Origin of the sequence: Granulicella sp. S190, assembly GCF_009766095.1 — a bacterium.
In the GTDB taxonomy this organism is placed as follows: domain Bacteria; phylum Acidobacteriota; class Terriglobia; order Terriglobales; family Acidobacteriaceae; genus Edaphobacter.
Genome location: NZ_LMUD01000019.1, coordinates 96,651 through 154,321, shown reverse-complemented (window position 1 = coordinate 154,321; position 57,671 = coordinate 96,651). Strand labels below are relative to the sequence as shown.

Annotated in this window: 39 protein-coding genes, 1 tRNA gene and 1 pseudogene (1 of these 41 only partly in view); 28 read left to right on the top strand and 13 right to left on the bottom strand. The window is 55.5% G+C overall.

Annotated features, from left to right (window positions below):
• The 6 genes from GSQ94_RS12525 to GSQ94_RS12500 form a co-directional block, all read right to left on the bottom strand.
• Positions 1–2,631: the 5' portion of an SLBB domain-containing protein gene (locus tag GSQ94_RS12525; protein ID WP_254063840.1), read on the bottom strand. It extends 321 nt beyond the left edge of the window; only the first 2,631 of its 2,952 coding nucleotides appear in the window; the start codon lies at positions 2,629–2,631; its stop codon lies off the left edge, out of view.
• A 98-nt stretch (positions 2,632–2,729) separates the two neighbouring features.
• Complete coding sequence (locus GSQ94_RS12520) at positions 2,730–3,971, bottom strand: nucleotidyltransferase family protein (RefSeq protein WP_158944208.1); 1,242 nt, start codon at positions 3,969–3,971, stop codon at positions 2,730–2,732.
• Between the two features lie 54 nt (positions 3,972–4,025).
• Positions 4,026–4,403, bottom strand: coding sequence for a c-type cytochrome (locus GSQ94_RS12515; RefSeq protein WP_254063839.1), 378 nt, complete (start codon positions 4,401–4,403; stop codon positions 4,026–4,028).
• A gap of 95 nt (positions 4,404–4,498) precedes the next feature.
• Positions 4,499–4,867 carry a cupredoxin domain-containing protein gene (locus tag GSQ94_RS12510; RefSeq protein WP_158944206.1) on the bottom strand — a complete coding sequence of 123 codons (369 nt, stop codon included), beginning with the start codon at positions 4,865–4,867 and terminating at the stop codon, positions 4,499–4,501.
• Positions 4,868–5,011: 144 nt separating this feature from the next.
• Complete coding sequence (locus tag GSQ94_RS12505; protein ID WP_158944205.1) at positions 5,012–5,437, bottom strand: hypothetical protein; 426 nt, start codon at positions 5,435–5,437, stop codon at positions 5,012–5,014.
• Positions 5,434–6,255 carry a hypothetical protein gene (locus tag GSQ94_RS12500; RefSeq protein WP_158944204.1) on the bottom strand — a complete coding sequence of 274 codons (822 nt, stop codon included), beginning with the start codon at positions 6,253–6,255 and terminating at the stop codon, positions 5,434–5,436. Before GSQ94_RS12500 ends, GSQ94_RS12505 begins: the two co-directional genes overlap by 4 nt.
• 299 nt (positions 6,256–6,554) lie before the next feature.
• Here GSQ94_RS12500 and GSQ94_RS12495 point away from each other — a divergent pair, with 299 nt between their 5' ends.
• From GSQ94_RS12495 to GSQ94_RS12455, 9 genes are read left to right on the top strand one after another with little or no spacing between them, the layout of a single operon-like run.
• Complete coding sequence (locus GSQ94_RS12495; protein WP_158944203.1) at positions 6,555–8,072, top strand: B12-binding domain-containing radical SAM protein; 1,518 nt, start codon at positions 6,555–6,557, stop codon at positions 8,070–8,072.
• Positions 8,066–9,568 carry a B12-binding domain-containing radical SAM protein gene (locus tag GSQ94_RS12490; protein WP_158944202.1) on the top strand — a complete coding sequence of 501 codons (1,503 nt, stop codon included), beginning with the start codon at positions 8,066–8,068 and terminating at the stop codon, positions 9,566–9,568. Before GSQ94_RS12495 ends, GSQ94_RS12490 begins: the two co-directional genes overlap by 7 nt.
• 24 nt (positions 9,569–9,592) lie before the next feature.
• Complete coding sequence (locus tag GSQ94_RS12485) at positions 9,593–11,089, top strand: radical SAM protein (protein ID WP_158944201.1); 1,497 nt, start codon at positions 9,593–9,595, stop codon at positions 11,087–11,089.
• Entirely contained in the window at positions 11,090–12,487 is a 1,398-nt protein-coding gene (locus GSQ94_RS12480) for a B12-binding domain-containing radical SAM protein (RefSeq protein ID WP_158944200.1), read from the top strand.
• Positions 12,484–13,302 (top strand): class I SAM-dependent methyltransferase, encoded by an 819-nt coding sequence (locus tag GSQ94_RS12475; RefSeq protein WP_158944199.1) that lies wholly within the window; start codon positions 12,484–12,486, stop codon positions 13,300–13,302. The genes GSQ94_RS12480 and GSQ94_RS12475 overlap by 4 nt, the downstream gene beginning before the upstream one ends.
• Positions 13,299–14,297: a class I SAM-dependent methyltransferase gene (locus GSQ94_RS12470; RefSeq protein ID WP_158944198.1), complete on the top strand. Its 999-nt coding sequence runs from the start codon at positions 13,299–13,301 to the stop codon at positions 14,295–14,297. Before GSQ94_RS12475 ends, GSQ94_RS12470 begins: the two co-directional genes overlap by 4 nt.
• Positions 14,294–15,757, top strand: a complete 1,464-nt coding sequence (locus GSQ94_RS12465; RefSeq protein WP_158944197.1) for a B12-binding domain-containing radical SAM protein — start codon at positions 14,294–14,296, stop codon at positions 15,755–15,757. Before GSQ94_RS12470 ends, GSQ94_RS12465 begins: the two co-directional genes overlap by 4 nt.
• A complete protein-coding gene (locus tag GSQ94_RS12460; protein ID WP_158944196.1) occupies positions 15,754–17,703 on the top strand; it encodes a methyltransferase domain-containing protein in 1,950 nt (649 codons plus the stop codon). The genes GSQ94_RS12465 and GSQ94_RS12460 overlap by 4 nt, the downstream gene beginning before the upstream one ends.
• On the top strand, positions 17,687–18,751 hold the full coding sequence (locus GSQ94_RS12455; protein WP_158944195.1) for a radical SAM protein: 1,065 nt from the start codon (positions 17,687–17,689) through the stop codon (positions 18,749–18,751). Before GSQ94_RS12460 ends, GSQ94_RS12455 begins: the two co-directional genes overlap by 17 nt.
• 2 nt (positions 18,752–18,753) lie before the next feature.
• Here GSQ94_RS12455 and GSQ94_RS12450 read toward each other — a convergent pair whose 3' ends face one another.
• Complete coding sequence (locus GSQ94_RS12450; protein ID WP_158944194.1) at positions 18,754–22,017, bottom strand: protein kinase; 3,264 nt, start codon at positions 22,015–22,017, stop codon at positions 18,754–18,756.
• A gap of 56 nt (positions 22,018–22,073) precedes the next feature.
• Entirely contained in the window at positions 22,074–22,274 is a 201-nt protein-coding gene (locus GSQ94_RS20980; RefSeq protein ID WP_174240929.1) for a hypothetical protein, read from the bottom strand.
• Positions 22,275–22,371: 97 nt separating this feature from the next.
• Between GSQ94_RS20980 and GSQ94_RS12445 the strand changes: the two genes are divergently transcribed.
• The 8 genes from GSQ94_RS12445 to rbsK all read left to right on the top strand — a co-directional run bounded on the left by GSQ94_RS12445 (position 22,372) and on the right by rbsK (position 33,909).
• Positions 22,372–23,094, top strand: coding sequence for an HAD family hydrolase (locus GSQ94_RS12445; protein ID WP_254063837.1), 723 nt, complete (start codon positions 22,372–22,374; stop codon positions 23,092–23,094).
• Positions 23,095–23,488: 394 nt separating this feature from the next.
• Entirely contained in the window at positions 23,489–24,040 is a 552-nt protein-coding gene (locus GSQ94_RS12440) for an RNA polymerase sigma factor (RefSeq protein ID WP_158944192.1), read from the top strand.
• A gap of 88 nt (positions 24,041–24,128) precedes the next feature.
• Complete coding sequence (locus tag GSQ94_RS12435; protein ID WP_158944191.1) at positions 24,129–26,561, top strand: Orn/Lys/Arg decarboxylase N-terminal domain-containing protein; 2,433 nt, start codon at positions 24,129–24,131, stop codon at positions 26,559–26,561.
• 162 nt (positions 26,562–26,723) lie between these two features.
• Positions 26,724–26,808: transfer RNA gene (locus GSQ94_RS12430), tRNA-Leu, on the top strand.
• 424 nt (positions 26,809–27,232) lie between these two features.
• On the top strand, positions 27,233–30,562 hold the full coding sequence (locus GSQ94_RS12425; protein WP_158944190.1) for a carboxypeptidase-like regulatory domain-containing protein: 3,330 nt from the start codon (positions 27,233–27,235) through the stop codon (positions 30,560–30,562).
• A 37-nt stretch (positions 30,563–30,599) separates the two neighbouring features.
• Positions 30,600–31,754 carry a nucleoside hydrolase gene (locus GSQ94_RS12420; protein WP_158944189.1) on the top strand — a complete coding sequence of 385 codons (1,155 nt, stop codon included), beginning with the start codon at positions 30,600–30,602 and terminating at the stop codon, positions 31,752–31,754.
• 17 nt (positions 31,755–31,771) lie between these two features.
• On the top strand, positions 31,772–32,899 hold the full coding sequence (locus tag GSQ94_RS12415; protein ID WP_254063836.1) for a nucleoside hydrolase: 1,128 nt from the start codon (positions 31,772–31,774) through the stop codon (positions 32,897–32,899).
• A gap of 65 nt (positions 32,900–32,964) precedes the next feature.
• Complete coding sequence (gene rbsK / locus GSQ94_RS12410) at positions 32,965–33,909, top strand: ribokinase (RefSeq protein WP_158944187.1); 945 nt, start codon at positions 32,965–32,967, stop codon at positions 33,907–33,909.
• 92 nt (positions 33,910–34,001) lie between these two features.
• Here the strand turns inward: rbsK and GSQ94_RS12405 are convergent, their stop codons facing one another.
• Complete coding sequence (locus GSQ94_RS12405) at positions 34,002–34,997, bottom strand: GRP family sugar transporter (RefSeq protein WP_158944186.1); 996 nt, start codon at positions 34,995–34,997, stop codon at positions 34,002–34,004.
• Positions 34,998–35,283: 286 nt separating this feature from the next.
• On the opposite strand from GSQ94_RS12405, the gene GSQ94_RS12400 reads away from it, so the two are divergent.
• From GSQ94_RS12400 to GSQ94_RS12385, 4 genes are all read left to right on the top strand, one after another.
• Positions 35,284–36,462 carry a LacI family DNA-binding transcriptional regulator gene (locus GSQ94_RS12400; protein WP_158944185.1) on the top strand — a complete coding sequence of 393 codons (1,179 nt, stop codon included), beginning with the start codon at positions 35,284–35,286 and terminating at the stop codon, positions 36,460–36,462.
• Between the two features lie 984 nt (positions 36,463–37,446).
• Positions 37,447–40,965 carry a TonB-dependent receptor gene (locus GSQ94_RS12395; RefSeq protein WP_254063835.1) on the top strand — a complete coding sequence of 1,173 codons (3,519 nt, stop codon included), beginning with the start codon at positions 37,447–37,449 and terminating at the stop codon, positions 40,963–40,965.
• A 23-nt stretch (positions 40,966–40,988) separates the two neighbouring features.
• Positions 40,989–41,930: a metallophosphoesterase gene (locus GSQ94_RS12390; RefSeq protein ID WP_158944184.1), complete on the top strand. Its 942-nt coding sequence runs from the start codon at positions 40,989–40,991 to the stop codon at positions 41,928–41,930.
• 60 nt (positions 41,931–41,990) lie between these two features.
• Positions 41,991–43,121 carry a phosphatidylinositol-specific phospholipase C1-like protein gene (locus GSQ94_RS12385; RefSeq protein WP_371417505.1) on the top strand — a complete coding sequence of 377 codons (1,131 nt, stop codon included), beginning with the start codon at positions 41,991–41,993 and terminating at the stop codon, positions 43,119–43,121.
• 96 nt (positions 43,122–43,217) lie between these two features.
• Here GSQ94_RS12385 and GSQ94_RS12380 read toward each other — a convergent pair whose 3' ends face one another.
• A complete protein-coding gene (locus GSQ94_RS12380; RefSeq protein WP_254063834.1) occupies positions 43,218–44,669 on the bottom strand; it encodes a sugar transferase in 1,452 nt (483 codons plus the stop codon).
• A 602-nt stretch (positions 44,670–45,271) separates the two neighbouring features.
• Between GSQ94_RS12380 and GSQ94_RS12375 the strand changes: the two genes are divergently transcribed.
• The 5 genes from GSQ94_RS12375 (at position 45,272) to GSQ94_RS12355 (ending at position 50,006) form a co-directional block, all read left to right on the top strand.
• Positions 45,272–46,690 carry a UDP-glucose/GDP-mannose dehydrogenase family protein gene (locus tag GSQ94_RS12375; protein WP_158944182.1) on the top strand — a complete coding sequence of 473 codons (1,419 nt, stop codon included), beginning with the start codon at positions 45,272–45,274 and terminating at the stop codon, positions 46,688–46,690.
• Positions 46,691–46,768: 78 nt separating this feature from the next.
• Complete coding sequence (locus tag GSQ94_RS12370) at positions 46,769–47,734, top strand: UDP-glucuronic acid decarboxylase family protein (RefSeq protein WP_158944181.1); 966 nt, start codon at positions 46,769–46,771, stop codon at positions 47,732–47,734.
• 252 nt (positions 47,735–47,986) lie between these two features.
• A complete protein-coding gene (locus GSQ94_RS12365) occupies positions 47,987–48,736 on the top strand; it encodes a response regulator transcription factor (protein ID WP_158944180.1) in 750 nt (249 codons plus the stop codon).
• Positions 48,737–48,975: 239 nt separating this feature from the next.
• A complete protein-coding gene (gene secG, locus GSQ94_RS12360; protein WP_158944179.1) occupies positions 48,976–49,275 on the top strand; it encodes a preprotein translocase subunit SecG in 300 nt (99 codons plus the stop codon).
• 101 nt (positions 49,276–49,376) lie between these two features.
• The gene (locus tag GSQ94_RS12355) at positions 49,377–50,006 is read left to right on the top strand and encodes an MBL fold metallo-hydrolase (protein WP_158944178.1); all 630 of its coding nucleotides are present in this window, start codon (positions 49,377–49,379) and stop codon (positions 50,004–50,006) included.
• 57 nt (positions 50,007–50,063) lie between these two features.
• Here the strand turns inward: GSQ94_RS12355 and GSQ94_RS12350 are convergent, their stop codons facing one another.
• The 3 genes from GSQ94_RS12350 to GSQ94_RS12340 form a co-directional block, all read right to left on the bottom strand.
• Positions 50,064–51,242 (bottom strand): pyridoxal phosphate-dependent aminotransferase, encoded by a 1,179-nt coding sequence (locus GSQ94_RS12350; protein ID WP_158944177.1) that lies wholly within the window; start codon positions 51,240–51,242, stop codon positions 50,064–50,066.
• 46 nt (positions 51,243–51,288) lie between these two features.
• Entirely contained in the window at positions 51,289–53,490 is a 2,202-nt protein-coding gene (locus tag GSQ94_RS12345; RefSeq protein WP_158944176.1) for a thioredoxin domain-containing protein, read from the bottom strand.
• A gap of 297 nt (positions 53,491–53,787) precedes the next feature.
• Complete coding sequence (locus GSQ94_RS12340) at positions 53,788–55,881, bottom strand: TolC family protein (protein WP_158944302.1); 2,094 nt, start codon at positions 55,879–55,881, stop codon at positions 53,788–53,790.
• Between the two features lie 400 nt (positions 55,882–56,281).
• Between GSQ94_RS12340 and GSQ94_RS12335 the strand changes: the two genes are divergently transcribed.
• Together GSQ94_RS12335 and GSQ94_RS12330 are read left to right on the top strand one after the other, a co-directional pair.
• Positions 56,282–57,202: an alpha/beta fold hydrolase gene (locus GSQ94_RS12335; protein ID WP_158944175.1), complete on the top strand. Its 921-nt coding sequence runs from the start codon at positions 56,282–56,284 to the stop codon at positions 57,200–57,202.
• Positions 57,203–57,356: 154 nt separating this feature from the next.
• Positions 57,357–57,671 (top strand): annotated as a pseudogene (locus GSQ94_RS12330) (tRNA pseudouridine(38-40) synthase TruA); the annotation flags it as partial.

Sequence of the window (57,671 nt, the reverse complement as noted above, 5' to 3'; positions counted from 1 at the left end):
GAGAATGAATCCCGGTCTCTTCGGTATGGTCAGAACATCTCCATTTCGTAGTTCTATATCTGCTGGCGTACCCTCCCAACTGGCAATATCAGCACTGATCTTTATTACCAGTCGTCCTATTGCGGGTTGGTCGCGTAACCTCGCAACCACTTCTTTTTGCTGCTGGACAAGTAGCTGCAATGTTGCAGCATCATCTTGAGCCGACAAGCTTGGAGCTAATCTTGCACCAGCAGAAGTAGTTTCGATCTGGTGGATTAGTTCATTTCGGCTTTTATCTTCTAACTCTTTCACCTGCATGCGAATCAATACAGCTCCCGCAGGATAGGCTGTTGAGCGAAAGCCGCCAGCACGTCTCAAAACCGAACTTAGTCGTTCTCCATCTTGGATGCCATAAGATCCTGGATAAGTCAGGTCGCCTTTCAAGTTTACTGAAGATCCAATATCACCCCAGCCTGATATTTGGTGAATGGTTAGTACATCTCCTGCCTTTAGTAATACATCTGCAGAGGGATCTGAAGCATTGACTGCCGCTCCTATTCGAACAGTACCTCTCTCACCTACTACTTTCCTACCATCTTTTATTTCATAGCTCGCCAAGTCAGCGTCATCAAGTAATGCACTTCGTTTGAAACCACCAGCCATACGCACAAGTTGTGCTGCGGTCATCCCCTGGGAGAGAGGGTAATCTCCGGGATGAAGCACTTCTCCATGTACCTGCACCTTGGGCGCATCTGCTTCGTAGCGGCCTGAAATACGAATTGTGTCAAAAGGCTTCAGCAGAATCTCCTCAGAGCCCGTCAGAACTTCTGATACGTTGAAAGAAATTGCTTCCGCGCGTAAATCAGGAGCCATGAGACGAATAATCTCACCGCGTTCAGCGGGTTCTGGCAGGAGGTCCTGATAGGAGCGGAGGACACTATTCAACTTCATCTCGTCCCGGTAAGGAACCCTTCCGGGCCTTACCACATGCCCTTCAACGTAGATCACTTTCTCGCTGTAGGGCAATATGGGAACGATATGGATGCGGTCACCATCTTGAACAGTAAACTTTTCGAGTACCGCCTGTGAGGACTCCTTTGTGCTCTCCTCTGGTAAGTTAAGACTGATAGTAGACCGGTGCCCCTGCGGGTCGATTCGATCAATTGTGGTGCGAGTCAATGCTGCGGATGCGAGAAGTCCACCAGCATCCTCGAGTACGTCATATAGTCTAGTTTCACCCTTTAATTCATAGATGGCTGGGCGTCTGACCATCCCTGAGACAGCAACTTGTACCCCAGATGGCGGTACTAGAATTGTGTCTCCAGCTTCAAGCCTCTCCACATCAGAATGTACGCCGTGTAGTAAAAACTCATACAGATCTACTTCACGGATAAGATTTTTTCCGCGGTAGTGTTGAATTTTGCGTAATGAACCAACGCTGCTTGGTCCTCCAGCAGCGTAGAGTGCGTTCAGAGGTGTCGATAAAGAGCTAATATCGTAAGCTCCAGGTCGCTGTACATCTCCAACTACATAGACTCGAACAGTACGCAACCGCCCAATGGTTATTGCTATTTTGGCGTTTCTATATTGTTTACTGAGCTCTTGTTGAACTAGTTCCTGTGCCCGGCCAAGCGGCAATCCCGCTACAACAATCGCTCCCGCTTCGGGTAGAATAATCTGTCCTTCATGATCGATCGTTCGTGTAAAGCTTTGTGATATTCCTCCCCAGAGGCTAATAATCAGCCCATCTCCGGGGCCTAAAACATAATCTGGACCAATCGGAAGATCGAGTGGCATCTGTTTGGTAGTCAATCCACGCTCCAAGAAGACATCCGAGCCAAAGCGTCTCAATTTGGAGGTTTGCTCAGGAATTTGCGAGTAAAGATCTCTGAGTGACTGCAAATTATAGGGGGTTGTTTCGTGAACAACCTCTGTCGTACTCCCGTTGTTACGGTCGACTTTTGCTGATGCGTGGGGATTTCTGTCCTCACGTGCGGATGAATAATTTGCATTTTGATTCTTATCCGCATTAGACAGTTCACCCTGCGATCTGCTGGAATCGCGGGGGGGCAAATCCGATACACCGCCTGCACTCAATGAATTTAGTCCACTATCAGGATTGGCTGTACCGCTAACAGTATTGACAGAGTACTGTGAATCCAAAGATTGGCTCTCCAAATCCGACTCCGATAGATAGCCACGTGCTCTAAGCCAGACACTGATTGCACCCCGCAAACCGGGATCTGAAGAGACGCCCTTATAAAACATGTCATCTGTGATCGAGTCCACTTGAACGGACGTTCCCCGCTGTTGCAAATAATCAGCCATGACCTGTTTCAGATCGACTATAAGCTCAGGCCGAGACTGCAGTATGTTGAGAATCTGACTGGCAGATAAAATACCATTCGAACTTTGTTTTGGTGTATCACTGTTGCTATCCATCTTTATAAGATCAGCATCTTCATCTGCTGGAGAACTGGAGCTGACGGTACTCGGGGAAGCAGAAGTGGGAGCGCTCGGCAGAGCGCTAGGTAGAGCTGGCACCTGCAACTGCTGAGTGTTTGCATTTTTCAACAAAAAGAGAGAACACAGGGCAAGCGTCAGGAGACGCTTTATTTTTCCCGAGTTAGTTGATATGTCGGACTTTTTCAACAAGATCTCACACCCTTTATGGCTATTTCAATTCGAATTGAACGGCCATCTTTTTCAAGGACATTCTTTCTAGCAAGATTGGCTTTGGATGCTTCAGTTCATAGCTGCAAGTCCTGTACCGAGGCTATTCTTCTCTTCCAACGTATTGCCTCCATCAAATAATTGAAGCTCTGTTCTAAATGGAATCTAAGGCGAACAAAAAAATACTCTAGCTCGTCATTTACCAGGTTAAGTCTCGCAAATATGTTTACAGGCTTATTTGCGATCGTTACTCTTGCCGGACGATGCAATGGAAGAAGACGTCTAAATTGATGGATAGATGATTCGGTTTCATCAGCAGCTAATGCGCATCTAAGTAGCAGATAAAGCTTTGTGCCTGGAAATCTTGCGTAAATTATTTTTCTACTGTAGAGCTCCACCCAAATGCTCACTTGAGAGGGGAGACTAAGAACCGCCAAGCTTAATACTTGTGGCAACTCGGCAATGCTGAAACTACGCTTCGAAGCCAGAGTCGCCGTTCCTACCGCAAGCTTGATCTCAACATCTACCGCCATTTGAGCTTCTACTTCACGCCAGAGAGTTTCATTCTTCCGATGGAAATTAATAAAGTGGGCAAACTCGAGCATCCATGAGGCACGTGTCCATTCACTTTTAAGATGCTTGAAGAGGTGACGGGCTTGTAGGAGGAATCGATCGCAATCCGATAGAGTGGGGACTGCTATCCCCTCAAAGACCTGTGCAGACGGTCTAGAGAGGTCATTTTTTTGAGCAACTTTCGCGTTCCCTCCAGCCCTGTCGAAATGAATTTCTACGCACTGCTGTCCCTTTTCTTTATAGAGACTCTTGATGGAAGGCACATTTTCGCCTGCTGTTTTGAATTCCTTAACGCTTTCTCCAGACCCCGTCAGAAAATATCCCAGGCGTTCTAATACTCTGTCACAGAGAGGACTATCCTCGAAGGCCACGAAAAAGTCGAGATCGAGTTGGTAACGTAATGCCAAATCTGTGCACGCGTCCGGAATTAGGGTGAAACCCTTAATGTTGACGTACGATATGTTCTCTTTTCTAAATTCATTGTTGATTTGTATAAACTCTTGAAACAATCGATCCGTCTTCTTTCGATTGTCAGCATAGTTCTGCTTTAGGCGACCTAGCACTCTTGGCGGAATTACGTCTTCGGCTCCTAATGACTGAAGCCGCTCTAAAAAATAGAGCGCAAGACCACTGGCATCGAGCCAATCGTAGATCCCCACCCAAGCACTGTAGCTAAAGGTCGCGAGATGGTCGGAGTGGCTCTCCATATCTACGGTTTGGAAAGTCTCGATTACTGCTTCCGCCAATCGGTGGTTCATTTCTTTGATGGCCTTCCGGAATCGACTTAAGATGAGGGCTTTCTATTTGTCGTACATCACTGGATCACCTAAACTTCCCGCGGGCGGTAGATGACGAATGAAGAGAATTGTTGACCATATCTCTTCGTCACTGAGAATCCCTTTCGATCCAGGCATCCCCGATGGCCAGATGCCGTTATCAATAACCCATTTCAGCTGACCATCTGTATAGGACTGAACGTCGGGCGAGCTGAGTGAAGGAACCTGAGGTGACATTGCATCGGAGAATGGAACCCCAGTATTTTGACCGTCCGAACCATGACAGGCGACGCAATAATGTCCAAACGCTTCTTTCCCTGCGGCAAGGTTCTCCTTCGATGCCTGGAGTGGATTCCGTTCAGACTTATTGCGAATTAATATTGAATGCTTCGCCCAGGTCATCACAGTTCGCTCCGTCTTCGTGGGTGGTGTTGCTTTACACCCGACAGTAGATATCAGAAGCACCATCACCGAACTTGTAAGGGTTAGCCGCACTGTTACTCCGTAACGTGGAGAGTAAGGGTCATCGAACCGTGGCCTGAGCCACAAAAGACAGAGCAATGACCTACGAAATCTCCGGTCTGCATTGGAGTAAAACTCAGCTCCCCAGGTTTGTCCTTTTCAATCTTCGTGTTGAGATTTAGCTCTTTAAACTTCAACCCGTGAGCAACATCTTCAGTCGTAATTTCCAGCACAACTGGCTGTCCTTTTTTTAGATTGATCTTTGATGGTTCATAAGCAAATCTCTTGACCGATACGGCAATTGTCTTGGGGGCGTCAGCGGCCAGAGCTAATGATGTGGGCATAACACTGCAGAGAGTAAGCAGATTGGCTAAAGCAAGTGCTTTCAAGATTTTTGTTTTCATTAACACTCCCATTCAAAAGCTGTGAAGCAGGTAAGTCCCAAAGTACTTCAAACATTTGTTAAGTATGTTCAAGGCACTCAGACAACGCATCTTCAACTTAGCCAAGACGCACGCCTTAGTTGTCAGTCAGCGATATGCCGTTTGTCACTTTTTTGTAAAAGAAGAGAGGTTGCTATTCCCTAAATCTCCCATCAGCATGGGAACCAAGCAGCTGACCATATGTTCCACTGACGTCTTCTTCGAGAGAAATCCCAAGACCTCGGACCTTTCTCTGTCGTAGAGCAGAATTGTTCCCGTTCCTGCTTGCAGCACTCGGATGGTCCCATCCTGAAAGAGTGAAATCGTGTCGGTATTATCCGGAGCAAGCACATCTCGAACAATCTTCCAGGAAGAGCTGCCGGAGTGGCCTAGAAACCAATGATTTAAAACATGGCGCCTCAAGCCGAGTGCAATCTCCAGGTCATTTGACTGAACAGCAAATAAGTTCGGTCCGTTCATAGCAGTGAAGTGAAACGGTGTTGCAACAAATCGACGCATGAGATCGGGATGTGCTCTTAAGGCTTTATTCATGCGTAGACCTCTCTATTTTGGACGGCAACGAACTCATGCAGATATTGTGTTGCAGACTGTGGGGTTCCTCCATATCGAAAGCGCCAACAGGGCAGTCCGACAAGTGCTTTTATAGTCTGATCACGCTTCGCGGAGGCTTCCGACAGTTGGGTCGGAAGTCGTTCAACGCTACATTCGAGATAGGCCTGAGTTTCGCTAGAAGGAACTGGAAGAAACTCTCCCCCAGTCCGTTGCACCCTCTCTAAAAAGATCAGCCATCGTGGCTCACAGGTTTTCTTGATCTGTCCAAGAAATGTTTCCGCCACGTCTATCTCGTAAGCCAGCTCACCATTCATCGAAGTTTTTAGGTCAAATTTCCTCAGCGTTGGGAAATGACGCACTGCATCTGGCAGGAGCTTTACAGGCGCGGAAGTACCATGCGCCACTAACTTGCCATAGCTCTGCGACATGTAAGTCCAATCGTCGGAGATATAGTTGAAGCCATTTTGAGAAAGCGCCGCAGATAAGGTAGATTTCCCGGCGCCTGAATTACCGGCAACCAGCAGTCCCTTCCCACCTCGCTCTAGGCATGCGCAATGCATGGGAACGAGACCCATCGCCGGACCCAAAATACCAAGGCAGATAGGAATCAGCTTCTCTCGCCAAAACTTCTCATCCTTTGCTGTTGCTGATGAAATATGTGCACTCACGGTGCGACGCAATATATCGAACACAAAAATGTTGGCTTGACCGAATGAAGCAGTCACCAAATGATGCATCCCCCGAAAATGGGGCTGTTCTATCACTTCCCTCGAGGATTCGTCGACAACCACTCTCATAGTGAATCTGCTCTGCCTGTCGCCAGTCACGATCGTAGAAACAGAATCTAGAACCTTGACTAGCTCGAATGAGTTGGTAGATAAGTCACAGTTTGCCCCAGCAAAGCATAGGCTTTTTCTTTGGGACAAAAACATCTTATCGATCAAAACGTAGGACATAGGAATACCTGCTGAGCTTCACTCTACCCCAGCAAATAGCCCGCTTTCCCTGTCATTAGGAAACTTTACAAACCGCTGACAAGGATATGACAACTCATCCGTACGCAAGCTCTATCGTTCGTAACAGCGAGGAGATTGCATTGCCTAAGTCCCGCAAAATTGTCTTCTTCTTTCCATCTTTCGCAAGCTCCGATGCGACTGCGCCGCTTGGTATCCTGGCTGTCGCCACTCCTTTAATCAGAGCCGGTTATCAAGTTGTCCTCATCGATTCCACGATTACGCCAAACTACAAGCAGCGCGTGCTCGAAGAAGTCAGTGATGCGCTATGTCTCGGAATCTCCCTGGTTACCGGGCCAATGATTCGTGAGACGGTCGAGATAGCCAAAGCAATCAAAGCCCGAAACCCCGAATTTCCGATTGTTCTCGGAGGATGGCATCCTTCCCTTCTTCCGAGGCAAACTTTGCAGGCCCCCTATATCGACTACGTAGTTTGCGGCCAGGGAGAAGAGTCATTCCTTGAGCTTGTCATACATATTGAAAACCAATCTTCTCCAGACTTCGTCGCTGGCATTGGCTTCAAGCGAGATAATAAACTCACTTTTACACCGGAACGCATACTCAAGCCTATCGCGGAGCAACCTCCAAAGGCTTATCAGTTAGCCGACTTCGACGCCTATGAACGCATGTGCGGAAAGCGCTGGGCGATGTACACCTCCAGCCTGGCTTGCCCGTTCGACTGCGCTTATTGCACCAATGGCGCCGTGTACAAGCGTAAGTGGAATGCCCTTTCCGCAGAGCAATTTGTCGAGGAGACGGTCGATCTGAGCCGTAGATATAACCTCAGCATGCTTTGGATCGTAGATGACAACTTCCTGGTTGATCTTGACCGCGCACGAGCCATCAGTGAGGGGCTCGTCCGAGCCGGCGCTGAATTCCAGTGGAGCATTCAGGCCACTACGAACTTGACGTCACGACTCTCTTTGGGAGATCTAAAGCTACTTCGTCGCAGTGGGCTACACCAGATCTGCCAGGGGGTGGACTCTGGTTCTCCAAAGATCTTGAAAGCAATGAACAAGACATTTCAAAACTTTGAAGATATCTATGAGAGTGCGGCCCGTTGTCTAGCTGCAGGAATGCGTCCGTCCTTTAATATCATCTTTGCCTATCCAGGCGAAGGATCTAAAGAGCGTCGAGAGACCATGAACTTCATCATGGATGTCTGCAGGCGCTTTCCTGGTACCGAATTCTGGACCAATATCTTCACTCCGTATCCTGGTACCAATGTGATGAACAGAGCAGAGGAGTTAGGTATTGAAGTTCCTGACTCTCTCGAAAAATGGGCCGAGTTCTTTCCGCGCTACACCAAGCTCCCATGGCTGAATGGAAAAGATCACGAAGAGTTACAGATAATGCGCGATTATCTGCGCATCGCCTTTGACCGTATTCCGATCGGAGTAGATCGCAGAACCCGTATCACCCGTCTGGCGCAGAAGTGCATCTCTTTTCCCGCTCGATTTCGGCTTGATCATGGTCTGTATCGCTTACCTGCTGAGCTCTGGCTTAACGACAAGCTCAAAGAAAGAACTGCTGGATTCAAGCCTGTAGTCGACGCAAGACGCCTGGAGCCAAACCCTGAACCAGCCGAGGTCGCATGCTGAGCCTGGGAAAAGTTGTGCTGTTCTATCCGCCTTATGACGGCCCACCGCTCGGTGCTCCACTCTGTCTGCTTGCCCTAGCTGCGAGTCTGCGTGAGGCCAACTTCGACGTCGTCATGATCGATGCTGCGATCGAACCAAACTATCTCACACGGGTAGAGTGCGAGAGCGTAGATGCTCTTTGTGTTGGGATCTCTGTTCTTACCGGCCCCATGATTCGTGGAGCTGTCGAAGTGGCAACAATGGCGAAGAGCCATACTCCCTGGCTACCGATTATCTTCGGCGGATGGCATCCATCGCTGCTGCCGGACGAGACTTTGAGTGAGAGCTTTGTAGATATGGTTGTCCGCGGGCAGGGAGAGAGAACCCTCGTCGAGGTAGCCCAGGCGCTGGCTGGGAAAAAGCCTCTGAACAACATTGCGGGACTCTCCTGGAAGAATCAAGGCAAGCGTATTCACAATGGAGATCGCAAAGTTGAGTCTCTGAACTCGCTTCCGATCCCGGCCTTCGACTTGGTAGATTTTGATGCTTACGAAAAGATCGCCGGCATCCGCAAGCTCGCCTATGCCACCAGCGTCGGTTGCCCCTATGCCTGCAACTACTGCACGGACATGGTTTTTTACAAACGAAGATTCAATGCTCTCTCTGCCGATCGAACGGTTGCGGAGATGATTGATCTCGTCACTCGCTACCGAATCGAAGAGGTGGCATTGCTCGATTCGAACTTTCCCGTTCAACTTCCGCGTGCATTAGAGATCGCTCAAGGGATCCTCGACACCGGAATTAAGTTTAAATGGACCTTTCAAGCCTCTACCGACTTTCTCTGCCGCATGACTGAGGACGAGGTCCGCCTGCTCGGTGCAAGCGGCGTCTCACACATGGGCTTTGGCACGGAATCAACTTCAGAGGCAGTCCTGAAGCTTATGAACAAACGTCATCAGCGGGTCGACGAAATGTACGAGACTGCACGGAAGGCTCAACTTGGCGACATCCGCGTCACCTTCAACTTGATCTTCGGGTACCCGGGCGAGACCGAGGCAGACCGAATCATCACTTTTCAGACCATGAGTGATATTGGGCGTCAGTTCCCAAATGTGAGCTTTTCTCCAAACATCTTCACTCCCTATCCAGGAATTCCTATCTGGCCCCAGCTGCGAGAGTTGGGTGTTTCTGAACCGAAGAATCTCCGTGAATGGATGGACATGCCACTGGGCGCAAATATGCTGCCATGGCTCAAAGGGAAAGAGCTTGCACGGTTGCAACGCATGCTCAAATATTTCCTCTTGAACAGCCAGATCTACCGAGAGCAGAAAAAGCCTTCGCGTCTTCGTCACACAGTACGGTTCATCGTCCAGACGCCGATTCGATGGCGCCTGCGTTCCAGCAACTACTACTTTCCGTGGGAGCTCTGGCTCTCAAACCTCTCTGAGCGCATCGTACTCCGTCGTTCCCTGGTCACAGGTCAGGAACTTCCCAAGGAGTCCGCCAATGCATGCTAGCGCGACAAGAAGGAGCAGGTAGCCATGGCCGATGTCCTACTCACTCACTCTTACCACCTCCCTTACGATCCAAAGCAGGTACGTAAGATGCAGCCGTATCCTCCTCTCGGCACGCTCTACGCAGCGTCGGCTCTGAAGTCTGAGAATATCTCTGTCGCTGTCTTCGACACAATGCTCGAGGAACCTATCACTGGCTTTACAACTGCTCTGAAGGAACACTGTCCGAAACTGGTGGTGATCTACGAGGACGATTTCAACTTCCTCTCCAAAATGTGTTTGACACGCATGCGTGAGCTTGCATGGGAGCTGACCGTTCTGGCCAGGCAAGCGGGAACCGTCGTCATCGCCCATGGCTCTGATGCAACGGATCAGGCGGAATCCTATCTCCATCATGGGATCGACTTTGTCCTGCTGGGCGAAGCAGAGAAGACGCTTGGCGAGCTATGCTCTGCGATTCTGTCGGGCCGTCAACACCTGGAGATCCCGGGCCTTCTCTATCTCGATGAAAAGGGACAGATTGCAAGGAGTGCCGGAAAGCCTCCAAAGAATTCGGCCTGGAACACGCTTCCGAGGCCTTCACGTGAGTTGATCGATCTTTCTCCCTATCGCCATGCTTGGCTTACGGCACACGGTTATTTTTCGACGAACGTCGTTGCCAGCCGCGGCTGCCCTTACGGATGCAACTGGTGTGCAAAGCCGATCTCCGGGAACAAGTTTCAGATTCGTCCCGCAAAGTCTGTCGCCATGGAGATTCACGAGTTGAAGGAAGTCTATGGAGTGGAGCATATCTGGTTCGGCGATGATGTCTTTGCTCTCAATCATCAATGGGTACAAAGCTTCGCTGATGAGATCGAAGCCATGAAGTGCGCCATCCCTTTCAAGATTCAATCTCGTGCCGACCTTATGACTGACGCCACGGTCGCAGGGCTCAAACGAGCAGGATGCGCAGAGATTTGGATGGGCGTCGAATCTGGCTCCCAAAAGATACTCGATGCGATGGACAAAGGGCTTCGCATCTCCGACATCACTACAGCGCGTGACCTCCTGGCTCAGAACAATATCCGCGCCTGCTTCTTCTTGCAGTTCGGATACCCCGGAGAGACTTGGGAAGAGATTCAGCAGACCATCGAGCTCGTTCGCGCCTTACGCCCAGATGATATCGGTATCTCTTTCTCTTATCCTCTCCCCGGCACGGTCTTCTTCGATCGCGTTCAGGAGCAGATTGGCTCTAAACGTAATTGGACCGATAGCGACGACCTGTGCTTGATGTTCTCCGCAGCCTATAGTGACGACTTCTACATGGCCTTACGGAAAGCCCTTCATGCTGAGGTCGATCACTGGAAAAATGAAGACGCCCTAAAAACCGAAGTCTATCTGGACACACTTTGGCAAAGAGTTTATGAACTCGAATCCATCACAAAAAACTCCAAAGCTACAATCCTATCCGCGATAACTGCGCAGCCAACAGACCGGCAGTTCGTTCCTCTTCAGGCCTTGACTCCAGCGACGAGGCAAATGTAGATGGCAGAACTCCTACTCACGCACGGATACTTCCTCTACGAGGATCCCAAAGAGGTTCAGATACTGAAGCCATACGCGCCGCTCGGGATCTTGTATCTCTGCTCTCATCTGCGTAATCAAGGATTTGACGTCGATGTATTCGACACTACTTTTTCGAAGCGAGAAGCTCTCTTCCACCATTTGCGTACCGAGATCCCATCCGTAATTGGCATCTATGCCAATCTTATGACACGCAGCAACGTCGTTGAGATCCTCAAAGTTGCTCGCGAAGCAGGTTGGAAGACTATCGTCGGCGGTCCTGAGCCAGGAGCATACGCACTGGAATATCTTCAAGCCGGCGCCAATTACGTCGTCTTTGGCGAAGGCGAGCTCACCATGCAGGATTTGCTCGCCGCCTTCCGCGCAAACGATGAGAGTGCCTGCACAAGCATAGCTGGACTCGCCTTTTTAGACGAAAAGGGAACGATGCACGAGACCGCGCACCGCAACCAGATTGCCGATCTCGACAGGCAGCCCTGGCCTGCACGTCATGCTATCGATGTTGCCCGTTATGTGAAAACCTGGCGTGATGCGCATGGAAAAGGGTCGGTAAACTTTATCACCGCACGCGGCTGCCCTTATAAGTGTCGCTGGTGCAGTCATCAGGTCTTCGGTCAAACTCACCGTCGTCGTGATCCAGTTCTGGTCGTCGATGAAGTCGAGTGGCTGCTCAAGACCTACTCCCCCGATATGGTCTGGGTCTCTGATGATGTATTCACCATCAATCACAAGTGGCTTCGCGACTATGCCGGTGAAATGCGCCGCCGCGGTCTACGCATTCCCTTTGAATGCATCTCGCGGGCCGACCGCCTCAATCCAGAGATGCTCGATCTGCTCGCGGAGCTCGGTTGTTTTCGCATTTGGATCGGCTCCGAGAGTGGCTCTCAACGCATTCTCGACTCTATGGACCGAGGAGTAAAGATCGAACAGGTTCAACAGGCCGTCACAATGAGTCGCGAACGAGGTATCGAGAGCGGCATGTTTCTCATGTGGGGTTATGAAGGAGAAGACCTCGAAGATATCGAAGCCACCATTAAGCACGTCAGCATCTCCAAACCCGATATCTTCTTCACCACCGTCTCCTATCCAATCAAAGGAACGCCCTACTACAACAAGATCGCCGACCGTCTTGTTCAGTTGAAACCATGGGGAGTCAGCTCCGATCGAGAGATCAAGATAAGGGGTCGGCACTCTCAAAAGTTCTACAGCTATGCCGACAAACTGCTTCGTGACGAAGTTCAACTCGCACGCCTGGCCGACACTCCAGACTTTGAATCCGAATTGGCAGCCAACCTGCGACATGAGATTGGGGTCGCCCGAAACGGCCTGCTCTCGACTCGGATGGAGGTCGAAGCATGACGCCGGCTGCCACCGCCCAGCCTCAAGCCATACTCGCCTTCAATCAACTGGCAGAGGGCTACGACGAGCTTTTTACCAAATCCTCTATCGGCCGCGCACAGCGAGATGCTGTCTGGAATGTGCTCACTAAGACATTTCACCCGGGAGATTACATTCTGGAATTGAACTGCGGCACAGGGGAAGATGCTCTTTTTCTGGCACGAAACAGTATTTCCATCCTTGCTTGTGATGCTTCAGAGCAGATGATTAGGGTTGCCAAGGAACGGCTTCGCATCGAGGCGCCCAATGCACCCGTGGAGTTCTTCCAACAGCCAACGGAACGCATTCGTGACCTTCACTTTGCAAAACAGTTCAATGGCGCATTCTCAAACTTTTCCGGCTTGAACTGCATAGCCGATCTCCGTCAGACAGCGGAAGATCTCGCCACACTCATCCCGCCAGGAGCTCCTCTCCTCGTATGTCTTTCAACCCGCTTCTGCGTCTCTGAGGTGATCTGGTTCCTTCTTCAGGGAAAACCACGCAAAGCGTTCCGCCGATGGTCGGGCCGCACCACGGCGAAGGTGGGTGAGTTCGTTGTCGAGGTCTACTATCCAACTATTGGTCAGCTAAGAAGTTCATTCTCTCCCACATTTTCTCTACGCTCCTTCACAGGCATCGGTATTGCCGTTCCTCCTTCTTACGTCGAGCCTTGGATGCGGAGATACCCAAAACTTTTAAGTGCACTAACCGCGATCGATAAAGTCCTCTCAACCCGCCGTGGGTTTCGCATATTAGGCGACCACATGCTCATCCGGTTCGAAAGGGTGAACGTATGATCGCGACCAGTCGCCATATAAGCGCTGCGCCTGCCATCGACAAGCTCGACGCGATTCCTCTTCAATGTCCACGCTGCCGAGGAAGAATCGGGCATCTTCCTCGTACAAGCGTCTCAGACACTGTTTTAGTCTGCTCAGACTGCTGCCTCAAACTTGCGAACGAAGATGGTGTCTGGAAGTCGCTTCTTCCAGAGCGTGCCGCTCATTTCTCGCAGTTTATTAAAGAATACGAGTTCATTCGCTCCGCAGAAGGTCGTGGCAGCGTTGAGGCAGAGTACTATCTGGCGCTTCCTCACCAGGATCTGTCAGGTCACAACAGCCAACAATGGACTATGCGTTCCAAGACGTTTCGTTACCTACAACGAAATATCATTCCAGCCATTCATGCCGGATCCAAAAGACCACTCCGCATTCTGGATCTCGGCGCGGGTAATGGATGGATGAGTTATCGACTCTCTCAGCTAGGTCATATGCCTGTAGCGGTGGACCTTATTACAAATCGGCAGGATGGACTCGGCGCTGCAACACACTACCGTAAGCAGCTTCCCATCCTCTTTGCATGCTTTCAGGCGGAGCTCGATCTACTTCCCTTCGCAGATGACGCCTTCGACCTCGTTATCTACAACGCTTCGTTTCATTATTCCGAGAACTATGAGAAGACATTGGCCGAAGCGTTACGTTGTACATGTGCCGGTGGCTCTGTTCTTATTGCGGACACTCCTTGGTACAGCAATGAGTCCAGTGGTCAACAGATGGTCGCAGAACGTCACGAAGCTTTTACGCAACGTTACGGGTTTCCCTCAGATGGACTGAACAGTCTCGAATTTCTCACAGATCAGCGCCTGCAGCGGATGGAGGCCTCCTTCGGAATCCACTGGCATAAGCACACGCCCAACTATGGGATCCGCTGGCTCATGCGGCCATTTCTCGCAAAGATGAAAGGCGCTCGCGAACCATCTCAATTCAAAATCTATACTGCCAAGGCCAGAAAATGATCCTTCTTCTTAATCCACGAGCGACTAGACCACGGAATAGACGTCTTCCTCTCGCAGTACTAGCAATCGCCGCAGTTCTTGAAGGACTTGAGGACTACGAGATCGTCGATGGGAACGTGGATGATAATTCAACTGCTACGATCTTGCAGTTGATTGAACAACACGAGGTGGAGCTGCTGGGCGTCTCCGTCATGCCGGGGCCGCAGATGGTTGCCGCAATGGAGACCTCACGTGAGGTTCGGCGTGTCCACCCTCATGTCAAGATCGTATGGGGCGGCTACTTTCCCTCTGTCTACCCAGACGCAGCACTCAACGCAAAGTACGTTGACTACATCGTCCGCGGCCAGGGAGAAGATACTTTTCTCGAACTGATCGATGCCATGCGTGGCCGCCGTACCTTTGACTCGATCCTGGGCCTCTCCTATAAAGACATGTTTGGTCTGCCAAGGAACAACGCGGAACGTCCGATGAAAGGTCCGGATGAGTTTCCCTGGTCGCCTTTTCACAAGCTTCCGGTCGAAAAATATCTTCGTCCTTCGTTCTTCGGCAAACGCACGGCAGTCCATCACGCCAGCATAGGCTGCCCTTTCAACTGTAGCTTCTGCGGAGTCCACGCTGCCTATGGCAATAAAGAACGCATGGAATCTCCAGAGCGAACCGCTGCAATCCTTTCGCACCTAGTCACCGAATATGGAGCCGACTCCGTTCAGTTCTACGATATGAACTTCTTTCTACGAGAGGATCATGCTCTCGAACTTGCGAAGCGCATTGAACACCTCAACCTTCGCTGGTGGTGCGAAGCTCGCGTCGATGTCATGTCCCGCTACTCCGACGAAACCTTTGCCGCCTTGAAACGCGCCGGTTGCACCATGATCTTCTTCGGTGCAGAATCAGGCTCCGACTGGGCTCTGAAGGAGATGAAGAAAGGAATCACGACAGAACAAACGGTCATCATCGCAGAGCGAACAAAGAAATTCGGCATCATTCCAGAGTTCTCTTTTGTCATCGGAAATCCTGGCGACCCCGAACGGGATACGCGGGAAACTTTGGCATTCATCCGCAAGCTGAAGAAGATCAATCCCGACTCCGAGATCATCATCTATCACTACACCCCGGTGCCTCAGCCCGACACGATGTACGGGGATATTGACGGTCAGATAGCATGGCCCTCTACACCGTCCGAATGGGCGTCGAAGCAGTGGATGGACTTCACATTACGCATCGACACAAGAGCTCCATGGCTAAAAAGAAAGACAAAAGATCTCATCGATAACTTTGAAGTCGTGATCGGTTCGCGATGGCCAACAGTCCAGGACACTCGCGCGCCCCGTTGGAGTCGCCTTCTTCTGAAAAGCCTGAGTGCATGGCGGTATGCACTTGGCGTCTATCGGTTCCCCGTCGAACTTCAATGGGCCAATGGTTTCATCAATCTCCGCAAACCAAAGCGGGAAAGCCTATGACAGCGACGGCGACTTCTTCTCCTGAAGTGTTCGACACGTGGTCACACGTTTATGATGAGCAGCCCAATCCGCTTCTCATGCTTGAGGAGCGCTTCCTCAGCGAGATGTTGCCGGATCTTAATGGTCTCCATGTACTGGATGCCGGCTGTGGAACCGGCCGATGGCTTAAGCTCCTTGCGTCGCGTCATCCAGCCAGCCTTCTCGGTGTAGATTCCTCGACGCAAATGTTGGATCATGCAGCAACGAAGACGGGATCGAATGCCACCTTGCGGCTCGGAACCTGCACAGCATTACCCGTTCAGGACGGCTCAATCGACCTGGTCGTGTCTTCTTTTGTCGTGAGCTATTTGGAGAATCTGCAGAACTTTGCTCAAGAGATAAACCGGGTGACCCGCCCCGGCGCTTCTGTTTTTTTAGCGGACATGCATCCCGAGACCGCTATTACCTGCAACTGGACTAGGTCTTTCAAATACAACGGCACGAAGGAAGAATTACAGACAAACACGTACCCGCTTCAAAAGATTGAAACCGTCTTCAAAAGTCACGGGTTCGAGCTAATCACTCGTATCGAACCGCATTTTGAAACAATCGAAAAAAAAATCTTTGAGGAGAATCAGAAGCTGGAACTATATAAGGCTTCGCATAAGTTACCTGCCATCTATATTCTTCAACTGCAAAAAAAATCTCTGGAAGAGAAGGTGTTGGATTCAAACAGGAGCAATCCAATATTGAATCTCACGGGCGCGAGATATGCTCTTGGGCCGAAAGCCGCAACCACAGCATCACTTCGAATAGAACGCGGACACATCCACTCCATCTCATCAAAACCCTCAACCGACGGAGATCCGCTTCCGCTCTCAACAACAGTCGTCCCTTTATCTGGCTGTCTACTTCTTCCCGGCCTGATCAATGCGCACGATCATCTCGAATTTGGTCTCTTCCCCAACCTAGGCGCTGGCCCCTATCTGAACTCAGCCGAGTGGGCAAAGGATATTCATCGTACTCACGCTGCGATCATCTCCTGCCATCGTAGAGTGCCGAAGTCGACAAGAGTATGGTGGGGGGCCATACGCAATTTACTCTGCGGCGTAACTACCGTCTGCCATCACAACCCGCTCTCTCGTGAGCTGCTCGCCCCCAACTTTCCCATTCGCGTACTCTCTCGATTTGGCTGGGCACACTCACTTACTATGGATCCGAATCTTCTCCACAACTTCGACCATACCCCCCCGAACCTTCCCTTCGTAATTCATGCGGCAGAGGGCGTCGATGCAGCAAGTGCCCAGGAGATCTTTGACTTAGATCGGATGCAGATTCTGAATGATCGGACAGTCTTGGTGCATGGTCTCGCACTGGACAAAAAAGCCGTATCGCTGCTGAATCAACGTCATTCTTCGCTTGTCATCTGCCCCACATCCAATCAATTCCTATTTCACCACGCGCTATCTTCCACCCTCATTAAGTCGATCAACGCCGTCGTACTCGGGAGTGATTCACCGCTCACCTCCTCCGGTGATCTGCTCAGCGAAATTGCCTTCTCCCATAATCAAATTGGCCTGGATGAAAGCTCTCTCTATGCCATGGTCACCTCACGGTCAGCCAGTGTTCTACGCCTCCGCAACGGGGAAGGATATCTTCGCCCACGCTCCGTGGCGGACCTCGTTGCTGTTCGCGATAAGGGTCTTTCTCCAGCGGCAACTGTTGCACAACTTACCTTTGACCAGATTGAGTTGGTCGTCCTCCGTGGGTGTGTCCAACTCGCCAGCGATACCATCCACGAATCTCTTCCTCAATCACTTCGATCCGGATTGGAACCGTTGATCATCGACGGTCATCGAAGATGGCTGCGTGCTTCAGTCGACGATCTCCTGGCTCAGGCGCGAAAAATTCTCGGAAAAGATCTTCGGCTTGGAGGAAAGAGGGTAGAGCATGCCAGTGCTGCATAAGGTTTCCTCGCCATCCTCCTCTGCTCCTCCTGAGCTACCTAAAATTACAACTATGCCCATCCTCATTCTGAATGCGCATAGCCAATGCAACTGCCGCTGCATTATGTGTGACATCTGGAAGCGTGAAAAAAGAGAACAGATCAACGTAGAAGATCTGGAGCATCATCGCGCTTCATTGCGAAAGCTCGGCGTGCGGCAGGTGGTTCTAACGGGTGGCGAACCATTGCTGCATAACGATCTTGCAGCACTCTGCCATTTTTTTCGCGATCAAGGAATTCGAACAACCCTCCTCACCACCGGTCTTCTTCTCTGGAAGCGCGCAGTGGACGTCGCAACTCTCTTTGACGATGTGATTGTTTCACTCGATGGACCAAAAGAGATTCACGATACAATTCGCCAGGTTAGCGGAGCCTTTGATCTTATTCATAAGGGAGTCGCTGCCGTCCGTGAGCATAATCCATCCCTACCCATCACTTGTCGAACTACCGTCCAGAAGGCCAACCATCGCCATCTCCGCGAAACAGTGGAGGCAGCAAAAACAATGAACCTAAACTCCATCTCCTTCCTGGCAGCCGACCTCACTTCGGAGGCCTTCAACCGCTCATTGGTTTGGCCCGTCGAAAGACAGAGTCAGATCGGACTAAACGATACGGAGGCGGTCGTCTTAGAAGCTGAGATAGAGCAACTCATTCTCGAATATGGAACAGACATTGAAAATAGGTTCATCGCAGAATCACCCGCGAAGCTCCGTACGATCTTGCGGCGCTTCCGCGAGCATCTCAGGCAAATCTCCCCGCAAGCTCCTGCCTGCAACGCTCCATGGGTCTCTGCCGTGGTTGAAATCGACGGTTCTGTTCGTCCGTGCTTCTTCCATAGTCCGATAGGAAACATCACTCACTCCCCTTTAGAAGAAGTAATCAACGGATTCATGGCCCAGGAGTTTCGGCAGTCTCTTAGGATGGAGAGCAATCCAATCTGCCAGCGATGTGTCTGTTCGCTGAACTATCGGCCAGAAAATATTCAGCTATCGCGTCTGACGACGGATTAGCGTCATTTACTTCGGGCCAGCGCCTCGACTACCAAAGGCTGTCTCTGATCTGCATCGCTCCACAGCATCGAAAATCTTCGATAAGACTCAACGCTATCCGGACGATCATGACTGGCCATAAAAACGCGCGCTAAAGAGATCTCTGCCATGGGATAAAGATCACCTTGGCGCATGGTAGCCTCCCCGCGTCTCGCCAGTACTGCCTGAAAATCATGCGATGCCGGCATCGTCTGCCCCAGTGCCGCATGAGCCATTCCGCGCAGATAAGCCGAGAGCAATGTCGGGTCATTCTGTCCGAAAGCCGTCAACCCAGGTAGAGCCTTCTCCGGTTCATTGATGCCAATCTCTGCAGCTGCTTCCAGCTCTGGAACGTAATACCGGGTCACCATCGTATTTCGAGGAAACTGCTGCTCGAGCGCAGCAGCAATCTTCACCGCGTAAGGTTGGTCTCCGCAGAGAGCGGCTGCCATCCCTGCATCGAAGCTCGCAACGGGCCCCTTCGACAGGTTCTTCCCATCTTCGACCATAGCGAGAGACACGCTGCAGCTCTCTGCCAATGCTTGATCGAGCGCAGCTTGCGCCAACAGCGACCCTTGCGTGCCTGAAAGCTCGGAATCGCCTTCAGCGTCAGCAGCTGCGGCCCGCCATGCTTCAACAGCTGCCTTCTTCCTGCCTGTGTTATCGAGATAGAGACCGTAGCTGTTCCACTCCGAGTAAGTTGTCCCCGTGCTCTCGTCAGTCGCAGCACCCGCAAGCATGCCCTGCAACCGCTCTCTTTGAACGGAGACAACGTCCTCTTGTCCATTCAGGTAGGCCGTCATCAACGTATCGTCATTCGCCGACGAACCTGTTTGCATCGATCGCGTTGTCAACTCCAGCGCGCTCCCGTAACGATCCATTTCAACCAAGTCGCGCTTCGCCTCGACATAACTTCCCGCATCGAAAGGATGTTCTTCATATCCCTGTTGCGCCGCAGCCAAAGCCTCCTGGCTACGTCCCTGCAATCGCAGAGCCAGCGCCAACCCCCTTCGCCCTTCTACATTGAGCGGATACTGCGCCGCGTACTCACGAATCGTCTTGGTAGCTTTCTCCAGATCCCCACTTGCGTTCATCTCAAAACAAAACTGCGCCAGCAGCTTTACCGAATCGCTAGCATGTGAGGCTGCATCGCGTGCGAGTCCAGCGGCTTGTGCGGAGGCTATCTCAGCCATCTCCTCGCGATCGAGCCATGCCAGCCGCATCTGTGCCTGCGCAAACTTTGGATCGAATCGAACAGCCTCCCGATAAGCTCTCAACGCATCCGCGATGCTGCCTTTCTGTTCTGCGACACTACCCTCGACGTAGGCATGCAACGCATCGACATTGCCAGATGCCTCACCCTCGAAGGAAACACTTCGCCGCAACTCTGCCTTTGTGTCTTCACTCACCTCTCTTCGCACAGCAAGTGCCAGCCGTCCGATCGCCGCCGGAATCTCTTCCCTGCTCGTGGCAACTTCATCGAAGCTTGCCACCTTGTCATTCGAGTCGGTCTGCAACACATCAACGCTGATCGTGTAGGGCGCCTCTGATCCAGTAATCTCGCCGAACAGATAGACTCTCGCGCCAACCTTCTGCGCGATGCTCTGCACAGGCACCGTCTCTACACTGTCGTTATCGCTGGAGTTCAACTGCCGCAGACCTGCTCGATACGCCTCACCGCCCAGAACATTTAAAGTCCTCGATTGATGCAGGGCGATCTCGAGCCCCTGCATCACCGTTCCATCCAGTGTCTTATCGCCCGTCTTGTTCTGAATGAGAGTAAGCAACAGACGATCCCTCGTTGTAAGTACCATCGGTCGAAAAATCCCTCTTCCAATCAACAGCGATGCTCCAACGGCAACGCCGACGATGACGATGACAGCAAATGCCATCCGTATCCGGATTCTTTTCGTCTGATCCGCAACCAGCTCTTCCAAGGAATCGTCATAAGACTCCGGCCACTGCGCAGCTAAGTCTCGCGAGCTATCCTCGAATCGCGCCCGGCCAAGACGAGAAGAATCAAGAACCGACTCACGGTGTAACTCCGGATCCGCTGCCAAAGCACCCGGATCGAAGCCCGCTGCAATCTCCTCCGCGGAAGAGTCGCCCTGCTCCACCACCCCATACACCTTACTCCGTTGCGGCTGAGCATACGTGCTCTCCATCTCTCTGAAGCGTGCCTGCACCGGATGCGTACCCTCCACCGGATGAGCCACCCTGTCTCCGTTGCTCGATTCTTTAGCCTCCAGCCATGCCAGCCTGCTACCTGGCGTATCTCCCTGCTCCTGCCCCGGCCTGCGTCTCGGTCCCTTATGCGGAGCCACAGGATCGTAAGCCCGAACCAATGGAACTGCCGACAAAGATCCCTTCTGTAACCATCCTCCGCGACCCAGCTTCCCACCCACCTTCATCAAGGCGTCTTGCAGTTCTTTGGTCGTCTGGAAACGGTCACTCCTGTCCTTCGCCATCAGCTTTAAAATGATCCGCTCCAACTCCCTAGGAATCGCTTCGTTCCATGTCCGCACCGGCTCCGGAGCTTGGCTGAAGAGCTGTACAAACATCATTGCGCTCGTTGTTCCCTCGAACGGCACGCGCCGCGTCGCCATCTCATACAGCACCACGCCCAGCGAGAACAAATCCGAGCGCATGTCCAGCGACTCGCCTCGCGCCTGCTCCGGCGACATATACGCCACCGTCCCCACCGTAGCCCCTGAAAGCGTCAGATCCAGCGTCCTCGACTCCCAACCTCCGCCCACCTCGAGTCCGATCTTTGCGAGGCCGAAGTCCAGCACCTTCGCCTGGCTCTTGCCGCTGGGCATCTTCACCAGGAAGATATTTGCCGGCTTGATATCCCTGTGCACGATCCCCTTGGCGCTCGCTGCGGCCAACGCCTCCGAGATCTCCAGCGCGTAACGAACGATCTCCTCCGGCGGAAGCGCGCCTCGTTCAATCCTCGAGCGCACCGTCTCGCCCTCAAGCAGTTCCATCACGAGGTAGGGCGTCCCATTCTGCTCGCCGATGTCGAAGACCGTGCAGATATTGGGGTGGTTCAACGCCGAGGCCGCGCGTGCCTCCTGCAGAAAACGCTCGCGCATCCCAGGCATCGTGTAGCTCTCGTGTAGCAGCTTCACCGCAACCTCGCGATGCAGCCGCTCATCCCATGCACGAAAGACGAGACCCATGCCCCCGCCGCCCAGTCTGCCCAGGATCTCGTACGGACCGAACCTCTGGCCAGCCTCTGGATTCATCGCTCTGGTATGCCTTCTATCCTTCTACTCTCAGTCATGAGGAGCGATGCGCAAGTTCATTCCACAATCTGTGCCACGGCCGTAAAGCTTGGCGCGACTTGATCATAGCCGCCGGCAATGACCCCCTGCAGCTCCATCTCAAAAGGGTTCCACACTCTATAACCCAGGTTGGCCGAGAATCTTCGATCATGCGTCGGTCCTGCATTCGACACTTCCATGCGAGCCATAACAGTATTCATTGCTTCCAACTCTGGCATACCCCACTCCGGGGATACATCCCCCAAGCGTGGCATCCGACCCGAAACCCACCGGGCAGTGTCAATTCGGTATCAAACCGCACCTTATAATCAGCATGTGAGCTCCCCCATCCAGACCGACCGCCGCCTCGCTAACCAGACTCTGCTGATCGACGCCGACGACACCCTCTGGGAGAACAACATCTACTTCGAACGGGCGATCACCAGCTTCATCTCCTACCTCGACCATCGCATCCACACCGCGGAAGAGGTCCGCGGACACCTCAACCGGGTCGAGCACGCCACCATCCTCTCCCACGGCTACGGTCTGCACAGCTTTCGCCGCTCTCTCGTCGCCTGCTTCGAACAACTTACGGACATGCCTCTCACCGACGAGAAACACCGCCGTATCGAGAGCTTCGCCCAGTCCATCGCCGACCAGGAGATTGAGCTTCTCCCTAAGGTCGAACCCACTCTCAGCGAACTCGGGACGCGCCACCGTCTCATCCTGGTCACCAAGGGAGACAAGATCGAGCAGACCGACAAGCTGCATCGCTCCGGCCTCGCCCCTCACTTCACAGCCGTCGAGGTGCTCGCGGAAAAGCATCGTCAGGCTTATCTCTCAGTCGCCTCTCATCACGGTTGCGAAGCATGCAATACCTGGATGATCGGCAACAGCCCGCGCTCCGACGTAAACCCAGCTCTCTCTGCCGGACTGAACGCCATCTTCATTCCCCACGACTTCACCTGGGTTCTTGAGCACGAGGTCGTCAATCAGCCTCCCCCGGGGCAGCACCTCTTGGAGCTGGCGAGCTTCGCCGACCTCACACGCCACTTTTAATCGACCTCCAGCGCTTTATCTACACTCCATCTCACTTTCCGGCAACGGGCATCCGAGCCGAGGCACCTTGGCGTCCTACCCTCCTTGAAAGTGTGCAAGACAACACGCTAGGAGAGACCAGATGAAAGTTCTGATAGTAGGAGCAACCGGAAAATTTGCTAAATCCGGTCGCACTGTAATCTTCGCGCGCCTCATACGTCAGCATGGGTGTCGGAGCTATTCGCTCGACAAAGGAGACTCAAAATGACGACTCGCTTCTTATGCCCTTACTGCCCGGAGTGCACCTGCCCACTCCCCTGCCCGTGCGGCTCCGGCTGCACCTGTCCCGCATCCAACTAACAGAAGCGGTGGCGCGGTAGCCAATCCGCGCCGTCGCCTTCATGAGAGATCGTCCATGCACGCCGCCGAATCTATCTCCAACCTCGTCCTTCAACGAAAAGAGTTCCTTCGCTTTGTGCAGAGGCGCGTCGCTTCACCCGCATTCGCCGAAGACATCCTGCAAAGCGCCTACGCGCGAGCCGTTGAACAATCGTCTTCGCTCCGTCTCCAGGAGTCTGCCCAGGCTTGGTTCTACCGAATCCTGAGAAATGCTGTCATCGACTACTACCGTCATCGTTCTGCCGAAGACCGCGCCCTTGAGCTCTGGGCCCGCGACCTCAGCGAAATCGCACCCGATCAGCAAACGGAGGAGATTGTCTGTGAGTGCATCGAGCAGATACTCCCGACCCTGAAGCCTTCCTATAGCGAGATCCTTCGCGAGGTAGACCTCGCGGATCAAAGCCTCGAGGTCTTCTCCCGAAAGTCTGGCATCACCAACGGAAATGCTGCCGTTCGGATACACCGTGCGCGCCAGGCCCTCAAGAAGCAGCTTTTGCTCATATGCAGCCTCTGTGCCCGCCACGGGTGCGTCAACTGCACCTGCACGAAGACGCAGTCTTCAAACTAACAATTTCCCGAAGATTCACAACCCATAAACACCCCACAAAACTTCCCTGTACCATCTAAAAGTACGAATAAGAAGTTGTGAGAGGTGTATGAGCGAAGGCCGTTGGGTTTTATTGATTGCAAGTGAAGTTGGTGGCACGGATTCAGTTTCGGATCGAGCCATGGAGCGGCTGGTCGAAGCGATCCGTCTTGAAGGATACGAGGTTGTGCGCACCTCGACCCCGGAGGACGGTCTGTCCCTCGTCACCTCCGACCCATCCTACAGCGCCATCCTTCTGGACTGGGACCTCGAAGGCGAGAATCAGTTCGCCGAGGGCGCTGCGCTCGCCATTCTTCGCGCCGTTCGCCGTCGCAACAAGAAGATTCCAATCTTCCTCATCGCCGACCGTACTCTCGTCAGCGAACTCCCCCTAGAAGTAGTCAAACAGGTTCACGAGTACATCCATCTCTTCGGCGACACTCCTGCCTTCATCGCCAACCGCGTTGACTTCGCCGTCGAACGCTACCACGAGCAGCTCCTTCCCCCGTACTTTCGCGAGCTGAAAAAGTACAACGACCAGGGAGCCTACTCCTGGGACGCACCCGGCCACATGGGCGGCGTCGCCTATCTTAAGCACCCCATCGGCATGGAGTTCCACAAGTTCTTCGGCGAAAACATCATGCGCTCGGACCTCGGCATCTCTACCGCGCCGCTCGGCTCCTGGCTCGATCACCTCGGACCTCCAGGCGAATCCGAACGCAACGCCGCCCGCATCTTCGGCGCCGACTGGACCTTCTACGTCCTTGGCGGCTCCAGCACCTCCAACCAGATCGTCGGCCACGGCGTCATCGCGCAGGACGATATCGTCCTCGCCGACGCCAACTGCCACAAATCCATCTGTCACTCCCTCACCGTCACCGGCGCGCGCCCCGTCTATATGAAGCCAACGCGCAACGGCTACGGCATGATCGGCCTCGTCCCCCTCAAGCGCTTCAGCCCCGAGTTCATCCGTGGCATCATCGACAAGAGCCCACTCACCACCGGCGTCGCCAACCAGAACCCCACCTACGCCGTCGTCACGAACTCCACCTACGACGGCCTCTGCTACGACGTAAACCGCGTCGTCACCGAGCTCTCGAAGTCAGTCCCGCGCATTCACTTTGACGAGGCGTGGTACGCCTACGCCAAGTTCCACGAAATCTACCAGGGCCGCTTCGCCATGGGCGTGCCAGACGACATGCCCGACCGACCCACCATCTTCGCCGTCCAGTCCACACACAAGATGCTCGCCGCCTTTTCCATGGGCTCCATGATCCACGTCAAGCTAAGCCCACGCGCCAACCTCGACTTCGATCAGTTCAACGAGTCCTTCATGATGCACGGCACAACATCGCCCTTCTATCCACTCATCGCCAGCCTAGACGTAGCCGCAGCCATGATGGACGAGCCCGCCGGTCCCACTCTGATGAGCGAGACCCTCCAGGACGCCATCAGTTTTCGCAAAGCCATGTCTTCCATCGGCCACCGGCTCCGCGAAGCCGAGCAGGGATGGTTCTTCCGCCTCTATCAACCAGAGTACGTCTTCGACCCACTCGACGGAAAAACCTACCTCCTAGAAGAGGCTGCCGACGGTCTTCTTACCAATCGCTCCAGCGCCTGGACCCTAAAATCTGGCGAAGAGTGGCATGGCTTTCAGGACGAAGACATCGCCGACGACTACTGCATGCTTGACCCCACCAAGGTCACCATCCTCACCCCCGGCGTCAACGCGCAAGGGAAGATCAGCGACTCGGGAATCCCCGCAGCCATCGTCACCGAGTTCCTCGATGGACGCCGCGTCGAGATCGCCCGCACCGGCGACTACACCGTCCTCGTCCTCTTCTCCGTCGGCACCTCCAAGGGCAAGTGGGGCGCACTCCTCGAAAATCTCTTCGAGTTCAAACGCCTCTACGACTCCGAAGCCTCCCTCGAAGAGGCCCTGCCCGAGTTGGTCTCCCGCTATCCCCATCGCTATCGCAACGTCAGCCTCAAAGAGCTCTCCGACGAGATGCACGCCGCGATGGTTCAACTCAACCTCTCCGGCCTCGTCAACGACGCCTGCGACGAAGACTTCGACCCCATCCTCACCCCGGCTCAGACCTACCAGAAGCTCCTCCGCCATGAGACGGAGAAAATTCGCTTCTCCGAGATGGCCGGCCGCATCGCTGCGGTCATGCTCGTTCCCTACCCTCCCGGCATCCCCATGTCGATGCCCGGCGAGCGCCTCGGCGGCCCCGAAAGCCCCGTTATCAAGCTCATCCTGGCCATGGAAGAGTTCGGCAAGCGCTTCCCCGGCTTCGAGCGCGAGGTCCACGGCATTGAAGCCGATGCAGAAGGAAACTACTGGATGCGCGCCGTGATCGAAACCACAGGCAGGAAGAAAAACGGCAATAGTAATGGAAAACAACGTCCACCCAATGCAGCGCCGCCGGTTCAGAAGAAGAAGCGTAATCCTGCCACCGCTCCGGTAGTTCCCGGCAGCGGTCTGGGCTCCGAGAGATAGCTCTATCAACCATCAAATAACGGCCTCTCCTCTCATGGATGAGGCCGTTTCCTTCCCACGACAACCTTATCCACACCCACTCCCACTCAACCCGTCCAAGATGCTATACTTACCTTCGGATTGCTTACCGCAGCTCATGCCCTTCGGGTGTCGAGTCATAGCGCGGAGGTGGCGAAATTGGCAGACGCACTAGCTTGAGGTGCTAGCGCCGCAAGGCATAGGGGTTCAAGTCCCCTCCTCCGCACCAATCTAATAAATCATGCACTTACTAGAAGGCCAGCCCTAACCGGCTGGCCTTCTAGTTCGCCCCTGTCACCATTTTTGTGACCCTCGCGTGCGAGAAATGCGAGAGAAGGCGTTTTGCCAGCCATGCGTCCCGGCTTGTCAGATAAGGCGAACATCGGAAGTACAAGCTTGGCCGCCGCTCTCCTACCCGGCCTTAATGGCCCAGCTTTACGTTGAAACCGCGTGCTTCGATGTCTGCCATCCGCTTTAGAAGCTTCTCTGTCCGGTATCTCGCTCACGACGGAGATCTACGCCAGCGGAACCTTCTACTGCGACCCAACCACACATAATTAAAATTTGTTATTGACAGTGATCTTTTTTCGGGAGTATAGGCATGTCATCAAGTTTTGAATCGTTTCAAAAGATTTGGACGCAGGGAGTTCCACTTGAAACTCAGATACCTGACAATCTCTATCTTCATCTTTTGTTCTCTGCTCCTTCCTGACATCGCGAAGGCGCAGGCGACAGCGAGTATCACAGGAACGATCGCGGATCCAGCAGGATCCGTGATTGCTGGAGCGACCGTCACCGTCACCAATGTCGACACCAACGGGGCTCGCGTGGTGACTGCTGACAGTAGCGGGCGTTTTGTTGCCAACCTGCTACCCATCGGCAACTACAAGGTCCAGGTGGCCGCGCCCAGCTTCCAGAGCGCCGTCAAGAATGGCATTCTTCTTGAAAACCAGTCCTCGCCGGAAATCAACTTTACCTTGATGCCCGGTTCGGTCACCTCGAGCGTCTCGGTGGAGGCCAACGCAGTCGCGGTCCAGGCGACCGACTCCTCTCTGAGTCAAGTCGTTCACTCTCAGCAGGTCTCCGATTTGCCCTTGAATGGTCGTAACTTCGTAGAGTTGGCTACGCTCGCTCCCGGAACCTCGGCGGGCAATCAGCCGAATGATTTCTTTGCAGGCGGCGGAGGCAGCGAGACCTCCATCCGCGGCTCCTTCTCACTGTCGGTCGGCGGCTCGCGCGAGAATCGCACCGACTGGCTCTACGATGGTGTCGACAACAACGAGCTAACCTCCGGCGGCATCGCCATCGTGCCCTCCATCGACGCTCTTCAGGAGTTCAATGTACTCACCTACAACTACTCTGTGCAGTACGGAACACGCGCGGGTCCGACCGTCCTGCTCACCTCGAAGTCCGGCACCAACCAATTTCACGGAACACTCTTCGACTTCCTGCGCAACACCGATCTGAACGCGACCAGCTACTTCTCTCCGGTCAATCCGAAGTACATCCGCAATCAGTTCGGAGGTTCAGTCGGCGGCCCGATTCGTAAGGATAAAACCTTCTTCTTCTTCGACTACCAAGGAACTAAGAGCATTCAGGGAATTCCTTCGCTGACCCAGGTGCCGACCATGCTCGAGCGCCAAGGCATCTTCACGGAGTCGTTCCCCGGATCTCCCGAGGTTCCTATCTACGATCCGAGCACGACGGTCATCGATCCAGTCACCGGAAACGCAAGCCGCACTCAGTTCCCTGACAACACCATCCCTACCTACCGGCTTAACGCTATCGCGGTCCAGATGCTTAACTACTTCCCCGCTCCCAACGTCTCCGGCGTGCTTTCGGCAAACTATGTGGACGTTCCTAACCAGACCTTCAATGACAACAGCTTCGACATACGAATTGATAACGTATTCTCAGAGAAAGATCGTGGCTTCGCTCGCTTCAGCAGAGACCAGGCTACCGTCTTTCTACCCTCTGGGCTTCCCGGCTTCGGCGCACAGCCTGGAGGTTATGCCAGCAACCAGACGCTCGCGGATCGCGGAAGAAATCTGGCCGTCTCCGAGACACACATCTTCTCGGCCAACGCGATCAACCAGTTCACCGCCGGATATAACCGCATCTTCGATCACATCACATCCTTTGGAGACGGTAACGATTGGAGCACGCTGCTGGGAATCCCCAACGCCAACCTCGGAACCTACCTGAGCAGCGGACTACTCAACACGCAGTTCAACGAGGGATACTGGGGTCTTGGCGATCGCGGGTTCTCTCCTATTCAGGATGGAACCAACGTCTACCAATACAGCGACGACTTCGAGTTGGTGCATGGGGCACACTCGTTCTCCATGGGCATCGGCATGCGCTTCATGCAACTCAATGAGCTCGGCAATGCCTTTCCTATGGGCGAGATGGAGTTCGATAACCTGTTCACGGCGGGTTTTACCAACGGCGCGTTCAACTCCGCGAGCGGCAATCCTATCGCCAGCTTTTTACTTGGTATTCCCGGCAGCGGCGAACACGACGTCTCTTTCTCCGGCGATGTCTCCGGCCGCAGATGGAAGGAGTTCCGCCCTTACTTCCAGGACAACTGGAAGATCAGAAAGAACTTGACCGTGCAGCTTGGTCTGGCGTGGAACTACACAACACCGGTGGTCGAATCGCAAAAGAGGTTGGCTAACTTCGACTTCCCCACCGGCCAGATGCTGATCGCAGGCGTGAACTCATCAGATTCGGCAGGGATCCAGTCGTACTACCGCGGCTTCGAACCAAGAATCGGACTCAGCTTCACTCCGTTCTCCACAAAGAATGCCATTCGCGCAGGCTACGCAATTCTCCACGACGCTGGATGGAACCTTGGCGCACAAGGGCTGGACCTGAATCCTCCTTTCTACGGAACGTTTGCGTTCCAAGCTGACGACATGACCCCGGTTACCACACTATCCGCGGGATTTCCTGTTCCGACCCCGCCAGACGTGAATAACCTGACAGGCAATGTCTACAGTCAGAACACAAACTTTCATCCTGGGACTATTCAGCAGTTCAATCTTAACGTCCAACGGGAGCTGCCTACAGGTACCATCCTGACGGTCGGCTATGCGGGATCTCGCGGGACGCATCTGCAGACCTCGGGCTTTCCGTTGAACACTGCCACGCCCAGCCTTCAGGTCGATCCCGCCAATCTGCGTCCGTATCCGAATCTGAACGCGATCGTCGGGTTCCTCGACCGAGGCCTATCGCGTTACGACTCGCTCCAGGTCAAAGCAGAGCGCGCCTACAACAACGGAGTCTACGTCCTGATTGCTTACACCTATAGCAAGGGATTCGACAACGGCCTCTACGACGACCTGGGCTCTCTGATCGGTGTTCCCTACTACCCGCTGAATCCGGCGCCGAACGTGTATCCTCTCAATCCCCGGGGCTATACCGACAAGGGACTCAATGTGACGGATCAGACGCACAATCTTTCCGCCAGCATCCTCTATCAACTGCCTTTCGGTCGCGGAAAAAAGTTCGCTTCCAGCGTAAGCACGCCAGTGCAGGAGCTGGTCGGAAACTGGCAGTTGAACCTGATCACACACGTCGGCTCTGGCTTTCCTCTCGGGCTCGCTGCAGGCGTCAACAATGCCGGTACTACGACTGGCAGTCGTCCCGATCAGGTCTGCAATACGCGCCCGGCCCACCAATCCTTGGCTGAGTTTATCAACACAGCTTGCTTCATTGACCCCGCTCCCGGCGTTCTTGGAAATGCATCGCGCACCCCGCTCTACGGTCCTGACTTCGTCAACTTCGACAGTTCGCTCTTCAAAACTTTCAACCTTCCCAAAGAGACGCAGCTCGTCTTCCGCACCGAGGTCTTCAACATCTTCAATCATCCACAGTTTGCGAATCCGGGAACTACCACGGACTCTCCCGGATTCGGACAGATCACCCAGGTTGTAAACAATCCTCGTCTCATTCAGTTCGCATTGAAGTTCGTGTTCTGATCGCCGCAAGCTTTCATCATGGAAGGATAGAAAAGGCATGAAGCCTGATTGGTTTCAGCGGACTCCGGACCGCAGAATGTTTTTGAAGGCGACAACAGGTTCTGCGATTGCCGCGATGGTTCACGGGCCGTCGCGTGCATTCGCCGCACCGGATAGACTACCCCGGACCGAGGCGTCGCATCGCGCGGAAACGACAACGGCAGCCAAGGTCATCATCGATACTGATCCTGGAGTAGACGATGCATTCGCCCTGATGCTGGCCATGCGCTCACCTGAGCTCAACGTATTGGCCATCACCGCAGTTGCGGGAAATCTCCCTCTTGAGATCACCCTGCCCAACGCCCTGCGTATGGTCGAGATCTGCGACCGAACTGATATCCCAGTGGCATCCGGCGCCGCTGCTCCGCTCATTCGGCGACAGGTGACCGCGTCCTATGCACACGGAGAGAACGGTCTCGGCGGCGTCAAACTTCCTCCGCCCAAAATCACCGCTGTAAAAGAACACGCCGCGGAGCTGATCTGCCGCATCGTCCTGGAACATCCTGGCGAGGTGACGCTGATCGGCCTCGGCCCTCTCACCAACCTTGCTCTTGCGCTTCGCTCGGAGCCAGGTCTTGCGAAGGCTATCAAGAGCATTGTGTTGATGGGAGGCTCGCTCTCGGGCGGCAACGTGACGCCTGCGGCTGAGTTCAACTTCTACGTCGACCCGGAGGCGGCAAGCATCGTCTTCAACTCCGAAGTTCCTATCACTATGGTCGGCCTCGATGTCACTCGCAAGGTCGAGCTGACCGAGCCCTACATCCTTCAGCTCGAAGCCGCTACGAATAAGCCGAGCCGTGCTGCAGCCGGTATCGCACGCGCCATCATGGCAAGCTATCGTGGGCACGGAGAGAAGGGCGGCCCAACCCTGCACGATCCTCTCGCAGTCAGCGCTCTGATCCGTCCCGATATACTTACCTTCGAGAGTTATCGGGTGCAGATTGAGACCAACGGTCTCATCACGGCAGGCGAGAGCGTTGGATGGAAGCGTGGCCCCATCCGATACGCGGCTGCCTTCGAGAATAGTCCAGGTGCGACACCATCGGATGAAACCTTCACCGCCAACACCCAGGTTGCCGTCGACGTTAGGCCGGACGCCTTCTTCCGCCTGCTGGTCGATCGCATTACAGGAAATACGCAGAACAACGGATGATCTCAGGAGGAATTGCGTTGAAACATCTACGAAAGAGCTCGCTTTGGTCTCTGGTTCTCTTCCCCACTCTTTTCGGTGTGCTCTCATCACCGTTGCTCTCCGCGCAGGATGGCCGCTACGTCGTCATTGATCAGGATGCGGTCGGACCCGCGGGAACGGACATGAACTCGATGCTCGTCTTTCTCCAGTCCCCACGCGTCAATGTGCTCGGTATCACGGTGCTCACCGGCGACGGATGGCGCGATGAAGAAGTAGCCCACACCCTGCGTCTGCTCGAGCTCATTGGCCGCACCGACATCCCCGTTATGGCGGGCGCGATCACTCCTTTGGTAAGAACGCAGCAGTGGACCAATGCGTGGGAGCAGATCTACGGGAAGGTTCTTTATCAGGGCGCCTGGAGCAGCTTCCGCCCGAAGCATGGACCCTTTGATGTCCCCAAACTCGAAGAAGGAAATCCCACAACGAAAGTATCGGACGAAGACGCAGCACACTTTTTGATCCGCATGGTGCACAAATACCCGCATCAGGTGACGATCTACGCTGCCGGGCCTATGACCAATGTGGCTCAGGCGATTAGCCTCGATCCGCACTTCGCCGAGCTCGCCGCGGAGCTCGTCATCATGGGAGGCAGCCTCAATCCGCATACCGACGATAAGGAATACGTCGACAGTCCGCGCCACGAATTCAACCTCTGGTTCGACCCCGAAGCTTCGACTATCGTCTTCCACGCCCATTGGCCGAAGATCACAGTCACCCCGGTGGATGTCTCTATCGAGACCCATCTCACGAAGGAGATGCTCGATGAGTTGAAGAAGAGTAGCTCCCCAGCCGGCCAGTACATCGCCCGCTACTCGCGCCGACCCGGAGATTATCTATGGGACGAGCTTGCTGCGGCCGCGTGGCTTGACCCCAGCCTCATCACGCACGAGCGCTATGTCTATTTTGATGTTAGCGTCGACAAAGGCATCAGCTACGGAGACACCATCGTCTGGAGCGATGACGATAAGCCCGCCCTCGATCTTCAAAAAGCTCATGTACAAATGGATGTCGACTGGCCTAAGTTTCAGAAGATGTTCTTGCAGCTGATGTCCTCGCCTACCCCAGGAGCGAAGAATCCTCAGTTCGAATCAAGTCAAGGCCACTAGCGTGATCGTTAGCAGACATCATCCAACAACGTTGATAAACATCTATGACTGCTGTGGAGACTGACATGAAGAGTAAACCCATTGCCATCATGGGAGTCTTTGCCATCGATCTGGCCTTCCGAGTAAAACGTCTTCCCGTTTGGGGAGAAACCGTTCTCGGGTCCGAGTTTCGTCTCGGGCCCGGCGGCAAAGGATCAAATCAATCGGTCGCCGCTGCTCGTCTCGGCGCGCAGGTCTACTTCATCAGCAAAGTAGGAAGCGATAACTTCGGCGATATCGCTCGTCGAACCTACAAAGAGGAGGGCGTCGACACGCAGTTTCTTTTCTCCTCGGAGAGCGATACGACCGGCGCTGCCGCCATCATCATCGACGAGATTAAAGGCGAAAATGCAATCGTCATCACTCCGGGTGCCGCGAACGCTCTCTCGACGGACGAGATCGATCGCGCACGCGACCACATCACCGGCTCGGCCGCCTTCATGACCCAGCTCGAGCTTCCTCTTCTCATCGTGATACATGGATTGAAGACCGCGCGAGAGCTCGGCGTCCCTACTATCCTCAACCCCGCTCCCGCCTGTGCGTTGGACGACGCTATCCTTGCGCTGTGCGACTATCTGACTCCCAATGAGAGTGAAGCAGAAGCTCTCACTGGCCTTCCCATTGCGTCTCTCGAAGACGCAGAGCGCGCAGCCGGGCTACTGCTTGCGCGCGGTGTACGCAACGTAATCCTCACCCTGGGCGCCCGCGGCGCTCTGGTTAAGACCTCGTCGATGACCATGCACATCGAAGCCTTCAGTGCCGGGCCCGTAATCGACACCACAGGCGCAGGAGATGCATTCAACGCAGGTCTCGCCGTCGCCCTCTCAGAAGGAATGAGCCTCGAAGAGGCAGCACGCTTCGGATGCGTTGTGGCTGGCATCTCGGTCACGCGGCACGGAACAGCTCCTTCTATGCCGCGAAGATCTGAGTTGGAGCGGTACAAACAAGCCTCCTCCAAGAAGCAAAGCTAGCAATGCTCAACGCGCCGCTTGCGCCTTGAAGACAGCTCTCGCCTCTTGTCCGTCTCTCAATCAGTCAGCCGGGCGATTCGATGGTCAGCCCCTCACATGATCGCGGAGCCGATCAGCACCAGCCCCGCGGTGTAACCAATCAGCATAAGCGCGACAAGCGTTCGCGTGCCGGTTGCCGCTCCGCGAAACTCCTTCCAAACAAATACACCCCAGAGGGCAGCCACCAGCGTCGCCCCTTGTCCCAGCGCATACGACACCGCAGGCCCCGCCACGCCTGATGCGATGACGTTCAGGCTAAGCGCGATCATCCAGATGGCGCCACCCAACAGACCCAACCAATGCAGCTTCGGTTTTGCCTCTCGATACTCTCGGTACGTCGAACCCTGCACGCGCATGAACACTGTGTTGATTAGCACGTTACTCAACAGTAAGCCGATGCCGAACAGCAGAAGTGCCGTGTAGGGTGTCAAATATCCCAGTTGAATTGGTTCGCTGTTGAAGTTTGGCGACATAGACGAGATAAGCTGCGGGTAAAAGAACCCCATCAAACATCCCGCTGCGATGGCAAACAACAGTCCACGGCTCGCGCTAACCGAACGCTGCTTCTGCACCTGCCGTGTGGCCATGGCGGACATGATCATCGCGAAGACGATCAGCACAACGCCCGCGCCCAGCAGCACGGGGCTACCCTTCGGCGCATGGAAATAACTCGCCACCGTGCCGATTACGAGAGCAAGTCCGACGCCCACGGGGAAGGCAAGCGACATACCCGCGGCGTCGATCGCGATCACCAGCAAGATGTTGGAGAGGTTGAACACTGCGCCGCTGGTAAGCGCACGTAACAGCGAGCTCGAGGACGCAAGACGAAGATTCGCGACAGCGCTACTTCCCGCCGAACCGAAATTGCCCAGAGTGAAACAGAACACCACGCCCAGCAGAGCGACTCCGAACGCATAGTCCCAGTAGTAGAGAGCAAAGGGCCACCGTTCTTTACCGGCGAGCTTCTGGGTATTCGCCCACGAGCCCCAGCCAAGCATCGTAACAACGCAGAGTAAGAACGCGACGGCCTGATTATCTACGATGAACATTTCCCCACCCCTGCTGCAAAAGAGCGGGAAATCTCGCCCGCGCCTTTACGATCGAAAGATCACTCCAGGCTGCCTCGCCTTGCAGATTCGGTCAGCGTGATCTCGCTTTGAACTGATTCAATCCCGCGCCATTCTATGCTTTCCTAACCGATACCTGTCAAGGAATCTTTCTGGGCAACACTCCCCAACCTTCACGGCTCTGTTCAGCCGAGGGCGAAGCCCGAGGGGCGCCTGTCGATCTGGCGCACGCGGACGCAGGGCACACGGTGGCTCGCAACAACCCTCCTTGCAAAATCCTCCGCACCCCCTTAATCTCCTTGGCACAGGCGGCAATTCCACTTGCACAGCCTTTACCCTTTTATCGCTGCAACGGGAGACGAACATTATCAAGCGCAATGCCACGATCCAGGAGGTCGCGCGACGAGCCAAGGTCTCCGTTGGCACCGTCTCCAATGTCCTCAACGACAGCAACGCAGTCAGCTCTCAGCTGCTGCGGCGCGTCCAGCAGGCGATGCGTGACCTCAACTACCATCCCAACAATCACGCACGCAGCCTGAAGTCACGCCGCTCGAGCGTCATCGGTATCGTTATCTCCGATATCACCAACCCGTTCTTTCCCCTTGTCCTGCGTGGCGTCGAAAGCGCCATCGTTCAGCATGGCTACATGCTAACGATCTTCAATACCGACGACGATCTAGAGCGCGAGCGTCAGATATTCTCGATGCTGCGCACGCATCGCGTCGACGGCATGCTCGCCGTAGTCGCGCCTAATCCCGCAAACGACGTCTCCCACATCGTTCAGGCGATCGATATGGGCATCCCCGTAGTATGTCTGGACCGCACTCCCCCCGGGCTCAACGTGGATTCTGTCGTTGTCGATAACGTTCGTGGAGCGGCGATGTGCGTGCGCCACCTGGTCGGTCTAGGTCACCGCAGGATCGGCATCATCAACGGTTCGTCATGGCTCCAGACCGCGCGCGATCGATACAAAGGCTACGAGATGGTCCTCGGTGAATCGAACATCAAGATCGACCGGGATCTGGTGCGTGAAGGCGACTTCCGCTTCGAAAGCGGCTACAAGATGACCAAAGACCTGCTGCTCAGTCACTCCCACCCCACCGCTCTCTTCGTCTCCAACGGAACCATGGGGCTCGGCGCCTTGCAGGCGTTCAACGAGCTAGCCATCTCCTGTCCCGACCAGGTTGCTCTCGCTATCTTCGACGACATTCCTGGTGGACGAATGTTGCGCCCCAGCATCACCTCCGTGATCCAGCCCGCCTACGACCTCGGAGTCAAGGCGGGCGAACTTTTGCTCAGCCGCCTCACCAATAAGGCCGGTCCTACAGAGCCAGTCACTATCACCCTGCAGGCTGAGCTCATCATCGGTGAATCCACCACCGGCTCAGGAAAGGCCGCCATGCCGAGGGGGACGAAACGCTCCTCATCCAGGAAAAAGAGTTCCTGACAGGAAATGCCCGCGCAAAGTTGCCGCGACGCAGCAATCGAGGACGAATAGGACGTTTCACACTGCTGTAGGCGTAGAATAAGGCTGTCGCTTCTATCTTCGGCGACGGGCCTAATCCCGCAGAGCTTTCCGCAGCAATAAGTCTTACGTCCTTGACGATCTGCCGCATCTGAAGAAGAACCTGCATCTCACCCGCGAATTCAGCAGCACGTTAGTCTGAACGCCGTAAAGAACGGAGACCAGCGTGCGCTCAGAACTGATATTTCGTGCCAGGGAAACAGTCGACAACAAGTACAAGTTGTGTCAAACAGCCTCGAAGGCAACTCGCAGCCTGCACATCGCCGCAACAAACACCACAGAGACCATCAACGATGCCTTGTCGCGAATAGCAGGCGGTGACGACTCTTCCACAGCTCCAAATCTTCCTGTCTCATCGTAGCGAGCACATTTAGCACATGCCCAGCTTTCCTCGTCGCGTTGCTCTACAGTTGGCGACAGATCGTTGGCTCCGCTAGTAAATAAATCGTGCACTTGGAGAAGGCCAACCCCATTGCGGGTTGGCCTTCTCTTTTATCCCCAGGGATTACCACCCCGACTACATCCTCTCTTTCCCGCTTCCATTGCCTCCTCACACGGCAATTTTCAAAATCAAGCCGCTAGTTCCTTCGTTAAAACTGCTGGTTCACCGTTCAACGATGAGCAGAGCGACCGAACCATCATCGTTCAGCTCAGTTTTGAATAAATTCAATTTATTGATATCTCATATATCGAATATTTAACGAAACGTAACGATCGCCTCGTTGCTTCGCTGTCTACTGAAGTGGCGGACCTGTCTCGCTTAAGGAAAAACTGCAGTGAGCACAATCCGCATTCGCTCACTCGTATATCTGCCGTCAACGTCTTGTCACCCATCCGGCCATCTGAGTTCCCTGCCGGATTGCAGTCACTCTCGCCAAATTATGATCAAGCCACTTTCTGGAGCCAATGATGAAACGTGTCATCCTTTTTGCATTAATGATCTGCCTGTTCGGCTTGAACGCCAGGAATCTGTTCGCACAGTTTGAAACAGCATCGGTGCTCGGTTACGTGCGCGATGGCTCAGGCGCAGTCATCGGACAAGCCACCGTCTCTCTCATCAATCAGGACACAAAGGCGCAGGTCATCGCACACACCGACGCTCAGGGCTCCTACGAGTTCACCGACGTCAAAATCGGCCAGTATATAGTCACGGCCCAGGCAAACGGCTTCGATACCAGCACCACCCAGCCGTTTACCGTCACCGTCAACGCCCGCCAGCGCGTCGATGTCTCTGTAAAGGTTGGATCGAACAGCGAGACCGTCACCGTCGACGCCGCTGCTGCCCTGCTCGAAACCGACTCCAGCGAGCGTGGTCAGGTTATCGGCACTCGCGAGGTCGAGAATCTTCCCCTCAACGGCCGTGCCTACGCCGACCTCGCCGCCCTCGTGCCCGGCGTTCGCCGCAACATCCTCGAAAACTCCACCGACTCCAGCCGCGATGCCTCCTTCAACGTTAACGGTCAACGTAGCGAGTTCAACAACTTTCTCCTCGACGGCCTCGACAACAACGCCTACGGCACCTCCAATCAGGGCTTTTCCAATCAGGCCATCCCTCCCTCGCCCGACGCTATCGATGAGTTTCGAGTAGAGACCGACAACTACAGCGCAGAGTATGGCCGCAGCGCAGGAGCCGTCATCAACGTCAGCATCCGTAGCGGTTCCAACCAGTTTCACGGCAAGGCCTACGACTACATCCGCAACACCGTCTTCAATGCCATCGGGCCCTTCACCCCTCCCACCAATCCCCTCACCAAAGCGCCTGAAAAGCCGGTCCTTCTGCGCAACCAATTCGGTGGCACCTTCGGTGGTCCCATCTGGAAAGACCACACCTTCTTCTTTGGCGACTATGAAGGAACCCGTCAGGTCGTTCACACCATCCTCCAGGCCACAGTTCCAACCGTAGACCAGAACGGAACCAGTGCGCTCGCCACAGCCAACGGCGGCTATACCTTCCTGACCTCGACCAACACCCCCGTCCCTCTCATCAATCCTCTAACTGGCCAGACCTACGCCAACGGTGTCATCCCCTTCAACGACCCCTCCGTATCCGCCTTCGCCAAAGGCGTCCTTGGCGCTCTCCCGCAGCCCAACGTTCCTGGCGGACCCTTCGCCAACAACTACGCATCCCAGCCATCAGATACACTCAACGACGATAAATTTGACGTTCGCGTCGATCAGACCTTCAACCAGCACAACACGGCCTTCGTTCGTTACAGCCAGCATCAGGGCAAGATCCTCTCACCCCCGAACATTCAGGGACCGGCCGGCGGAAACAGCAATGGCAATGTCAACATCTTCAATCAGCAGATCGCTGGTGGCGTCACTCACATCTTCACGCAGAACTCCATCCTCGACGCTCGCTTCGCCTTCACTCGCACCGACGGCGGCAAGAGTCCTTACGGCGCGAATCTTCCGAGCCTCTTAACCGGCATCCCTGGTCTTCCCACCCAGCCCCAGGTCGTCCGCAGCCTCAACGTCCAAAGCGTCAGTCAGTTCTCGCAGTTCGGCAACCAGGGCAGCAACCCCCAGTTTCAGAACCCCTACATCTTCAATCCCAAGGTCAACTACACGTTCATCCACGGGCGCAGCACCTATAAAGTGGGATACGAGTATCAGGCGATCTATACCACCATCGATGACTTCAACCCCGTCTATGGCCAAGACACCTACAACGGCAGCTTCAGCTTCGACGGAGTCGCCGGCAATCAGACCTCGACCGCTTTGAGCAAGGCCGATGCCGGAACCAAAGAGGCCGCATCGCTGGCCGACTTCATCTTCGGCGCACGCGATACCTACCAGCTCAACAACTTCGTCAACGTCCATCTCAACCAGCGCATGCATAACCTCTACTTCCAGGATGACATCCGGGTAAGCTCCCGGCTCACCGTCAACGCTGGTCTGCGATATGAGCTCGTTACGCCGCAGTGGGAGTCGAACAATCTGCTAGCCAACTACGATCCGGCAACCCAGTCTCTCATCACAGCTCGCCCCGGATCTCTCTACAACCGCGCTCTGGTCAACATGCCGAAGCTCGATTTCGCTCCACGCTTCGGATTAGCCTACTCGCTTGATCCCAAGACCGTCGTTCGCGCAGGTTACGGTCTCGGCTATGCTCAGTTCAACCGTGAGGGCGGAGAAAACCTGCTCTCCTACAATCTTCCCGCAATCGTAAACACCAACATCGTCCAGGCTCCGGAGTTCGCGTTGGCCAGTATTCGCACCCAGCCCGCTCAGACAACGTGTACCTCAGTTCAGGTAGGGGCGTCTTTCAATTCAGCGAACCCCAACCCCTGTTTCCGTACCACCTCGCAGGGCTACCCCACAGGCTTTACCAGCCCCGCCAACGTAACCGCAGCCAGCAACCTCAGCACGGAGGCTCGCTATATTCCAAAAAATCTGCCTACCGGCTATGTCCAGAGCTATCACCTCACAGTCCAGCGCCAATTCGGCAACAGCACAACGTTTGAAGCTTCCTACGTCGGAGAGCACGGAGTTAAAATTCAAGTGCTCGCTGACCTGAACCAGTCCGAAGCCAACCCGGTCACGGCCACCTGCAATGCAAGCGGAGCACCCGGCAGCACATCGGGCTGCCTTAGCCTTGCGGCACGTCGCCCTATCCAAACCTTCACCACCATCGAAGAGACACTTCCCGCCGGCTTCCTCACTTACAACGGTCTTCAGACCAAGCTCGAGCATCGCAGCGGCCATGGCCTTTACCTCTTGAACTCATTCACCTGGTCGCGCGCGCAGGATAACGCCGAGGGCCATCTCGAAGAGGTTGCGGGAGACAGCGGGCGTATCAACCTGGCCAACCCACTGGGCGATCGCGGACCCTCCGGCTACAACCAGCCTCTGAACGAGGTCCTCTCGCTCGTCTACGATCTACCCTACGGCAAGGGACGCATGTTCGGCGGCGATGCTCCGCGGGTCATGCAGGAGATTCTTGGCGGATGGCAGGTTACCGCGATCAACAGCGCCAGCAGCGGTCTGCCGATCAACATCACCTACTCGCCCAACAGCGCCCAGTCCGTCAGCACCATCCTGGTCCAGCGCCCGGACCAGATCTCAAAGGACGTAGTCATTCCTAAGAGCCAGCGTCTCAAAATCGGCGGCAATCAGGACAGCGTCGCCCTGAACAGCGCAGCGTTCGCCATCCCGGACGACAATCACCCTTATGGCAACGTAGGTCGCAACTCCGTCCGCTTCGACCCCTTCTACCAACTTGATATGGGCCTGCACAAACAATTTGCTCTCTACCCGGAAGGCACCTCATTCGACTTCCGCGTCGAGGCATTCAATCTACTCAACCAGACTAACTACTCCTTCCCTCAGGGAACCGTCGGCAACAGCAGCTTCGGCGTAGTCGCTGCAGCCTCTACCTTCCCGGCACGTATCCTGCAGTTCGCCGGAAAGATTATCTTCTAATCAGCCACAAGGGGGCCATCAACATGGACCGCAGACAGTTCACCACCCTCGGAGCTGCATCGCTCGGCAACCTGCTCACCCGGAGACTCTGGGCTGAGCAGGTCCGCGCATCCGCCACTCCGGATAAGTTCTACTTCGCCCTGGTCGCAGACTCCCACATCATCGACAACTTCTACGTCAAAGGAAGTGAGAACAGCGTCGAAGACAACGAGAGCATCCTGCTCACCACGCCGCGCCTCACCGCCGCCCGCGATCTCATCAACTCGCTCCATCCTGCCATCGAGCAGGTCTTTCTCATCGGCGACTACTTCCACAACTACCCCTCCACCGACTATGACTTTTACTTCAAGAACAACACCCGGCTCGACCTCGCCAAGACCATCACCGACGGCTTCAAGATGCCGGTCCACCTCGGCTTCGGCAACCACGACTACGACGTCAGGCACGTTCCTCGTGAGATGAGCCACCGCCTCTTCCAGGCCAAGTTCAACGCCACGCCATACTCGGTACTGGACTACAAAGGTTACAAATTTATCCACCTCAATAACTTCCTGGGCAGCACTCAGGACAACACCGCAGCCGACTTCAACCCGGGACGAGGCTCGCTCGGCGAAGAGCAGCTCCACTGGTTCGAAGCGCAGCTTCAACAACACAAACCCACCTTCGTCTTCATCCACTACCCTCTCCCTCTCGATCAGCCGACGGAGTTCGCCGACTACGGACTTTATCCCCTCTTGAAGAAATACCAGGACAACATTCAGATGGTCGTCTCCGGCCACGTTCACAAGTGGAATGACTACGGGCACACCTATGGCCCGCAGCACTACACCATGGCCGCCACTCGCTACGACCCGAACGCCTACATGTTGATGGAAGTCGATACGAAGCACGCAACCTGGCGCTTCCTGAACGTGGATCTTGTGGAGTGGGCCACGCACTACAGCAAGCCCTACCAAAGCGCCTAGCTACTACGTGCAACGCCCGGCATCAACAACCTGCCATATAGATATTCCAAGGAAAACAATTTGCTCTCTCCTCAGTTACGTTTTATTTTGCTCCCCACCCTCACCGTTCTTTGCAGCGGAATCGCCTGCGCCCAGGTCTCTTCCGCTGGCGATGCCGTAAAGCTGAATCAAATCCAGGTCATCGGCACGCATAATAGTTATCACGCCGGCATCGCTCCCAACGAAAGCAAGTTATGGCAGGCAAAGTACGCGGACGCTTACAAAGGCCTCGACTACCAGCATCAGCCTCTCCCGCAGCAGTTCGACAGTGGCGTGCGCCAGATCGAACTTGATATCTTCTCAGACTCCAAAGGTGGCCTCTACGCCCATCCGTCCGGTCCCAGGAATGTGGCGGCGGCTCATCTTCCGGCCGATCCCGATCCGGACCCCAACGGTCTGATGTCGAAGCCGGGCTTCAAGGTGATGCACGTCCAGGATGTCGACTACCGCAGCACCTGCCAGCCATTCACTGCATGCCTCGAACAGATCAAACAGTGGTCCCAGGCCCATCCCGGTCACGTCCCCATCTTCATCCTGCTAGAGACAAAGCAGGGCCACTCTCGCGGAGAGGTCCAACTCACTGAGCCCGAGCCCTTCACCTCCGCAACCTTTGACGCTCTCGATGCGGAGATCCGTTCCGTGTTCTCTCCGCAACAGATGATCACCCCCGATGATGTTCGTGGAAGCTACAAGACGCTCAACCAAGCCGTCCTCGCGCACAACTGGCCCACACTGGACAAGGCTCGCGGGAAAGTCACCTTCCTGATGGATCAACGCAACGTCGGCCCTGTCTACCTTGCAGGTCATCCCTCGTTGCGTGGCCGCGTGATCTTCACCAATGCAGAGCCGGGCCAGCCCGATGCAGCCTTCATCGAGCGCAACGAAGGCCCAGCCTCCGACATCTCTGCACTCGTGCAACAGGGTTATCTCATACGCGCTCGCACCGACGCCGACACCAAAGAGGCGAGAGCAAACAACACCGCCGTACGCGACGCCATGATGAGCAGCGGAGCTCAACTCCTCAGCACCGACTATCCTCCAAACGAGCCCGCTCGCTGGGAAGGCCACTACGTCGTCACTCTGCCCGGCAACGTGGCGGCTCGCTGTAACCCCGTCAACGCACCCTCCACCTGCAAAGCCGTTGCTCCCTAAAGAGCACAGGAATCCCGTGGCCGTCTATCTCACGATAACGGCCACTCTCATCCGATCCACTCGATAGAGAGAAATGCGCACAGAGCCCGACTGCCTCTAGACAGCGCCCGATCCACGAAACACCGCGGGAATCGTCTGGCAGAGAATCTTGATATCCAGCCACACCGACCACTGATCGATATATCGCATATCCAGCGCCATCCACTCATCGAAACCAATCGAACTCCGCCCCATGATCTGCCACAGGCACGTAATCCCCGGCTTCACGCTGAACCGCCGTCTGTGCCAGTCCTGCTCAAATCCTTCATAGTCACGTAGCGGAAGCGGACGCGGACCGACCAGGCTCATATCCCCAACCAGCACGTTAATCAGCTGTGGAATCTCATCCAGACTGGTCTTCCGCAAAAACTTGCCCGCAGGAGTGATGCGTGGATCGTTCTTTAGCTTGAACGTCGGCCCCTGCGTCTCGTTCAGATGTTCCACCTGCGACATCAGCCGCTCCGCATCCTGGACCATCGTGCGAAACTTCAAAATCTCAAACGGCCTCTTGCCATATCCCATCCTCGTCTGCTTGAAGAAGACAGGGCCGGGAGCCGTCAGCTTGATCAATGCTGCGATCATGACAAAAAGAGGAGCAAGCAGCACGAGCATGACAAAAGAGATCACAACGTCGGCAGTTCGCTTCACCATAAAGGCCCACGCATTCCAGGACTCGTCATGCAGCGTAATAGTGCCCACAGCCCCACGCAGAAAGGCAGTCCGTTTGGAATCCTCTTGGTCGAAGAATGTCCCCAGAAACCGTACGGCAATGCCATGGTCGCGGCACGCCGAGATGATCCCCGCGATCTGCTGGTAGAACGACGCCAGCGGCAACGCAACGATAATCTCATCTACCGGAAGCGTCCTCAGCAGTTCAGGAATAGAGTCCAACCCACCCACTAACGCTCCCAGCTGCGAGTCCGCCGTCTGTTTGCTCCACCACTGATCGTCCACAAAACCCTGAATGCAATATCCCCACTCAGGATGACGGGCAATGTCTTGAACGAAGCTGTTGGCGCGACGATTCGTGCCCACAATCAAGATGTAGCGGCGATTGTGTCCGCGAGCGCGGAACGCCTGCATTATTGCCCGCGCGACCAGGCGAGTGGTAAGAAACCCTGCCAGGCTCAGAATCCCGAAGAGAACTGCAATAACCACCAGTTCCATCACGCTGTGTTTTGAATGCGAGCAGATCAGCCAGAGCCATACAAACGTAAACGCCGCGCAGAGGGAGCTCGCCCCGCACACGTCCAGTGCCTCTTTCAGATGACCTTCCAACCGGCGGGAACGATAAAACCCGTTCATCCGAAGCGTCGCATGCCATGCCAACGCTAGAAGCGCCGTCGCAAGAAAAACAGGAATGGGATAGTGAGTCTCGAGAGAGTTGTAAACCTCAAAGACTCGCTGATGAACAGTCGCTAAATAGGAGAGACCGAGGCAGCAGAACAAAAGCCCTAAATCACCGGCCGGCGCTAGCTCTAAAAGGGTTCTTCTATTGGAAGGTGTCATGGGGGGAGCCCCTTCTGAAGGTGCCTTCTCGTAATGTTGGTTTAAGTGCTAAGTAACAGGTTGAATCCGAATGTGGTCAGGCCTCAGGGTACCCTGCATTGAAACTGACAGGCAATGATTAATACTACCCGAGAAATACTTCTCATAAGACACACGCATCCATGCTCCGAAACAACTCACGCCAGCCTCGATCCCTGCCCGCAAAATAATGTGGCATCCACCCCCTAACTTCCTATATAAGGGGAGTTGACGGTTTTTATGAAACAGGTCGTCCCTGAACTGAGAAGATGTTCTCAGTTGCAACAACTTTCCTGCGGTGGAGGGTTATGAATTACATCGATGAGCTGTCTTCAACATGGACCATCAGGCTTACTACAGAAGTGCACTCCAGAAGCTGCCGTCTCTTTCTCTCAGCCTCCACCGTAAGGGCCGCACCAGATATCTAAGATATCTCGAACTTTCTTGCCGCCCCTGGCCAACACCTCCTCAACAAAAGTCATCTCAATCAATGTCGTACTCCGCAAAATCTACTTCGTTGGCGCATTCGCCGCACACAGCACGCGCTGATCTAAAGCTCTAAAAATAGACCCTGGGAGATTTCTATGAACGATCCGATTCACATTGCAGTCGTGGGCTCTGGCTACGTAGGCTTGGTAGCTGCTGTTTGTTTTGCAGAGATGGGTCACAGCGTTGTCTGTGTAGATAACGATCAGCGAAAGGTAGCCGCGCTTCAGGGCGGCGACAGCCTCATCCACGAAAAGTATCTTCCGGAGCTCCTCCAGCGTTACCGCAACTCGAGGGTGAAGTTCACCACCGATCTCTCCGCCGCCACCCGAGAGGCCCAGGCCATCTTCATCGCAGTAGGAACACCACAGAGCGAGACCGGCGACGCCGATCTGTCCTACGTCGAAGCAGTCGCAAGCGAGATCGCCCGCTCCATCACAACCTATAAGGTCATCGCGGAAAAAAGCACCGTCCCCGTCTACACCAACGAGTGGATTCGCCGCGTCATGGAGCGCAACGGCGTCTCGCGGGATATGTTCGATGTCGTCTCGAACCCGGAGTTCCTCCGCGAAGGAACTGCCGTCGCCGACTTCCTCCATCCCGATCGAATCGTCGTCGGAACAGACAGCGATCGTGCCGCAACCGTCATGTCAAAGATCTACGAGCCCCTCACCAGCGGCTCCTACTACGCGAAGGCCGGATCCATCGACGGAGTCTGCAATGGAGATACGCCACCTCCGCTGTTACGTACCTCCACCAAGAGCGCGGAGATCATCAAGCACGCCTCCAATGCATTCCTCGCTCTTAAAATCTCATTCATCAACGCCGTCTCCAACCTCTGCGAAGCCGCCGACGCGGATGTAGAGCAGGTCGCCCAGGGGATGGGCCTCGATGCCCGCATCGGTCCGAAGTTCCTCCGTCCCGGCATCGGTTACGGCGGTTCCTGCTTTCCCAAAGACGTCGCCGCCTTCCGCTCTGTGGCAGAGCAGCTCGGCGTCAACTTCGCTCTCCTCACCGAGGTCGAAAACATCAACGCCGATCAGAAGCGTCGCTTCCTCAGCAAGATCCGTTCCGCCCTCTGGACCCTCCGCGGTAAGAAACTCGGCGTCCTCGGACTTGCCTTCAAAGGTGGCACAGACGACATCCGCGACTCCCCTGCTATCGAACTGGTTCGCATGCTCATGGAAGAAGGCTGCTCTATCAAGGCCTTCGATCCTGCTGCCATGGCGCGCGCAGAGCAGATTCTTCCCGCAGGCCCAGACTTCCAATATGCAACCGACCCGTACGACGCCTCGAAGGATGTTGACGCTCTCCTCATCCTCACCGACTGGGCCGAGTTCGCTGGTCTCGATCTGCAGCGTCTTGCCTCTGCCATGAGTTTCCCCATCATCCTCGATGGACGCAACCTCTACGACCCCGAAGTGATGCTCGAGCATGAGATCACTTACTTCAGTGTTGGCAGGCCCACGCGACATCACACCCAGGAGCTCGCAACCGCCGCAGCTCGCACTCGATAGCAGAACATGTGATCGGCCGGCGGCTCTTCGATGCTCGACTCCGCCGGCCTTTAGCCAATATCCCACGTAAGGGGAACTATGAACGACAAGAAAATTCTCGTAACCGGAGCAGCAGGCTTTCTCGGTTCACACCTGTGCGACTCTCTGCTCGCCGCAGGAAACACCGTACTCGGGGTCGACAACCTGTGCACGGGAAATGAAGCCAACCTCGCTCATCTCCGCAACGAGCCACGCTTCAACTTCACCAACATCGATATCTGCAAGCCCTTCGACCTCGGCCCGGTCGACTTTGTCTTCAACTTTGCCTCCCCTGCCAGCCCGGTCGACTACGCCCGCCTTGGCGTCGAAACTCTCCTCGTCGGATCCGCAGGAACCATCAATACTCTCGAGATCGCGAAGAAGTATCACGCCGGGTATCTCCACGCCTCCACCTCCGAGTGCTACGGCGACCCCGAGGTCCATCCGCAGCCCGAGTCCTATTGGGGGCATGTCAACCCCATCGGCCCGCGCTCCGTCTACGACGAGGCCAAACGATTCTCCGAGGCCGCGGTCATGGCGTACCACCGCTATCACAACGTGAACACCCACCTGGTTCGCATCTTCAACACCTACGGCCCAAGGTTGCAGATCAACGACGGCCGCGTTATCTCCAACCTCATGTCGCAGGCACTCCGCGGCGAGCCCCTCACCATCTACGGCGACGGTCTCCAGACACGCAGCTTCTGCTACGTCTCCGATCTCATCGCCGGCATCCTCGCTCTCGCTGACTCCGACGAGCACCTTCCGGTCAACATCGGCAACCCTGAAGAGTGGACCATTCTCAGCTGCGCCGAAGAGATCCTCAAAGTCATCGGCTCTGACCAGAAGATCGTCTTCAAGCCGCTTCCCCAGGACGACCCCACCCGCCGTCGCCCCGACATCAGCAAAGCAACCAGCCTTCTCGGTTGGTCGCCAAAGATTCAACTTCGTCAGGGACTCGAGATGTCTCTGGCTTACTTTCAAGCCCACACCGAAAAGACACTTGTTCAAAACACGGCCCGCTGAGAAGTTATTCTCACTCGTAAATTAGTAAATACATCTCTATGCAAAAAGCATGTATGAGATTTTGAGTTGTCACAGAACCGTCAATCTGCAAGGTTAATTTTTCGTTGAATCGGTCCCACTTAAGAAACCGTAGACGAGCACTTACATCGAATAAGGGTATGCAACAGACTGTAGCTTTTCCCTTTGGAGAACATCTCTCAAATGAGAAAATGTTCTCACTTTGAGAGATCAACCTCGTGCTGGAGAGAACCCATGAATCGATCGATCGAACACAAAACTCCCCCTGGCGTCATCAAGGTTATGATGGCAAACCTCCCCGTGATGCTCTGCGAACTTCTGCAAGGTGCCTTTGAGGTTGTTCCAGACATCCTGATCACGACACCCATCAACGACGTTCAACATCTCCTCAACAACCCAAAGCCCACCCCGGTCGACGTCATTCTCATCGGCTCCTCCAAGACGGAAAATCCCAGCGCCGTCTCCATCCTTCAGTCCCTGCCCGACATCTACAGGGACACTCGCGCCATCGTCCTCACCCAGGATCCCGACTACGCCGAGGTCATCTCCCTCTTTCGCGCCGGTGCCAAAGGCATCTTCGGCAGCGCCGACCTCCGCTTCGAGCTCCTCTGCAAGTGCATTCGCTGCGTCCATCAGGGACAGATCTGGGCAAAGAATGAGTTGCTCGTCCATCTCGTCTCCTCCCTGTCTCATCCCAAGTCGACCAACGTCATCGACCGCCACGGCAAGCCGATCCTCACCACCCGCGAGCAGCAGGTTCTGCATCTCCTCTCGGACGGCCTCAGCAACTCCGAGCTCGCCACCGTACTGAAGCTCAGCGAACACACCATCAAGAATCATCTCTTCCGCATCTACGACAAGCTTGGCGTCTCCAACCGCATGGAGGCCGTCTTATATGCGCTCACCCCGCGTAACACACAGCCCGTCCAGGCACGCCCATCGAACCCGGCATCGAACAAGATCGCCATCATCAAGACCGCATAACGACACGCAGCGTAATCCGGAACCGGAAGCTCCAGGCGCCGAACCTCCGCAGATACCCCACGCCAGTACCCGAGGCGAACCGCGGCCAGCACGAGCTGGATCTTCCCCAGCCGGTGATACACTAGGTTTTAGGTTGAGGTGCGAACGCCGCGAGGCAAGAGGGGAAAAACCTGACCCGCACCGATCCGAACATTCTCTGGAGATCGCTTTCCAGGCCCAAGAGGTAGTAAGCAGCTCCGATGGTTATCTTTCTCGTCATCATTCACGTTATCGTTTGTCTCTTCCTCGTCGGCGTCGTTCTCCTTCAGCAGGGCAAATCCGCCGATCTCGCGGGAGCCTTCGGCGGCCAGGGTTCGCAGACCGCGTTCGGCCCTCGTGGCGCAGCCAACCTCCTCACCAAGCTCACCACCTACTCGGCCATCGTCTTCATGCTCACATCAATCGGACTCACCATCCTGCTCTCCCGCGCCAGCGGCGACCACTCCGTCCTCTCCGGTACGGCGCACCCGACCAGCCAGACGACACCGGCCAAGAAGTAGTCCTTCTTTCATTTTTAAGGATGCGCAGGCCATCGGCTTGCGCATCCTTTGTTTTGGTCACAATCCTCAAATAAAGATTCCTTCCCGAAGGCTCAAGCCCTATGATCCACGAGATTCTCCCCGTCGGCCCGCTCCAGTGCAACTGCTCCATCCTCGGAGATCAGCTCTCCCACGAAGCCATCGTCGTAGATCCAGGCGACGACATCCCTCGCATCATGGCCCTCCTCGCCACCCACGGCCTCACCGTCAAGAAGATCGTCATCACCCACGCTCACATCGACCACATCGCCGGAGCCCATCGTCTCAAGCAGCTCACCGGTGCCCCCATCCTCTACAACCAGTACGACCTCCCTCTGGTCAAGATGATGGATATCCAGGCCGGCTGGCTCGGCATCCCCACCCCCACCGCCCCTGGCCCCGACGACACCCTCGAAGACGGAAAGCTCATCTCCATCACCGGCCTTTCCGGATCCATCCTCCACACCCCGGGCCACACCGAAGGCAGCGTCTGCCTCTATCTCCCCACCCAAACCCTCCTCCTGGCAGGAGACACCCTCTTCGCCGGCTCCGTAGGCCGCACCGACCTCCCCGGAGGTGATATCCGCAAGCTCCTCACCTCCATCCACGAGCGCCTCCTTACCCTGCCCGACGAAGTCACCGTGATCCCCGGACACGGCCCAAGCACCAGCATCGGAGCCGAACGCGACTCCAATCCATTCCTACAAGGGTAATAAATAGAGTGGCTTGCGGTTAAAAAACAAAGCATAGCTTTACATGCATCACATGAACTAGTAACTATCGTGGTTCCGCATAGTTACCCTATGGATTCGCTCCATCCCCTGCTCCATCTCACGGCAAGCACCGAGCAGGCTCACCACCACCCTGCCAGCCTCGGCAATCCCATAAAACGCCCCCGGATGCACCACCACCCCAACCTCCCGCAGCAACATCTCCGCAACCTCCTCCTCGCCGACCCGCTGCGGCAGCCGTAGAATCGCACTCCACCCCGCCTCAACCCTTAGCACCTCAACCCCGCTCACCACGATCAGCCGCAGATTCTCCCTCACCCGCTCCAGAATCTGCCCCTGAATCCCGTGCCGCCCTGCAAGCCACACTGGCAGCGCCCTCTGCATCGGAGCGTTCACCGACAGAAAGGTGTCCGCCACCACCTCCAGCCGTCCCATCGCCTGCCGTCTGTCACCCTCCGGCCCAAACCCGGCGATCCACCCCACCTTCATCTGCGGCAGCCCGGCGATCTTGCTCATCCCGCTCAACACGAACGTCAGCACCGGATGCGGCCCGACAGCAAAGCTCCCCAGGCTCACACCCGCATCCAGCCCATAATCCAGAAACACCTCATCTACAATCAGCGCCAACCCACGCCGCAGGCAGATCTCTTCCAGCCTCCCTCGCTCCTCAGGTCCGGTCGCATGCCCGGTCGGATTATTCGGATGCACCACAACGATCGCTTTAGTCCGCGGCCCGATCCTTCGTTCCAGCTCCGCAAAGTCGATCCACCACCCATAGTCATAAAACAGCGGATAAGGCCTCAGCCGAACATCCTCCAGGTCCGCCAGAAAATCGAACAGCGGGTAGCTTGGCTGCGCCACCAGCACCTCATCCCCCGCATCGCACAGCAGCCGAAACAGGTAGCCGTACCCTTCGCTCGTACTGGTCGTCAGCACCACATCATCCGGATCGACATCAGCCAGATGGTCCCCGTAGTACCCCGCCACTGCCTCCCGCGCAAACCGCATCCCACGCGGATCGGGATCGTAGACCATCGCCTCCATACTCGCCAGAGGAGCAAGAATCGCCTCCGCGTCATAAGCAAAACCGCACACCGTAGGGTTCGACACCGTCAGGTCTACCAACTCCCGCCCCGCTGTACGCGCCTCGCGAATCGCAGCCGCGAACCCACTCTCACCCACATCCCAACTCGTCCGCGCGGAAAACCGATAGCTCACAGACCTATGCTAAACAGACCTACAAGAGCGTCCGTAGTCCTCACCATCACAAAACTTTATTCATAGCCTCGATCAGCTCATCCACCGTAGAAACCGGCGGCAGGCATCCCGTCCCGCTGCACACCACCGCGAAGCTTCCCTCCCCCTTCAGCCCCGGCAGGTGCGGCAGCGTCTCAGCCAGCGACGGAGGAAGCGCCCCCATCTGGTCCCTCCTCAAACGGATCACGCTCTTATTCACCGCATACCGCGCCAGCGCCACAGCCTCCAGCCTCCGCGCGGCAGCATCGTCGCCAATCACGCAGATCTCCACCGCCCGCAACACCATCCTCTGCAGCGCCAACCCGAAGCTCGCCGCATACAGACCAAAGTGCTCCACCACTCCCGCAAAGGTCTCCAGCGTCTCCAGAGCCTTCACCGCGTAGTCTTCCCTGCCGTTCAGCGCCTCCAGCCGAAGCAGCAGCGCCGCACCCACAGGATTCCCCGCCGGCGTAGGCGAGTCCTGCAGCGGTTTCCTGCGAGTCACAAGCGCACCCAGCCTGACCTCACCCTCAGCCGCACTCTCCGTATCGAAAAACGCGCAGCCAGTTGGATCGTAAAACTTCAGCAACGCGCTCTCCATCAGCGATTCAGCCGCCGTGTAGTACCGCATCTCTCCGGTCAGCTCCCACGCATCCAGCGTCGCATGCCCCAGAAAAACATAGTCATCGAGCACTCCCGCCACCCGCGCAGCGCTCCCGCCGTTCTCTCCATACGCAACCACATGCGCCAGCCCAACCTTCGCCTCCCACGCCTCCGCCAGCACGCGATCGAGAGACTTCAGCGCAAACGCCCGCACCTCCGGCATATCCAGCACCCGCCCCGCCTCCAGGTACGCCGAGATCATCATCCCGTTCCAGCCCACGTAGATCGTCTTGTCCACATAAGGAGTAGGCCGCTTCAACCGCGCCGTATACAGCTTCTCCTTCGCGCTCCCCAGCAGCTCCCGCGCCTGCACCACCGTCATCCCATTCGCCTTTGCAACGCCCTCAAGCGTGCTCCGAACATGCAGCACATTCTTCGCCGGGTTGTGATGCATATCGCCGATCTCGCCAATGTCGTAGTACGCGCTCGCAACCGTCATCTCCCGCGCGCTCAGCACCTCGGAAGCCTCTTCGCGAGTCCACGTAAAGTAGTCGCCGTCATCCTCCAGCGAAAAGTCCGCATCCTGCGACGCATAAAATCCGCCGCGCTCCCGGTCGCTCAGCCACTCATCGATCCACTGAATCATCTCCCGCGCCACCCGCGCCGCCTCGGGCTCCACCGCCGTCTGGAACGCATGCACATAGTTCTTCAGCAGCTCGCTGTTGTCGTACGACATCTTCTCGAAGTGCGGTACCACCCAGCTCTCATCCACCGAGTAACGATGAAATCCTCCAGCCAGATGGTCATAGATCCCACCCTTCGACATCTTCAGCAGCGTCACCATCGCCGCATTCTTCGCCGCCGCGCTCTGGTCCTCCGCGCCGGCAGTCGAAACCCGCGAAGCCACGTCCAGCAGCAGATCAATTGCCCCCGAGTGAGGAAACTTCGGCTGCGATCCAAACCCACCCGACCGCGCATCGAACTGCTTCAACGCCGACGCCACCAGCTTCGCCACCAGCTCCGGTCCGGGATTCCCACTCCGCCCTATAAACGATTCGTTATGCTCAATCGCCGCCATCACGCTTCCGGCCGACTCGTTCACCTCCTCGCGCCGATTCTGAAACGCCTCCGCCATCGTCAACAGCACCCGCTGAAACCCCGGCCTCCCATGTTGATCCCCTGGAGGAAAATACGTCCCTCCAAAGTAAGGCTTACCCTCCGGAGTCAGAAACGCAGTCAGCGGCCATCCCCCCTGCCCGCTGATCGCAGCCACCGCCGCCTGATACCTCGTATCCACATCCGGCCGCTCATCCCGGTCCACCTTCACCGCGACAAAGTGGTCGTTGATGATCTTCGCCGTCTCCACATTCTCATACGACTCGCGATCCATTACATGACACCAGTGGCACCACACCGCACCGATATCCAGCAGGATCGGTTTATCCGCAGCCATAGCCTTCTCAAACGCCGCCTCGCCCCACTCCTGCCACTCTACCGGCTGATGCATCGCAGACCGCAGATAAGCCGACGCCGCCTTCGACAAAGCGTTCAACGATTCCCCACCTCGCACGCCACTCCCCGTACCGTCTCCTACTCGTTCCTGACTCGCCGTCTGTTTCTGACTCATAGATCTCCAGTCTAGTGCAAACGATTCCACTCGCCTCGCACCTTCCGTTGCATGCAGTGTTCCTGCAGTTGTACTTGGAATAGCGACTGCAGTTGCAGCTGTAGTTGTAGTTGCCTGTTCTCTTGGTTGTCATTCCGAAGCGAAGCAGAGGAATCTGCGGTTGCCTTTGCCTGTTTTCTTGGTTGTCATTCCGAAGCGAAGCAGAGGAATCTGCGGTTATTCCCCCAGCCCCAACCAACCGCAAAACAAAAAAAGGACCCGAGCCAAAGCCCGAGCCCTCTTTCATCCCTACATCTACTACTGTGGCGGCGCAGCAACCGGCGTTACATTGATCGGCTTCGGAGCCTCAGGAGCCTTCGGAGCCGTCAACCCCGGAATCACCGGAGCCTGTCCCGCAACTCCCTGCGCTGCACTCTCGATGTTGATCCCATACCGGTCCAACGTATTCGCCAGCAGTTGGAACAGCTGTGCACGATCCCTCGCATACGCCGCAGTAGCCGAGATCAGGTTGTTTTCACCCGTCGCCAGGTTCCTGCCCTGCTGCAACACATTCGCAGTCGTCGAAGCGCCCAGCTTGTACTTCTTCTGCTCCGCATCCAGGCTCTGCGCAGCGAAGTCTCTCGCCGCTTGAGCCGCCTGCACCTGCGCACGATCATTCGTCAACGCATACTGCTGGTTCGTCACCTGAATGCGAATCAGCGTATACAGCTGCTGCAACCGCATCTGCGACTGCCGATACTCCATCTGCGAACGCGCCTGGTCTGCCTGTGCCGTGCGGTTCCGCAGCGTGATCGTCATGTTCACCCCAACGCCCTTATCCGGAGCGTTGTTGTTGAAGTTATTCTTGAGGACCGTCCCGTAATCGACCGAAGGAAACGTTCCGGGGGCATACGGCGCATTCGTATTAAAGTTGATCGCATTCGGGTTCTGAGCACCACCTAGCGCGCTTCCGCCGTAGAACCCATACGCATCGACCACCGGCAGCAGGCCATTCTTGAACGCTTTGATCGTGATCTCGTTGTTCTTCATGTTCAACACCGCCTGCTCGATCTGCGGGTTGTTGGCATACGCCTGCTTCACCAGGTCCTCCACCTGCAGGTCCTCTTCCGGCAGCCTGTCCAGTGCCACGCGGTCGGTAGGAATCACCGGAGCCTGCGATAGTTGCGGATCGTTCAGGTTGCGCACCACCGCCTGCTTCATCAGTAGCTGCTGATACTCCAGGTTCGTCTTCGAAGCCACCAGGGCCTGCTTGTCGCTCGCCACAGCACTGTCAGAGTTCACCACATCCAGCGGCGCCAGCGTTCCAATCTCAAGCTGCTTCCGGTTATCCGAGGTCAACTGCGACGACTGCGTCAGCTGACGCTCCTTTGCCTGCTCATCCTCATACGCGCTCACCAGCGCCCAGTAGATATTCTCTACCTGGTTCACCGTGTAGAGTAGCTGCTGCCGGAACGCCGAGTCCGTAATCCGCCGGTCGTTCTTCGCCTGCAGAATAAACCGGCCGTTCACGCCCCATCCGAAGCCCTGTAACAGATGCTGCGTCGCAGTCGCACGGAAGCTGGTCGTCAGCGAGGGGCTGTAGTTGCTGAAGGGATTGTCCGTCGTCACCCGCGTATTGTTGAAGCCCACCGTCAACTGCGTGCCGGTTAGAAATCCCTGCGCATAGTTGAAGTTGTACGTCGAAGTATCCGTCGTCAATACATTCAAGCCACCGCTGAACAGTGTATTCAGCTGCGGCTGCGTCGAGGCCTCATACTCCAGCTGCCCACTCAGCACCGGGTCCAGATTCTCCGGTACAGGTCCGCCGCCGTTGGTACTCACAACAATTCCACCCACACCGGTACCGCCGCCACCCACGCCTGCTGAAGTAGCTCCGGGACCGCCCCCCGTGGTAATCGTCGTCGTCGTTCCACCGAGCGTATTCGTCAGCAGACCCGTCGAAACACCGCGCAGCGACGATCCAGCCTTCGCCCGCAACAGGTCCGTATCCGCAATATCCAGGTTGATCCGCGAGATCGCAATATCGTAGTTATTCTGCAAAGCCAGCGTCACCGCATCGGCCAGGCTCAGATAGATCTTGCCATCCTTCAGCAACGAACCAACATCTGTATTGCCCAGCCGGAAGGTCGGAACCTGGATCGCCGTATACGGCGCAATCGGATTCCAGATATGGCTCTTCGGCTTGGTGAAGTCGCGGTTCGTGTCACGCAGAAACAGCGGCTCCGTCGGCTTTGGTGCAGGAGCCTGCGGCAACCCGGGCTGTCCCGTCGTGTCATTCTGCACCGCCTGCGGCGTTGCCGGCGTCGTCGGATTCGTCTGTGTCTGCTGTCCCAGGCTAGGCTGTGTGCACAGACTCATCAGCAGCAGCGAAATACTCGCCGCACCTTGCATATCCCTTAATCTCACGATTCGCTCTCCAGCACTTCCAAATTCATTCCCGATGCCCGCCAGCGGCGTTCAAACAACACAACAAGGTCCCTGCATGCCTTTGCTGGCACATGCTCTTCACAAGGACAGAGCATCCAATCAATCTTCTGGATCTTAACTATGACGTGCGGCACTTCCAAACGACTCAAAGTTTCCGACTTTCGGATCGAAAGCAGTTACTTCGTTGTGCATTCTGTCTATACGCACATATCCCGACCTTCGTTCCGAAATAAATTCATAGGGTTAGCCTGGATAGGTGCAGCCTCACGAGTATAACAACCCGCCGTTCCCAGCCCCTCGACAAACCCTGCCACGCGATAACATAGAGGAGAACCGCCTATTCACATCACGGAGAGTTTTTAAGTTGAAATTTCTGCTTTTCTTTTTGCTCCTCCCCCCAGTTGTTCTCGCTCAGCCCACACCAGCAACCGGAATCGTTCATACCCATGACGTAGACCTCGCCTATGAGGTCTATGGCGCGCCTTCCTCGTCAACTCCCGCCATCGTCATCAACGGAGGCCCAGGCTTCCTCCACAACTACATGCTCCTCAGCGATGTCTTCACCGGACGCCTCGCCCAAAATCGCCAAGTCATCTTCTACGACCAGCGCGGCGTAGGAAAATCTAAACTCCTCAACCCATTGGCCCCTGTCGATATGGCCGCACAGGTCGCCGACCTCGAAGCCATTCGCGCCAAACTCGGCTTTCAGACCTTCGATATCATCGGCCACTCCTGGGGTGGCCTGCTCGCCATGGGCTACGCTGCCGCTCATCCCGATCACATTCACAAATTCGTCATCATCGACTCCGCCGCCCCAAAATTGAGCCAGACGCTCTTCATGTTCAAGCAGTTCTATCCCGACGAGCTCGCGAAGGAAAAGCAGCAAGATGCCGTCAAGACATCAGCCGACAGCACGATCGAATCAGGCCAGTCACTTCGCCGCTTTCTTCGCAGAGACTTCTACAGCAAGGAGAACTTCGATCGCTACATAGCTCCCCTAAGCGATCAAGCTCTTGCAGACGTAAGCAATGACAAAATGGACGAAGCCGTCGAAAAAGCCGTCACGAGCGTCGATCTCAACCCCAACCTCCACAACTTCCACTTTCCTGCCCTTATTATGAGCGGTCGATATGACATCAACGTGGCGCCGCTCACCGCATGGAAGATCTACAAAGCCATCCCAAACTCAAAGCTCTCCATCTTCGAAAAGAGCGGACACTTTCCCTTTTACGAAGAAGAAGACCAATTCCTGAAGGTCCTCAACAACTTTCTGGCCGACAACTAGTCCTACTCCACGCCGCGTCTTCTAGGCTCCTTCCCGGAAGACGCGGCCACATCGTTAGATCAAAAGAGCGCAACCTCTCCGCACCCTCATCAAAGCGACACTGCTCTGACCCTCGCGCTCAGCCAATCACCCCTGTGATACCGTCCAAAAAGCCATGTTTCACTGGAAGACAACTCTGACCTATGACGGGACACCCTACAACGGATGGCAGGTTCAACCCAGCCTCCCCACCGTTCAGGGAACCCTCGCCCAGGCCATCCACCGCATCACCGGAGAATCCATCCTCCCCCAGGGCTCCGGTCGCACCGACACCGGCGTCCACGCCCTTGGCCAGGTAGCCAGCTTCTCTCTCTCAGCCCCCATCCCCGCAGCCAACCTCCACCGCGCCCTCAACGATGCTCTCCCACCCAGCATCCGCATCCTGGCGCTCGAACCCGTCCCCGAGACCTTTCACGCCCGCCACAGCGTC

Excerpts from the sequence above, each read along its gene's own strand:
- GSQ94_RS12515 (WP_254063839.1), bottom strand. The coding sequence starts at position 4,403 with ATGACCTGGGCGAAGCATTCAATATTAATTCGCAATAAGTCTGAACGG.
- GSQ94_RS12510 (WP_158944206.1), bottom strand. The coding sequence starts at position 4,867 with ATGAAAACAAAAATCTTGAAAGCACTTGCTTTAGCCAATCTGCTTACT.
- GSQ94_RS12505 (WP_158944205.1), bottom strand. The coding sequence starts at position 5,437 with ATGAATAAAGCCTTAAGAGCACATCCCGATCTCATGCGTCGATTTGTT.
- GSQ94_RS12500 (WP_158944204.1), bottom strand. The coding sequence starts at position 6,255 with ATGAGAGTGGTTGTCGACGAATCCTCGAGGGAAGTGATAGAACAGCCC.
- GSQ94_RS12490 (WP_158944202.1), top strand. The coding sequence starts at position 8,066 with ATGCTGAGCCTGGGAAAAGTTGTGCTGTTCTATCCGCCTTATGACGGC.
- GSQ94_RS12485 (WP_158944201.1), top strand. The coding sequence starts at position 9,593 with ATGGCCGATGTCCTACTCACTCACTCTTACCACCTCCCTTACGATCCA.
- GSQ94_RS12480 (WP_158944200.1), top strand. The coding sequence starts at position 11,090 with ATGGCAGAACTCCTACTCACGCACGGATACTTCCTCTACGAGGATCCC.
- GSQ94_RS12475 (WP_158944199.1), top strand. The coding sequence starts at position 12,484 with ATGACGCCGGCTGCCACCGCCCAGCCTCAAGCCATACTCGCCTTCAAT.
- GSQ94_RS12470 (WP_158944198.1), top strand. The coding sequence starts at position 13,299 with ATGATCGCGACCAGTCGCCATATAAGCGCTGCGCCTGCCATCGACAAG.
- GSQ94_RS12465 (WP_158944197.1), top strand. The coding sequence starts at position 14,294 with ATGATCCTTCTTCTTAATCCACGAGCGACTAGACCACGGAATAGACGT.
- GSQ94_RS12460 (WP_158944196.1), top strand. The coding sequence starts at position 15,754 with ATGACAGCGACGGCGACTTCTTCTCCTGAAGTGTTCGACACGTGGTCA.
- GSQ94_RS12455 (WP_158944195.1), top strand. The coding sequence starts at position 17,687 with ATGCCAGTGCTGCATAAGGTTTCCTCGCCATCCTCCTCTGCTCCTCCT.
- GSQ94_RS12450 (WP_158944194.1), bottom strand. The coding sequence starts at position 22,017 with ATGAATCCAGAGGCTGGCCAGAGGTTCGGTCCGTACGAGATCCTGGGC.
- GSQ94_RS20980 (WP_174240929.1), bottom strand. The coding sequence starts at position 22,274 with ATGCCAGAGTTGGAAGCAATGAATACTGTTATGGCTCGCATGGAAGTG.
- GSQ94_RS12440 (WP_158944192.1), top strand. The coding sequence starts at position 23,489 with ATGCACGCCGCCGAATCTATCTCCAACCTCGTCCTTCAACGAAAAGAG.
- GSQ94_RS12435 (WP_158944191.1), top strand. The coding sequence starts at position 24,129 with ATGAGCGAAGGCCGTTGGGTTTTATTGATTGCAAGTGAAGTTGGTGGC.
- GSQ94_RS12420 (WP_158944189.1), top strand. The coding sequence starts at position 30,600 with ATGAAGCCTGATTGGTTTCAGCGGACTCCGGACCGCAGAATGTTTTTG.
- rbsK (WP_158944187.1), top strand. The coding sequence starts at position 32,965 with ATGAAGAGTAAACCCATTGCCATCATGGGAGTCTTTGCCATCGATCTG.
- GSQ94_RS12405 (WP_158944186.1), bottom strand. The coding sequence starts at position 34,997 with ATGTTCATCGTAGATAATCAGGCCGTCGCGTTCTTACTCTGCGTTGTT.
- GSQ94_RS12395 (WP_254063835.1), top strand. The coding sequence starts at position 37,447 with ATGATGAAACGTGTCATCCTTTTTGCATTAATGATCTGCCTGTTCGGC.
- GSQ94_RS12390 (WP_158944184.1), top strand. The coding sequence starts at position 40,989 with ATGGACCGCAGACAGTTCACCACCCTCGGAGCTGCATCGCTCGGCAAC.
- GSQ94_RS12380 (WP_254063834.1), bottom strand. The coding sequence starts at position 44,669 with ATGACACCTTCCAATAGAAGAACCCTTTTAGAGCTAGCGCCGGCCGGT.
- GSQ94_RS12375 (WP_158944182.1), top strand. The coding sequence starts at position 45,272 with ATGAACGATCCGATTCACATTGCAGTCGTGGGCTCTGGCTACGTAGGC.
- GSQ94_RS12370 (WP_158944181.1), top strand. The coding sequence starts at position 46,769 with ATGAACGACAAGAAAATTCTCGTAACCGGAGCAGCAGGCTTTCTCGGT.
- GSQ94_RS12365 (WP_158944180.1), top strand. The coding sequence starts at position 47,987 with ATGAATCGATCGATCGAACACAAAACTCCCCCTGGCGTCATCAAGGTT.
- secG (WP_158944179.1), top strand. The coding sequence starts at position 48,976 with ATGGTTATCTTTCTCGTCATCATTCACGTTATCGTTTGTCTCTTCCTC.
- GSQ94_RS12355 (WP_158944178.1), top strand. The coding sequence starts at position 49,377 with ATGATCCACGAGATTCTCCCCGTCGGCCCGCTCCAGTGCAACTGCTCC.
- GSQ94_RS12345 (WP_158944176.1), bottom strand. The coding sequence starts at position 53,490 with ATGAGTCAGAAACAGACGGCGAGTCAGGAACGAGTAGGAGACGGTACG.
- GSQ94_RS12340 (WP_158944302.1), bottom strand. The coding sequence starts at position 55,881 with ATGCAAGGTGCGGCGAGTATTTCGCTGCTGCTGATGAGTCTGTGCACA.